This is a genomic window from Acinetobacter sp. P1332 (assembly GCF_044057475.1).
In the GTDB taxonomy this organism is placed as follows: Bacteria; Pseudomonadota; Gammaproteobacteria; order Pseudomonadales; family Moraxellaceae; genus Acinetobacter; species Acinetobacter johnsonii.
In genome coordinates, this window is record NZ_CP171157.1 from 2016855 (window position 1) to 2074525 (window position 57671).

The window sequence follows — 57671 nt, forward strand, 5'->3', positions numbered from 1 at the left end:
TTTGCTTTTCTTGCAAGAGGAGCTGGGCAACTCCGTGCGTCGCATACGCGCAGTAGTCAGGGATTATTATCCTAAGGCTCAGGTCTCCACACTTTTCTTTTTACCAAGCATCTTAGGTGAAGGTAGTGGCATTGCTTCAATCATGAATTATCCAATTGAACATTATCGTTATCCGAATTTGGATTTCATTCAAACTGAAACATACGATTGGTTGATCGTCGGAGAGTTTAATAAAGCGCTTCGGGGATTTACCTCAGCAATTGATGAATTGGGATATCCAGCGGACTTAGTACATTACTTAGCAGGATTTGTTCCTGATAATTTCTTAGGAAAGCTAGTAAACCCTGAATATGACTTAATCAATGATGGCCCTAAGGTTTGGCAAGCCATTATGGGTAGTGCCTATCTTGGTAAAGAGTACAACGTCGCAAAGCAATATATCTGGGCATATAACCAAATCATGCGAGATGGCTTAGTTGTACTGCCAGAAGACACGCTTAAACGGTTTTGGCTTGCAGATAAAGCTTATATGAGTCAAACAAGACAAAGTGAAATTACAGGTACTCCTATTCCTGGATTACCAGTCAATCCAACTCGCCCTCCGAAACCCGAAACACCAAATTATCCTGCATGACCTGAACATTGTGGAATTATAAGATTGGAGAATTTTTAGAATGTTATATAAAACTATTCATACAACAATAGGTCTGCAGCTATTAGCAAGTGCCGAGGCTACGGGTTCAAAAATTGAAATCACCCATATGGCTGTTGGTGATGGAAACGGTAATGAAATCATACCCAATCCGACGATGAAACAATTAAAACGTGAACGGTTTCGTGCACCAGTCAACCGAATATACCAAGATCCAGAAAATGAAAATTTATTCACTGCAGAGTTAATTATTCCCGTTGAAACAACGAGTTTTGTCGTTCGTGAAATTGCTGTATTTGACAGAAATGGCAATATGCTCATGATTGGTAATACACCTGAAGTACATAAACCATCTTTAAGTGATGGTGCATTCAGTGACTCTGCATATCGCATTCCATTTGTTGTGAGTAACAGTGACAGTATTGAGTTAAAAATTGATCCCAACGTGGTTACTGCGACACACAGTTGGATCATGAATACTTTGACAACAGCATATTTTTTCCCGGGTGGAACGATTGGTCAAGTTCTGAAGAAAAAATCGAACATTGAAGGAGACATAGAGTGGGATGATGCTTCTAATGCGGACGTCTTTGTTAATACAGTTGAAGAAGAGCAATCGCTAGTTGCTAACCAAACTATTGTAGATCTCACTAGCACGACTACCCGTGGTGCAGCGGTGTACATTAATGGCGAACGTATTACCAACAAAGTTGGTGCCAATGGTTGGCTTGCAACCTCAAATACGCAAATTACTTTGGGTAAGGCTTATGCTGGGGCCAAAATCCTGATTGTTCAAAATGAACCTTTAGGAGCTGCACCTTATCCTTTGGCTCAAAAAAATAACCTTTCCGACATCTTAAATAAACCTTTAGCACGCCAGAACTTAGGTGTCATGAGTTCGGATGAGGCGAGATACAATGACTGTCCACCTGGTACTGTTATCACTTTGGCTTCACAAAATATCCCGACTGGTTACCGATTATTAAAATGTAATGGTGCAGCTTATTCTCGGACTGCTTATGCAGATCTATTTGCTGCAATCGGTATTTATTATGGTGCTGGCGATGGCGTAAATACTTTTAACGTGCCTGATGCACGTGCAGAGTTTCCACGTTATGCAGATGATGGACGTGGTATTGATGTTGGTCGTTTAATCGGCAGCAAACAAGGTGATGCAATTCGAAACATTACAGGTGACACACCTGGTGGGTCAGGTGCAAGAGTGCCCGCATCTTCATATACTGGCGCTTTTTCTCTAAGTGAAAAAGCGGCTGGAAGAATTTCAACAGGTGAAAATTGGGGCTTACTCACAGCAACATTTGATGCATCGCGTGTTGTACCCACTGCAAATGAAAACAGACCACGTAACATCGCATGGCTTGCCTGTATCCGCTATTAAGGAATGAAACATGAATCAGATTACCGTGTATCAAACCAATTATTCAGGTTTATTTGTTGGAGAGACAATAGCCAATGAGTCACCACTTGAACCTGGTGTATTTGCTATCCCTGCAGGTTGTGTCGAGATAGCACCACCTTCTGAATGGTCTGAAGAACAATGGCCACGTTGGAATGGTTTCAAATGGGAACTGATCCAAAAGCCTGAAGTTCAGCAAGTGGAAACACCAGAAGAAAAACTGGCTGAATTTTTGAAAAACAATCCTGATGTTCTGTCTTTAATAAACTCCAATTTGTAGCATACCCTCTTACAAAACCTCGCGCTTAAAACGTGGGGTTTTGTATGTAAGCCTTTTGATGAACTAGAACATCAACAAAAGGTTGCCCTATGGCATTAGATGAATATCACCACGGTGTCCGTGTTGCAGAGGTCAATAACGGTACGCGTTCGATCCGTACAGTGGCCACCAGTATTATCGGTTTGATTGCAACCGCTTCAGATGCGGATGCTACCTCCTTTCCACTCAATACACCTATCCTCATCACCAATATCCAAAGCGTGATTGGTAAAGCAGGAAAGTTAGGTACCTTAAAGTCGTCGCTACAAGCGATCGTCGACCAAACCAATACAACGGTTGTAGTTGTCCGTGTGGATAGCGCTGAGACAGAAGCAGAACAAAGTTCACTTGTCATTGGAACTACAACAGCTTCAGGTCAATACACAGGCTTAAAAGCCCTACTCACGGCAAAAGCAAAACTGGGTGTGACTCCTCGTTTAATTGGTGCACCAGGACTTGATACCCAAGCAGTAACGACAGCACTGGCGAGCACTGCACAAAAGCTACGTGCTTTCGCTTATGCCTATGCTTATGGCTGCGGAACCAAAGAAGAAGTAGTGGCTTATCGTGAATCGTTTGCTGCACGAGAACTCATGCTGATCTGGCCTCAGTTCATTCATTTCAATACCGAGACTTCGCAAAATGAAGCTATCTCCCCTGTAGCTTATGCACTGGGGCTACGTGCCAAAATTGACAATTTAACAGGTTGGCACAAAGTTATTTCCAATGTCGCGGTCAGTGGTGTTGTTGGTATTAGTAAAGATGTCTGGTGGGATCTACAGCAAACTGGCACAGATGCCGACTATCTCAACTCAAATGGCATTACTACGCTCATTCGTGAAGATGGCTTTCGCTTTTGGGGCTCTCGTACCTGCGACGCGGAAGGACTATTTCCTTTCGAGAACTACACACGCACGGCTCAAATCATTGCTGACACGGTTGCTGAAGCGCATATGTGGGCAGTCGATAAACCACTTCATCCATCACTGGCCAGCGACCTCATTGAGGGCATTCGCGCCAAACTCAGTGACCTAACCAATAACGGCTACCTCATGGGTGGTGAAGCTTGGTATGACGAGACAAAGAACCCTGTAGAAAATTTAAAAGCAGGAAAATTCCGCCTCTCTTATGACTACGGTCCAGTTCCACCACTTGAAGATCTTGGCTTCTACCAAATGATCACAGACGACTACCTCGCAGATTTTGGCGCACGAATCACAGCATAAAGCTGTGATTTGTCCTCCCCCTATTTGAGTAAACACACATGGGATTACCAAACAAACTTAAAAACATGAACCTATTCAATGATGCTGAATCATTGGTCGGTGAAGTTGCGGAATGTACGCTTCCAACCTTAGGACGTAACTTCGAGAACTGGCGAGGTGGTGGTATGAATGGCCCTGTTGCCATCGACCAAGGTATGTCTGAAGACTCTATCGATTTTGAATGGAAAATCGGAGGTCTCAATCTGACATCACTACGTCAGTTCGGCATTACCTCTGCCTCTGGCGTCTTACTACGCTTCGCTGGTGCATATCAACAAGACGACACAGGTGCAGTCACTCCTGTCGAAGTTGTGATTCGTGGTCGTCATGAAGAAATCAGTATGGGTACCCAAAAGCCTGGTGATGACACTGAACAAACCATTAAAACCAAATGGACCTATTACAAGCTTACGGTCAACGGCAATAAAGAAATTGAAATCGATACTTTGGCCATGAAAGAAATCGTCAACGGTGTCGATCGTTTAGAAGCACAGCGTAAAGCCTGCGGTCTGTAATGCCCGACCTACTGCACAATTTTATGCAGTAGGTCTTTTTTAAACTTAGGAATTCAAACGCGATGAATATGCAACAACAAGCAGAAAACCTCGAAGTAATCAAAAACCCAAACGAAGCCCAATACACCCTTGAAACACCAATTCAAGTTGGTGGACAAACCATTTCGGAAATTATGATTCGTAAGCCAGGTACGGTCGCACTTTCTGGACTCTCCCTCCAGGACATTTACCGTTCCGATGTAAATGCACTCTGCCAAATCATTCCCAAATGTGTATGGCCACAAATCCCACGTGAAGCAATGCCCCTTTTAGACCCAGTTGATCTTGGTCAAATTGCAGGTCACATCATCTATTTTTTGATGCCGAAGTCGCAACGTGCAGCGACCGATATCCAATTATAGACAGTATTCCCGATGTCATGGCCAACATAGCTTTGGTCTTCCACTGGTCACCACGCGACTTCGCAGAAATGAGCCTCAGCGAATTATTTATGTGGCACCAAAAAGCTTTAGAGCGTAATCAAACCAACGAGTGAAGGTATTCCCACCAATGTCGACCTTAAATTTACGCGTTTTTTTTGACGCAAAGGACAATATGTCTGGCCCCATGAAGGCGATTATTGGTGGCTCACAGAACCTCGGTACCGCCTTTAAAAAAACGCGTACTGAGCTTAAAGCGCTTCAGGATCAACAAGGCCATATCAACCGCTATAAGGAAACGCAAACTGCCTTAGAGGCTACAGCCAATAAAACGGCAGAGTATCGGAGTGAATTAAAGCAACTACAAAGCTTACAGAAAAACGGTAACACCTTAACCGAGACTCAACTCAACAAAATTAAAAACCTCGAACAAGGGATTCGCCGGCTCAAGAGTACTGAAACCACCCAACGTAACGAATTGCAAAACCATATCCAAACTTTGCAAAAAGCTGGACTCAATGTCGACAAACTATCCAGAGGTGTAGAACAGCTCACTGACGAAGAAAGTGCGCTTAAAAATAAAATCCACCTCACCACCATGGAGTTGAATAAACGTCGTGATGCCTTGGATAAAAACAGTAAGGCGCAAGAGCGTTTTGCCAAAACCCAAGCCATCCTACAAAAAGGTTCAGACTTCGCCAAAAAAGGCTTAATGGTGGCAGGTGTTGGCACGGCAGCCATGACTGTGCCCGTAAAACTGGCCATCGATTATGAGTCCTCTCTAGCCGATGTCAAAAAGGTCTTTAACGGTACCGAAGCTGAGTTCAAATCCATTAATAATGAAATTGTTGAAATGTCGACTCGTTTGCCTATGGCAGCCAAGGACATTGCTGCGATTGTCGCCGCTGGTGCGCAGTCCGGTATTGCAAGTAAGGAGCTCACCACCTTTGCTGAAACGGCTGTAAAAATGGGTGTAGCCTTCGATATTTCGGCTGAAGAATCTGGTCAGTCGATGGCTGAACTACGAACAGCTTTTCGGATGTCACAGGCACAAGTAACCACCCTAGCCGACCAAATTAACTACTTAGGCAACAATACCCCAGCAGCAGCCAAAGGCATTTTAGAAATTGTACAAAGGATTGGACCCCTTGGTGAAGTCGGAGGCTTTGCTGCCTCTAGTATTGCCGCGTTAGGTGCGACCTTACGAGGTATGGGTATTCAAGAGGAAATTGCTGCGACTGGTATTAAAAATACTATGTTGGCCTTGGTTGCGGGCGAGTCTGCAACTAAGGGGCAAATCTCAGCCTATAAAGAGCTTGGTTTGGACTATGGCAAAGTCGCAAAAGACATGCAAAAAGATGCCAACGGGACGACTCTCATGGTGTTAAAGCAGATTGCTGCCTTAGACAAATACAAACAGGCTTCCGTTCTTTCAGATTTATTTGGTAAAGAGTCATTGAGTGCGATCGCACCGCTGCTCACCAACATGAGCGCCCTTGAGAAGAATCTGGGCTTGGTAGCAGATAAAAGCCAGTATGCCGGCTCCATGGAAAAAGAGTATGCAGCACGTGCAGCAACGTCGGCGAACAATATCAAATTATTAAAAAATGGCGTGGCTGCATTAGGTATCGATATCGGTAACGTCCTACTGCCACCACTAAATAGTTTAATCCTCAAAGTACGTACGTTTACCAATGACGTCCGTAACTGGGCAAAAGAAAATCCAGCACTTGCTGCAACCCTCACCAAAGTGGCAGTCGCAGGCATTGTTTTACTGGGTGGTATATCAGCGCTTGTGCTGGGTATTGTGACCTTGCTAGGGCCGTTAGCTATTTTAAAAATGACATTCGGCGCTTTAGGGATTGGTTTTGGTGCCTTAGGTGCAATTTTCTCCCCTGTCGGTTTAGTTATTTTAGGGGTAGTCGCTGCGGTAGCAGGTGCTGCCTATCTCATCTACCGCAATTGGGAGCCAATTTCAGGTTTCTTTAAATACGTTTGGTCAACCATCAAAACCGCTTTTAGTGGTGGGATTTTAGGTGTAAGTGCACTCATCCTAAACTGGTCACCATTAGGTTTGTTCTATTCTATATTTGCCAAAGTCCTTTCTTGGTTTGGCATAGAGCTTCCCGCTAAATTCACTGGCTTTGGTAGCATGTTGGTGAAAGGTTTAATCAACGGAATTAAATCAATGTTCCCTGGGCTGCAAAGTATTTGGTCACAAGTCACCAATTTCATGCCCGACTTTATGCGGAAGAAAATGGATATTCACTCTCCGAGCCGTGTCATGGCAGGCATGGGCGGTCATATTGTCGATGGTATAGGTGTAGGACTGAATAACCGCACACCTGCCCTACAGAGTCAGTATCGGCAAACGCTTGGCGTCTTTGATAGTGCTATGCCAACAGTGGGCTCAGGCACCAAACAACCTTTGATAGGTGCAAGCGCCTCAAAGGGAAATACCCAACCATCAAAATCGATGAGTGGCCACGATGCTTGGAATCAAAATGCACCCAAATTTCAGAGAGCAACGCCTATTCAAAACCATAGGAATATCACGATTCATAATAGCGACAATATTCAGATTCACATCGACAACAGCGGTAAAGGTGTTTTACACAACGCTGCCAATGAAGTACGCCAAGCTTTAGCCCAGCGCGATCGGGAACGCAGTGCGCTGATCCGTCGTATGTTGACAGATCGGGAGTAAGACACATGATGATGGCACTTGGTTTATTCGTATTTCAACTCTCGACCGCATCTTATCAAGAGCTACAGCGCTCAACGGCTTGGCGACATCCAAGTAACAGCCGTGTGGGCAATACCCCTGCCTATCAGTTCACTGGAAAAGATGAAGAAACCATCAATTTATCCGGTGTAATTTATCCTGAAATTACGGGCTACCAAAACTCGCTCGATATGCTACGCAACATGGGTGACACAGGTAAGCAGTACATTTTAATTGAAGGGACTGGAAAGATTTATGGGTTGGTGATTATTAAGGACGTTCAGGAAACCCGTTCCAACTTTTTCCATAATGGCGGTACCCGAAAAATTACGTTTAGCGTCTCTTTAATCATCACCGAAGACACTACCAAGAAACTGTTGGGTGCTACAGGTCAGGCATTGTTAAGTCTTGGGGGTCTCATTTTATGAGTTTTATGCCCTCTAACACTGAGCAATATACAAGCCTCAATAACTATCCGCATGCTATTTACCGCATTACCGTGAATGATATTGATATTTCATCGACTTTGGCATCGCGTCTCGTTGGACTGAGTTTGCAAGACAACCGAGGAATGGTGGCAGATAGTGTCGACCTCACTTTAGACGACAGTGACAACGCGCTCGAAATTCCTTCTGTCGGTGCAGAAATGAAAGTTTGGCTCGGTTGGTCGGACACGGGCCTGATGTATAAAGGGTCTTATTTGGTCACGGGCGGTTCACATTCTGGTGCCCCAGATGTTCTGAGAATATCGGCTGAAAGTACCGACCTTGCAGAAGCATTTCGTCAAAAGCGAGAGCGATCGTTCCACCAACAGACCATAGCAGAAATTTTCCAGGCATTGGCCTTTGACTATGGTTTAAAAGTGATGGTACACAGCAGTTTAAGCAGTCGTAAGGTTTCACATATCGACCAGAATGACTCCGATGCCAATATCATGACCCGCATAGCCGATGAACACGATGCGATTGCAACAGTCAAAAACAATACCCTTCTTTTACTTCCCATTGGTGAGGCACAGACCAGTTCAGGGCTCGACCTACCTGCAGTTGAACTGGTCAGATCTGACGGTGACCAACACTCATATTCTTATGGGCAAAGTCATGACAAAGTGGAGTGTGTAAAAGCCTATTATCACAGCCCGAAAAAGGGTGAAAAGCTGTATGTGATTGTCGGTAGTCATACGGATAACCCTAAAGAAATTCGCTTTATTCACCGTGACAAGAAAACAGCCGAACTGGCCGCTTTAGCTGAATTAAAACGATGTAAACGGGCTGAGCAATCTTTGTCTTATACCTTGGCCAAAGGTCGACCCGATTTACTCCCGGAGCAAGAGTTTTCATTTGTGGGTTTAAAGGCTCAGATCGATGAAATCGTTTGGCTAGGCAAAACCATTACCCATGACTTAAACGAATCTTCAGGCTATACCACACGTATAGAGCTAGAGGTACAACTGCCTAATGCTGACGATGTTTCCATACTGTTTGATGACACGACTAAAATTGAGCAAGAGAAAAAGACCAAGACAGGTTCAGGGCAAAGAAAAGCGAAAAACTATAAAACCTATACTGGTGTAAAAACATGGTATTCGGCAAAGCCTAAACCTCAGCTTATGACGGTAGGTGACCAAAGCCAGCCTTTGATATTGGTACGCACTTATAAGAGTAAAAAGACGGCTCAAGTGGCATTAAATCGGGAGTGGGCTCGTATTCAAAAAGCCAAAGGCGAAAAATAAAAAAAGCTGCCAGTTATTCACTGAGCAGCTATCAAGAGGGTCTAATTAAAATAACGATATTTCGTACATAAATCAACATTAAATCACCATATATAATACTTTTATTATACAATAAGTACGATAAACCGAGAACAGGTCACGTATGGCAAATACAAGAAATCAGAATGCTTGTCCGCACTGCGGATCTAAAGTGATTATTCGGCATTCTCAAGTTGAAAATCCGCTTTTAAAAACACTTTATGGACAGTGCCAAAACCTTGAATGTGGTTGGACTGGTCGGGCTCATTTGGAATGGGCTGCCACGATTTCCCCATCAGCTACACCTAACCCCGCTATCAAGCTTCCTCTTTCACAATGTGCGCTTGCAAGAAACATCATTAACCATGACGCACGCCAGCTTCGGAGTCGTCATGGCTGATATTATAGATATCGCTCAACAACGCCAGCTAGAACAGGTTCGTATCCAACCTAAGGACTATTCACAGCCTTCACTTTCTGAGTGTGAAGAATGTGGGAATGACATTCCACCAGAACGTCAAAAGTATGGTGCAGTGACTTTGTGTGTTGCTTGCCAGAGTAATTTAGAGTTAAAGCGGAGTTTATACCGATGATTCATTTTGGAATTATTTTTATTGTTTTGTTTGTGGTGGCTTTGGTTCTTTTATGGATGATTTTGGACTATCAATACATTCGTATGCAAAGCTTGCTAAAACAAGAGCACAGCATGATTGAACGTTGTATTGATAAAGTGCGAGCAAGGGAGATCTAAATGTGGATCTACCCTTTTCTCATGGGCATTATGATTGGCTGTATTTCTATCAGTATTTATTTCTTATATTTCATAAATTAAATGCAAGTTTTCAACTTGAAAGCTCATTTCCAAAATAAGAAAAGTCAATTTGTATTATCCCCTCTAACAAATTGAAGTCCGTGAAAAATGCTTCTTTCAAAAATAGACTCACCAGACAAAGCAAAACCCCAAAGATTCACAGTCTTTGAGGTTTCTGTATTCAAGCCTTACACCAACTAAGGATCAAATCATGTCTGAAAGTATAGCATTAATCGTTAAAAGTTTAGAGGTCATCATGGAAAAATATGGCTACTGGAAAGTTAGTTTTCTGATTATCTTATGTATGATCATCTGGCGGTGTTCGTATATTATTACGGCACTAAGATGGTGGTGACTTTAGAATTATCTACCCAAGAATATTTCCTACATCTATAAAACTAAAAGCTCGTAAAGAGCTTTTAGAAAATCCAAATCAAAATAAAGAAAACAATAATTCCAATCCAAATCCAATGAACAGAGCTTTTACTTTTAGGTTTGCTTCGAACATACTGCGAATATGAAGAATATGAAAGACCCGTTTTAGGAATACCGACTGTAGTCCTAGTTCCTTTCTTTCCTAAATTTACCCTTGCACTCTTTCCACCTAAAGAAACACTACTGATTCCTTTTTTGGATACATTAAGTTTTACGCCAGGTGCAATTTTAAAACTTTTTCTAAAATTAAAACCCATCATAATTCTCCTTAAGAATTATCTTCCTGTGCATCTCTTTTTAGACTGGCTAACTGAACCATCTCTACACATAAATTTTCCTTCTGCGGTACAGTGTTTAACTCCACCCTTAGAACCTGAGCATGGTTGGCGTCCACGCCCTGCATCTGCGATAGAAGCAAACCCCACAGAAAGGATTAAACCTAGACAGATTTTTTTAGATATATTTCTCATGATACTTCCCCCTAATTATTAATTTTAAATGCAAGGGAATAGTATCTAAGCTACTTATTTTTATCTACAAAAATACAAATTGTTTAACCCTCTTTAGTCTAATTCCGACTCAGTTCACGTTTATTTTTATACTCTTCTCTTATCACCCAAATTGATTTTATTGCGCCCAAAGTACACGCAAAATATGAGTGTTAAAATAATGGACAATAAGAAGAATACTGGCGCGATCGTGCCTTCAGGATACTTAACTGCCGTTTCGATGCCTAAACCGAGAATCATAAACAGCGTAAGGATCGATAAGAAATGGTGTGTAAAAATAGACATCCGTGAAGGTGTCTCACCATTAAAAGTCAGGAAGTAAGTTTTCGGTAGTAGCAAATACCAAATCATAAGTACTGGGATCGCACACCAAATACCTAAGCCAAACATCAAAGCGTAAATCATATTTTACCGCTCCTTATCCAACCTTATTTTCTTTAACTAAGACAGGATTCTTAGCAATATTTCTTTCTTGCTGACTTTCATCTATTTTTTCTATCTCTAAAAAGTAAAGCGCGGCAAATGGTTTCAAAGTTCTGAATGTATACACTAGCGATATGATAAAAAAGACTATAAAGAAAGAAATGCTTTCAAGTACATTAAAATTAAAAGAAATAAGCTCTGGAAATAAACTAGAAATAAGGTTTAAAAAAATTGGTAGGCCACCTATACCATTTATACCAAAGTACATATAAGGAGTTCTCTTTTCTTGGAGTTCTATACTCTCTTTCGTATATTTAGGTTTTAACTTATATGTTTTTGTCTCTTTATCTTTTTCTAAATACTCACAGCCTTTTTTGTACAGACGAATTGCTCTTTGAGAATCCCTGCATGAAATAATATATTTCAGTAAATCTATATCTTTGTTCTTAAATTTTAAGAAGTTTTCAAGTTTAGAAACTTTGATATGGTATTCCATATCGCCTTTAAATTCGCTTAATGCTTCATCATTCAAAAGGTCTTCTTTTTGCTCAATTTCTCTCAGATATTTTTTATTACTATATTCAGAGTAGACTTTAAAGTGTGAAATTATTCCTGACTTGCCAAACATGTATAAAAATGCAGCTAGAACAATTATAAAAAGTAATGAGCAAATGAAAACTAAACCATATTCACTTTTCATGATTTCACTCAGAATAGCAGTAAAATCTACTTTAGCATCAACATTCGCAGCCATACCTTACCCCTTAACTTTCAACACATCAGTTGCAGCTTTCACCATTTCTGTTGTGCTTTTCAATTGGTCAGAGATCAGGTTACTCATATCTTTATGAGCAGCTCCATCTATTTCACGACCGAAGTATTTCAGCGCAAGTTCTTTACGTACCGAAGCGGCCTCTTCAGTTGGTATGCTTTCCATAAAACTTGGATATGCTTGTAGCTCTACTTGGGTTTGGTAGTTTTGGTCTGCAAGACGCTGATAATGAGTAGATTGCTTTAAAAAATAAGTAATTAAAGTAACTCCGACTACTATTATTGAAGCCTTAAGTACCCAAAACTCAACATTTCCAAGAAAAGCTGGAATTAATACTTTTTTTAGAAAAAATGTCCCTAACGAAATTGCTACCGTTAGTCCAAGTGCCCAATAGAAATACCATCTATAATCTTTTTCTAAACCACGATATTTAGTAACAGCTTGATCATAAATATTCTCAGTTTTCGCATTATCTGCTATATTTCTAATACGACGAAATCTACTTATTTCATCATCAGCATGTAATATTATATTTCTAATTTCATCTGTTATTACTCGACTGTAATTATCTTTTTCACGTTTTAATGCTGTGATAAATGATTCCATAGAAAATAAACTAGCATTCGTTACAGCCAAATCATTTGGCATTAAATAGTAATTTTCCTCATCATACTCCTTGATTACAGTTTTTAAAGGAAGGGATATTGAAAATAAATAATCTAAGTTTTCACTATCTGTTTCAATACTTTCAATTATACTTTTTAACCTTGCGGCTTGCCTGACGCATCCACCTATCAAGTGTTTATTAAGATCAAACAAATCAGGATATTTATCACTGGCTTGATAATCAATATGCTTACCGTCTTTTAATTCCTCTAAGTAATCTATCACCTTTTCAATTTCAACAGTAATTTTTGATTTTATCTTCATATTATCATCTTTAATTCTTTCTATTAGTTTCTGATTATCGCTACTAGTATTACGAATTAAATTCTTTATTGGTTCATCTATTATCATGTTAAATTCAACTTAAGTCACATTCTTTAAAATATTGAAGTTCGTATAGCATCTAAGCTAAAAATTTTTCTATAATAAAATCAGTTACAAACACTAAATATAAAATATCAAGCCGCATCTTTCGGTGATTTATCATCCTTTGGTGCTTCTGCCTTTGGCGACAAATCCTTCACTGCTTTAATAAAGTCTGTATTAGCTTTAATGTTTTCATGCATCAAGTTCTCACCACCTGTATAACTTTCGTGGTGAATACTATTACCAAAGTACTTATAAGCAAGGTCAAAGCGAATTTTTTCTTTCATTTCTTCAGGCATACCTTCCATATATCGTGGAAGTGCATCTAACTCTTTAGCTGTGCGGTAGGCATCATCAGCCAAACGACGGTTCATAAACGAACGTTTTAAAAGAAATGCCGCAAGTGTTGTAGAAAGTACTAGCAGGGATACTTTTTGAATATAAAACTCTGGCGAAAGTTTGCCATGAATTTTTTCTGGAAAATCGGCTTCAATAAATAAAAAATTAAAATTATTTACATAAAATGTTAAGCCTAAAAAATAGAGTATCAATACACCCACTATTGAATAAAATGCAAATTCATAGAAGCGTGCTATTAATCTAAATTTTGTTGAATCATCTTCAAAAATTTTATGGACTTTAATATTTTTCTGATCATCTATCAATGTATTAAGATGATTAATTTTAAGACTTAGCATCTCCTCTTTTGACTTTAACACGTCAACAAGCTCTTCTGACTTCCCCTTATAATCCTTATATGTCTGAATTTGAAAGTCTTTCAAAACACTTCTAGCTAAAACTAAAATTTTGACTTTAAATTCAAGAATGAAAGCCTTAAAATGATTAAAATCACTTATATTTTTTATCTCCTCTCCACTTAAGGAAATAAGATTTTCAATTTCAATCTCAAGTGTTTTTGAAATTACATTAAGTCTTTCAATATAATCAAAAATTTCATTAAATTTCTCGTCTATATCTATTAATAATTTTTCAAAATATCCTGCTTGATCAATAGGAACACAAACTTTATCTAGTGTTTTAGATATTAAATCTTTCAAAGATGAAAGTTCTGACTTTATTTTATTGAAGCGTTCAGTATCATTATGACAGCTTAAATTTAATTCCTCACCCATCCCCAAACCCCCACCCAAATCACAATTTTTTATAAAGTATTGACGCGCATATAGTATCTAAGCTACTCTAAATTTACCACAGCAAAATCTGTGGTTAGGCGTGGAAACCTAAAAACACTAACAGGCGTAAAAAGTCCGCCCATGCGGCTATTTTTTTGCGTAAAATTCGGCTGTGCCTTTTATGGCAGGCTGGATAGGGCAGCTTCGGCTGGCCGTTACCTGTTAGTACGGTATTTCCACCCCTATTCAGTCTGTCACCAATACCGTGGAAAGTGTTGGTGTCAGGTTTAAAACTTGACTAACAGGAACAAGCCAATGAAAACATTCGCTTCAATGCATTCGCACACTTCAAAAAAAGTAAAAGAACATTCCCCTATCTATGACCTAGAGGCATATCTCGAGCGTCAAAGAAAACTCAAACAGCAAAAACTCCTCAAAAACTTTGTCGATGCCACAGTATTTCTAAGCATGGCTGTCATGACCTTTTCTATTTTATTTATGGGGAGCTGATCATGAGTGTACCCACCCAAAACACGACTAAACCAAGCTCAAGGCTTCGCCTAAAGTCGTACTAAAAACGTCATAAAATCAGTAAGTAGTGCGACACTGAAAGTCGCACTACCCTATATTTTGTTAAAGATATTTTAGAAAATATACCCATGATCAATAGACAGGGGGAGCAATGCACTCAACAATAGAAATTAACAGCCATAAAGACATGACTGCCGAACAAATACTGGAAGAAGTTAAATTCCCAATTGAAAACTTAGAACTAATGCTTTCCGCACTCACAAAAATGCATTTAGACCACCCACTCACGGGTGAAGAATTAACGGCTCTATTCAACACACTTCACTATCAAGTCGCCCAAATCTCAAAGGCGGTAAAGAATAAATGAGGAAAACCCTAGCTTAGGCTAGGGTTTCTTTTTTTTCATCGAATACTTTTTGCCAATTAAAAGATTCAAAATTTTTATCTTGGTAAAACTGTATTCCATAGTGAACGAGTTTTTTGTTAAAAAATAGATTAAATATTCTGCCATTTTTTAACTTAGCGTAAACTTGAGGTGTTACAGGTGCAATCCAAAATAAAGTTATTTGCTCTCTCATCGTCATTGACGAGCGTAATACATTAAAATAAAAGTCTTTATCTTTCTCTGTTAAATCGCTTGTATTAATAAAATCAATTAAATTAGCTATTTGTAAAAAATGTGCATACCAATCAGAAAATTCTTTTCCATCGTTTACTTCTAAATCACACTTTCTTATGTGGGAATATATATCCTGCTCAATATATGTAGTTAATTCCTTCCACTCTTTTTTAAAGAGGTTATCAAAGTAACAAAAATAAAAATCAAAAATTTGACATCCAAAATATTCAATCCCATCTCTCTTTACACTTAGTGTTTTTAACTTCTCATCTTTGTAGTTAAGTAATGCATAAAATTTAGTCGCAAAAATTGCATTTCTAGATTCATCCATTTGCTCAGTAGTAATTTTTCTTGTTTCCTTTAAGGAAATAACTTGAAGATAAGTAGTGAATGCAATTGCACATAATGCAATAGATGAAACTATTGTATTCAAACTTCCATAAATATCACCAAGTGGTCCTAATTTAGTAAAATCTGTAAGTTCATTTTCAGGAACATTCCAGAAATTTACTGCCCACCAATTGAAAAAAATTGGATATGTCAGCAATACAAACAAACCTAAAGTGATTGAAATTAACCAAACATAGCTAACTTTTCCTGTAGTAAACCAATTTTTTAAATTTGGAAAAAACTTATGACCCAGTGCAAAAAAACCAACTGCTAAAATTACCCACGCAGATACTTGTAAAATTATTGACATATTTATTAGTGATTTAAAAATTATTTAAATTGATTCGCATAAGTTTCAATAAGTGAAACTAATCCCCCACGCATTTCTTCACGCGTCTGACGGTACAGCTCTATTAGCTTTACTTCAGCCTCAGAGAGCTCCCCACTTTTTACAGGTTGTTCACCCCATAAAATAAAATGAATATTAAACCCGTGAGCTTCGAGCTTGTCTAAATAGTCAGTATTCAGCGGCTCATTGTGCTTCTCAAAACGTCCAATAGAGTTCTTTTTTACCCCAAGTATTTCCGCAAGTTCTTCTTGAGTTTGTATCCCCAAACGCTTCCGTTCATCTCGCAAACGTGTACCGCGAGTATTTAAATCATCATTTTTCATACTTTTTCCTAAAAAAGCACTTATAAAGCATCATAAATAGTACTAAATTTAGAAACACTAAGTATCTAAGTACGATTTATGGTGATTTTCGCATGACTTCAACAAACATTCAAACAAAACCAAAACACACCGAACTAACCCAAGTGCGTTGGACGAAAAAACAGTTAAAAGCCCTCAAGAAAATTGCATTCGAAAATGACACCAAAATTGCCATCTATATCCGTGACTTTATGGTGAAACATCATCCCGAACTACAAGACCCTCCAAGCGATGCGCAATTGTAATGAAAGCATTTTAATAAACATCGCATTGCTACAAAAATGCAAAAAAATACACAAACTCAAACAGTTAAGCCGTTAAATTTTAGTGGGTCTAAATGTCAAATATTCACGTTCTCATAGACGAAAAACTGAATCAGCTCTTCAGCTTTAAACGCGTTGGAGAATGGTATCGTCAAGGCATCTGCCCGAACTGCGGTAAAAAAGAACTCTACACACATGCAGTCAACCCGCGTGTGGTCAAGTGCGCCCGCTTAAACAAATGCGGATATGAAGAACACGTCAAAGAAATCTGCGAAGACCTTTTTAAAGACTGGTCAAAAGACTTTCCGCGTACCAAAGAAAATCCAAATGCCGCAGCAGATGCCTACCTACTCCATGCCCGTGGTTTCGACCCAAACATGCTCAAAGGTCTGTACACGCAGGAACTCTTTAGAAACGACCTCAAATACCCAAACGAAGTCACCGCAACCATTCGCTTTAAACTGGCAAGTGGTATTTATTGGGAACGCTTTATCGACCGTCCAGAGCGCTTCGGACGTCAAAAAGCAAACTTTATTGGTAAGTACGAAGGACATGCATGGACGTTAGAACAGCTCGACACCCTGTGTAATGCACAGTCTATTTGGATTACAGAAGGTATTTTTAACGCAATTGCCCTGAGTTTTAGCAAACAACCAAGTATTGCTACGCTTTCGACCTCAAACTATCCAAGCCTCATTCTCAAGCAAATTACCGACCGTTGTATCGAACTTAAAAAAGACCGACCGCGCCTACGTTGGGCTTTTGATAACGACAAAGCGGGCAAAAAAGCCATTAAGAAGTTTCACCTCCGTGCATTACAGGAAAAGTGGAACTCCACCGCAGCCCTGCCATCTGGTCAGTTAGACTGGAACGACCTCTACCAACGCGACCAACTGCACTCCGAATACCGTGACCAGTACAAACATTATGGCGAACTGCACATAGCTGAATCACCTGAGCAAGCAGGTCTACTCATCTATAACTATAAAGATGCTCGTAGAAAAACCTTTTGGTTTATTCATAACTTCCGCTTGTACTGGTTTAATCTCGACATGGACAAATACACTAAAGAACTGGAACGCATCGAGGCAGATCCAGAGCGCGATTTACTTCTCGATAACCAAAAACGAGAGCTCGCACTCCAGCAGTGTGCTGCGGTTTCCGAAATCTGTAATCGACAGCTCAACCCTCTGTATTTTCAGCGGAATGAAATAACCGATGAGTCCTGGTACTACTTCCAAATTTTAAACCCGGAGAGCGAGGCCAAAGCGACCTTTACCGCAGACCAAATTTCCGCACGGGGTAAGTTTGCCCCGCGTTTATTGTCGGTCCAGGTAGGTGCATGGTGGACGGGGAATGACCATCAACTACTCACCTTCATGAAAAATCAAACCGAGCGTTTACGTGAAGTTAAAACCATCGACTTTATTGGCTACAGCAAAGAATATCAGGCCTATATTTTCAACAAACACGCGGTTTATAAAGGACATGTCATCGACATAAATGACCATGACTTCTACAAAGTCGGACGTATCGAATTAAAAACCTTGGCCAACAGTCCAAATGTTCAGTTAAACCCAAAGTCCACATTTAAACCGACATGGTGGAAAGACTTCTACCGCGTGCGTGGTGCCAAAGGTCTGGTCGCTTTAGCATGGTGGACAGGCTCATATTTTGCCGAGCAAATCCGCACTATGCACAGCTCTTTCCCCTTTATAGAAATCGTCGGTGAAGCGGGTGCAGGTAAGTCACGTTTAATCGAATTTATGTGGAAACTTTCAGGTCGACCAGACTATGAAGGTTTCGATGCAAACAAATCGACCAATGTTGCGGTGTATCGTAACTTTGCTCAAATCTCAAACTTACCTGTCGTACTCATTGAGGGCGACCGTAACGACCAAAACGGTAATTCTGTGGGTAAGCCTAAGTTTTCATGGGATGAATTAAAAGACGCCTATAACGGCCGTGCAATTCGCTCAAAAGGCTTAAAAACCGCAGGAAATGAGACCTATGAGCCTCCGTTTCGTGGTGCAATCATGATTAGCCAAAACACCGCTATTCAGGCATCTGAAGCAATTCTGACACGTACTTTGCACCTACATGACCCATTGCCTCCGTCATGAGGACGCCTTTCTTAAAACCTATGCCGAAAAACTAGAGCAAACCGAAAAAGAGTTTCATAACAATGGCATTACCCATACACGTATTGCCCTTTGCCATGCACAGGTTTCGGCACTCATAGATGCTGTGGCCAAACACATTTTGCATGACGTCATTGACCTTGAAGAAGTCTGTGCAGCCCAAGACATGCTACTCGATATGGCGCATGAACGTGTGAAACAGCTCAATGGTGACCATCCATTGGTGGAGCAATTTTGGGACGTTTACGAATACCTCAATTCAAGCCGGTCTACCGAGTTTTCTATTAACCATTTTGACCATGACGCACATCAAATTGCCATCAACTTGAACGAAGTCTACAAAGTCGCTGCGAAGAACTATCAGCAGCTCCCAGACATTAAAGAAATGAAGAATCTTTTAACCGCCAGCCGACGCTATAAATTTGTCGACAAGAGCCGAGTAGTTAAAAGCCACCGTTATCCAGCAGATGAAGTTAAGAATGCCCTGGAGGACAAAACCTTACGCGAACATACCGTTCGTTGTTGGATATTCCAAAATCCTGCCATTTCAGGAAGCCCAAACTCATGAAAATACAAAACAACAGTAAATCTATAGACTTAACTCATGCACAATTTCACGCAATAGAAAAACAGGGAGGCATAAATGGCTGAGTATGTGATTACGGTTGAAGCCGACCGAGCACCTGAAATTTTATTGGGGCAAAAGCTTTTTGGTGGCAAAGTGACTGCATTAAATTTGGGTAAACGTAAACTCGTGTCGGCATCAGAACTTGCTAAAAAGTATGGTTTATCTAACACGACCGTTAGAACCAAACTGGCCACTATTAACCAGGGAACTTGTGGGAAACATTTATACGATCCAGAAATGGCAGATGCCATGCTCACCAAGAACACACGCACCCATAACCGTAGAAAAAACTAAGTAAAAGAATTAAAAATACCCGCCTTGTGCGGGTTTAATTTTCTCGATTAAATGCTTCCACCAAATCTTCAGCATTTGGGTTGTAGTAAGTATTTACCAAGACTTCAATTTTCTTATGGCCAGTAATTTTCGCTAAAATCTCTACTGGCAATTTACGCACCCGTACCATACGCGTAATCGCCTCATGGCGCGTATCATGAAAGTGCAAACCATTCAGACCAATCGCTGCTTTTCTCTTTTCCCACATCAACCGAAAGGCATTTTCAGTCTGTGGAATAACTTTCTTTCCATCATGTTTAATTAAATCGAGTAGTGCCCTGGCTTCTTCAGACAAAGGTACATTGCGCGGTTCACCATTTTTTGTTTTAGGCAGATGAATATGACGTTCATGCACATCCTTCTTTTCTAGTGAAATCAGCTCACCACGACGTAAGGCAGTTTCTAAGGCAAATAAGAAACCCCAAGCAACATAGTGCTGCGGTAAAACCGGTGTATCACCGACTTCATAATCTAGTGCTTTCAGCACCAGTGCAACTTCAGACGGATGGATCCGTCGAGATCTGGCCTTAGGTTTCTTCGGCTTGGTAATGAGCATCCATTGATTGTCATCGAGTAGAAATAGCTCTTTCTGAGCATAGGTAAAAATTGCGCTATAAAAAGAGATCTCTTTTAAAACAGTATTTGCCCCAACTTGAGTCAAACGTCGATTACGCCAGTTGGTTAATTGCTTGGGAGAAATATCATGTACCGATGTACCAGACAGAAAGCCAAATTTCTCATCAAAGGTACTAACCTGTCCTTTAATCCAATTCCTTGAACTCTTGGACTCCCTAAACTGGCCAACGTGCTCATAATAATGATCGACCAACTCTCTAAAGGTAAATTTAGGCTTTATCCCTTGCTCTACTTCTTTCGTAGCAATTTTTGACTCTAAAAATTTTGTCGCAGCCCAATGCTCACATTCTTTAATAGTGTCACGGGTACAGGAGATTCTTTTTCCATCAATTTGGATTTGAATACGGTAAACATCGCCTCTTTTTACGGGCTTTGGGATTTTCATTGGGGAAATCTTGGTGCATTTCTGGGGAAGTTTATTAATTATTTCTACTATTTTTTGAAATATCTAGGGAAAACAACAAAATTCAAACCATAAAAAAAGGGCCTACAAGTCGTTGAAATTGCTTGTAAACCCTTTGTATATCTTGGTAGGTATATCCAGACTCGAACTGGAGACCTCTACGATGTCAACGTAGCGCTCTAACCAACTGAGCTATACACCTGAAGTAAAAGCATAATATTCACTTTTAAAAAGTATGACAAGCGCTATTTCTTGTTTTTTAAAGCAGATGCACAAGTTTTAAGCACTCGTTTAAATTGTTGAATATTTTTTGAATTCAACCTATTGGAATAACGCATTTGCTGATAATAATCAGCCGCCTGCTTAAATAAAACTTGCTGTTCAGGTTTAACGTCTTGAGCTAAACGCAACAACCATTTGTTTACCGTTTCGGCATCTTGTTTACGCTGCTCAGTTGTTAAGCTTCGAGAAAAAGATTGAATGACAATGTCATATTCAGAAGTTTGAGCACGTTTACGGCAAAATATAACCCACCAGTACAGTAAAACTAACCCACCAATGCTAATAATAATCAGCAATACCAATGAATAAGTGGATTGGAGTCCTAGCTTCTGCAACCAACCTCGTTGAGCCTCTGCATTATAGCCAACCACCTTACTTTGCCATTGGTAACTTGCATAGTCACTCCAAATGCGGATTTTGTTTAATACCGAATAGCGCTGTACATTCCATCGACTACTCTCACCCCAAACACTGGCATCTTGGCTCATTAAATCTTGCATACCCTGTTCAATACGCTGCGGTGCAATCATGGCTGTTGGGTCATAGCGTTTCCAGCGCCCATCCACAAAGACTTCCGTCCATGCATGCGCATCTAACTGTCGAACTTCCCAACTTTTTGCATTTGGTGAAGGCTGACCACCTTGATACCCAACCACAATACGTGCTGGAATTCCTGCATAACGCATCAGCATCACGAAGCTAGAAGCATAATGTTCACAAAAACCTTGTTTGGATTGAAACAAAAATTCATCAATACGATGCTGCCCCAACAAACCTGGTTGCAAGGTATAGCTAAAACCATTGTTGCGATACCATTGCAAAACATTTTGGATATAACGTTTCGGGTTCTCGTTACTTTGCTTAAGCAGCTGTTGTGCCAATTGCTGCGCTTTCAAGTCCATGTGCTCAGGCGCTTTTAAGTTTATGCTTCGTTGTATCTTAGATAATTCACTTTGGGAAAATTGAACATTTCCCATCCATTGCAATGCAATAGGTTCCACACGCTGCACTTGACGATAAGCCTGAATACTCCAATCCTGACGTAGCTGATAACGTCGCTCTAAGGGTTGTGAATATTCCAATGCCATAATCCACGGAATCGCGACATCAGCGGGTAAATATTGATAGTTCCATTTTTTGGATGTAGAGATTTGCGTTAATGTATCATCCGAAATACTTTGTTGATTAATAAAACTACTGGTCCACTTTTGCCCATCATATTGATCTAAGACCATCGCGCGCCAATAAAGCTCTGAACGATTTGGGAGCTGAGTGACATCACCAATAATACGAAAAGCCAAATGACTGGACTGGGATAATTGCGCAATATCTCCAGGTGACATACTGTCACTCATGCCTGTCACTGCTTTATTTTCAGGAATGGGAATATGCCAAAGTGGGGGTAAACGCGGAAAAAAGATAAACAGCAGCACAAAAAAAGGCAGTGCGAGACCTACAAATTTAATGACGTGTTTTGCATCTTGCCTTAATGCCATACGATTCGAGTTTTCAGATGCAAAAGCATGGGTTTGCACTCGATACAGCCCCAACAAACAACTCAATAAACACAGCAAAACCATGGCAGCCGTCATAAATGACTGACTATATAAAAACATACTCGCCGCAACAAATAAAGCAAAGTTAAACAAAATGATCACATCACGCTGCGTTTTTGTTTCTAAGGCTTTCGCAAAGAGAAAGATGCTTAAAACAGCTACGCCCGCTTCTACCCCTAAAAAGCTTTGATAGCTCCAAAAAGTGACCGCTAGAACAACAAGGGTCAAAATGTAAATTGCCCATTTCGGGAAATGGTTGCCCGTGGATTTCATGAAATACCATAGACAGCCGATACAAATGGCGAAAATGACACTCAATAGCACAGGACTAAAACTTAGTTGTGTGATCCAAATCAAACTTAGTGTCAGTACAATGGCAATACGAATAGAAGAATGCATACTGTTCTCGCTATGCCTGCGCCAAAAGTAATTTGGCTTGAAGGTATTGTTCTCGTCCTATCCCTTTGGCTAGTTCAGTATGGGGGAAATACAGTGCATAGGCATACTGCAACTGCTCACATTGTTCAACCAAGCCCATCATCAAGCTTAACTTTTCTTCATGCGAAGGACTCGGCATATGTGCATAGTGAATGTCTAAACTGTGTTGATCCTGATGTTGCTCAAAGACTTTAATAAATAAACCTTGTCCTTGTGCCACTTGTTTCCATGAAACCGCCTGTAAAGAGTCGCCCTCTTTAAAATTTCGTAATTCTCGAAATTCATCCATGTCCGGTTCAAAACCGTGCTGTTGCTGTTTATTTTCTGCCGCTAAAGACTTAGCTTTAGGCGCTATCCACACAGGTGCTTGGATAAAAAAATAACTCCATGCACGAACGAGACCAAATGGATAAGTCGAGTAAATTTTAATCTCGGGAAAACTAAACTGTCCGCGCTCTTTTGGAAAAAAATTTAAATCGACCACCTGATGGGTATCTTGAATAAACAACTGTTCTATATGATCAGCATAAGCGAGCCAAAGGTATCGAGGCTGTGAATGCTGTTGTTTGAAATGCATTTGTAATTGCAATGCACTCTCAACCTGCCCTATTTCAGGCAATACAAGATCAACACTTAACCCATGTAGCTGTTTAAAGGTCAAATAAAAACTCATACACAGCACGGCACTGATTAAAAAACAAAACGCTAAAATTAAGTTATTGGCATAATTCACCCCAGCAATAAAGGTGATTAAAATCAGCACCACATATACATATCCTTGCTGATAAATAAACACCAGTACATCTTTTTGGGTCAGTTGTTTTTCAGCCTTAAATTTAAAGCGTTTATTGATCCAGTTTTGCCACAGCATGCGTCAGCTTATCCTATTAGTGAACTTTGACTTGCTTCATAAGCTGCTCAGTTTCAGCTTCACCCAGCCCAATACGATGCGCGGTCACTGCGACAAATACAGCCTGTACATCATCGGGTGTAACAAATGCACGGGCTTTAACCAGAGCATAGGCTTGTGCTGCTTTCTTCAAAGCCAGTACGCCACGTGTAGATAACCCATGTCGACCTTTACGAGTCTCAGCCACCAAATCTAAAATATAATCCAAGACTTCCTCAGACAAATAAATCTGTGGCACCAAAGTTTGTAAGGCAAGAATGTCTTGTTCAGAAAATACAGTCATCAACTGCTGAATCAAGTCATGACGGGATTGTTGCTGCAATAAAGCCTTTTCTGCCTGACGGGATGGATAACCCAAAGATAAACGCATAAGAAAACGGTCGAGCTGTGACTCTGGTAGTGCATAAGTTCCACTTTGAAAAAGTGGGTTTTGCGTTGCAATTACCCAAAAAGGCTGCGGTAGTACATAACGACTTGCATCGATTGTCACCACACCCTCTTCCATCGCCTCTAAGAGCGCACTCTGCGTTTTCGGACTACAGCGGTTAATTTCATCTGCGAGTAAAATTTGAGTAAAAATTGGCCCTTGCTTAAACTCAAACAGATGTTCTTTTTGGTTAAACATATTCACCCCAATCACATCGCTTGCCAGCATGTCATTGGTAAACTGAATCCGTTTAAATTGAAGACCAGCCAAATGGGCCAAGCTACTGGCCAATGTGGTTTTGCCTAAACCAGGCAAGTCTTCAAATAAGATATGCCCACCAGCTAAAAGGCTGCATAAGGCTAATTGGGTTTGTTGATTTTTATCTAAAACGATTTGATTAACTTGATTGAGGAATTCTTGGATTTTTGGATAAAAAATACTTAACTGTGATTCATCGAGCATGTCATATTGCAACGTTTCTACCGTTTTCTCTTTTCCCCAAAGCACCTTATTCTCCCCAATCAAAATATAAATCAAGGTTTAACATACAGGTTTTTCAACCATACTCAAAGATGATCCTTATAAATATTCAATGATTTGCGTATGAATGACTTACCTCACCTCAAGCTATTGTTTCGATGCCGATTTCAACTGATCTTTTACAGCATCTGCGCTCATTGAAAATGATAGAGATGATTTCTCTGCTTGCTTAATCAATTCTATGAGTCGTGCATTGATTGGAGCCTGTCTACCACATTGCTCTGCAAGTTTTAAAACCTCACCATTAATCCAGTCGACCTCTGTGGGGCGACCTGCAATTAAATCATCTTGCATAGACGACCGGGCTAGTGGATCGATTGCCAACATTTTACGACTTAATAATTTAAATAATGGATTGGGTAAACTCAGTAATTTTGGAATCAAATGGGTCGGAACTGCGGTTAACTTTGCAGGTTTAATTTGTGCATAATCAAGCAGTGCTAAGGCTTCCTGCTGCGCCATTGCCACACATGGGCGATATTTATGAATCGACAATTGTTCCTTTAACGGTTTTTTTGACAATACATTGATTGAATTATTTAAATTAAGTAAAAGCTTGGCCCACTGCACAGCCGGCATGTCTTTTTCAAAAACAATCTCTAACCCTGCTTTTTGAAATGCATTCTCAAGCAAATTTTGATTCGGATATTGCTTAACACTTAATGCACCAGAGGTACCTTGATGATAATGCCCAGCTTCTTGCGTGGCGACGTTAAAAGGAACCATTCCCTCTAAAATCATTTGCTCTTGCAAAACCCTTTTTAAAATAGGGACATTGCTTAAACCATTATGAAAGCTGATGATCAGCGGTATTTTAGTTCCTAAATATTCTTTAAGTTCATGCGCAACTTGTTCCGTTGCTGCCGATTTCACACAAATAAAAACAACATCAGCATTCACAACCTGAGCAGGATCAGTCGTTAGTTTGAGTTGATGAGGTGCAAGTTTGATCTTTTTGCCTAAATAATCAGTTAAGACTAAGCCCCATTGGGAAGCTCTGCATGAATACGTGGACGCGTGATAAAAGTAACATCATTACCTGCAGCAACCAACCTTCCGCCTAAATAACACCCAATGCTTCCAGCACCATAAATATATATTTTCATTCAATTTCCCTTTGCAAACATTCCAGTATTTTAAGAACTATAACAATCAAAAGCTGTCAAATATACAACATGAACCTTTTATGCCTCACACTCCGTGTTGCGTTATGATTTAAGCCGTGATGTAACAACTTGCTTCATGCAAAAAGTACACTGTCGAATCTAACACGAGCAACCGCATGTAATTGAGTATTTTCACAAAAAAAACGGCACCGAAGTGCCGTCTTTGAATTGATTAATTATATTAACATGGGCACTTTTTCATGCCATTCGTTGCAGATGGATAACGCGCATCCACACAATGACGATAAAAAGTTTTAGCATCCATCGCTTCTAAATCAGGATGGTGCTTTTTCATATGCTCCAAATAGTTTGGATAGTCAGGCACCCCCACCATCAAGCGGAAACTTTGCTGCAAACGTTGCCACAGCGTCGCAATTCGAGACCAATTTTTAGGGTTCAGAATCAAATCTTTCTGCGACATCACGGTCATTTTAATGATTTTATAAATCATCGTTTTTCCACTTTTAGCAAATTTTAGATTCATCTGACTCTCCTTAATGTCCAGCTTTTGATGGCTGAATGTCTTCAGGATCACGATAAATGGCTTCTGCTTCATGCACAGTCGGAACTGGGCTTGCCAATGCACGACGAATTACTCTAATCGCAGCAAAGAGCATCACGATCGCCACAATCATAAAGAATCCACACAGTGCAGCATTGATCTGATTCGACATCGCAACAGTTTGCATTTCAGCAACCGTTTTTGCTGGTGCTAAAATTTCATTGTTTGCAATTGCATTGTTAAAGCGTTCAGCTTGTGCCAAGAAACCAATTTTTGGATTTTCGTGGAAAATTTTCTGCCAGCCCGCGGTCATACAGGTTACCAACAAGAATACTGTCGGGACAATCGTGACCCATACATATTTCTCTTTCTTCATTTTGAAGAGGATAACCGTACCTAAGATCAATGCCATTGCCGCAAGCATTTGGTTACCCACACCAAACAGTGGCCATAAGCTATTGATGCCCCCGAGCGGATCGACGACACCTTGGTAAACAAAGAAGCCCCACCCTGAAACCGCAACTGCTGTACCCAACAAGTTTCCGAAAAAGTTATGTGAGTTTTTCACCGCAGGAATCACAATCCCAACTGTGTCTTGCACCATGAAACGACATGCACGCGTACCCGCATCAACAGCTGTTAAGATGAAAAGTGCTTCGAATAAAATGGCAAAGTGATACCAAAACGCCATCATTTCACGGCTATTGAAAATTTCCGTAATGATGTGAGCCATACCAATAGCAAAAGTTGGCGCACCGCCAGTACGTGAAAGAATGGTACTTTCACCCACTTCTTGAGCCAGTAAAGTTAATGTTTCTGGAGTAACAACAAAACCTAAGTTACGAACAGCTTCAGCTGCGGTGTCTACACTTGTACCCAGTAAAGCGGCTGGAGAGTTAATCGCAAAATACACACCTGGATCAAGCACTGCGGCACAGATCAGAGCCATGATTGCAACAAATGACTCCATGAGCATACCGCCATATCCGATCATACGAATATCACGCTCATTGTTCACAAGTTTCGGCGTGGTTCCAGACGACACTAATGCGTGGAAACCTGAAATTGCGCCACAGGCAATGGTAATAAATAAGAATGGGAACATTGAACCTGCAAACACAGGGCCTGTACCATCAATAAATTGCGTGAATGCTGGCAGCTTCATTTCTGGCATTGCGAAAATAATACCGACTGCCAAACCTGCAATAACACCAATCTTTAGGAAGGTTGATAAGTAATCGCGTGGTGCAAGCAATAACCACACAGGTAGTGCTGAAGCCACGAAACCATAAATAATCAGCGCCCAAGTCAACTGAGTGCCCGACAGTGTAAAGAACGCACCCCAATATGGATGCTGTGCAATATTTTCACCGTAGACAATACCGAGCATCATCAAAACGAAACCAATAATAGATACTTCTGCAATTTTACCCGGGCGGATAAAACGCATGTAAATCCCCATAAAGAGCGCAATTGGAATCGTTGCCGCAATACTAAATACGCCCCACGGGCTGTGTGCAAGTGCTTTGACCACGACCAGTGCCAAAACTGCAAGGATAATAATCATTACCCCCAACGCACCAAGCATAACCACAATCCCTGCAAAAGTTCCAAGCTCTTGCTTTGCCATTTCACCGAGTGAACGTCCATCACGACGGGTAGAAATAAACAACACCAAAAAGTCTTGTACTGCACCTGCAAGCACGACACCGACAAGTAACCAAATCGTGCCAGGTAAATAGCCCATTTGCGCTGCTAAAATAGGCCCTACTAATGGACCTGCACCTGCAATCGCTGCAAAGTGATGTCCAAATAGAACACTTTTGTTGGTTGGAACATAGTCCAGACCATCATTTAAACGATGCGCGGGAGTTAAGCGACGTTCATCAAGCTCAAAAACTTTATTTGCAATAAATAAACTATAGAAGCGATAAGCAATACTATAAATACAGCCCGCAGCAAGTACGAGCCAGATGGCATTGACATGCTCACCACGACTCAGTGCCAATATCCCAAAAGAGACTGCACCGACGATGGCTACCAGTAGCCAGATGATTTTTGAAGTCAGGGTTGACTTCGGCTGAACAGATTCCATTTCAATCCCTCATATTTGTTGCATTCAATCAGCGTCTTTAATTATTCGAGGTACTGCTGTTTTCCTTTGCGACTTTACTCTGCATCTCCTTGTTTTGATCTAATACTTTGGCATAAAAAAAGGGATGATTTTCATCATCCCTTCCGATAATAGTCTATTTTTAAACCATTATGCACGTTCTAAATAATCGCCAGTACGAGTATCTACACGAACGCTTTCTTCTTGCTGTACAAATAATGGAACACGTACTACAGCACCTGTTTCCAATTTTGCAGGTTTACCACCACCGCCAGAAGTATCACCACGTACACCCGGATCAGTTTCAACAATTTTCAAAACCACGAAGTTTGGTGGGTTTACTGTTAATGGCACGCCATTGAACAGCATAATAGTACATTTTTCATTTGAATCATCTTTTAACCATTTTGCAGCATCGCCCATTGCTGTTTTGTCAGCAGCGATCTGTTCAAATGATACAGGATCCATGAAGTTCCACATTTCGCCGTCGTTGTACAAGTATTCCATTTCCACTTCTACAATGTCAGCCGCTTCTAAAGAATCACCAGACTTAAATGTTTTTTCTAAAACTTTACCAGAACGTAAATTACGTAGTTTTACGCGGTTAAATGCTTGACCTTTACCTGGCTTTACATATTCATTTTCCATGATTGAACATGGGTTACCATCAAGCATAACCTTAAGGCCTGACTTGAAATCATTCGTAGAATAATAGGCCATGACTGGCGCACTCCAAACTAACTAACTTAAATATTTATGTCTTTATCTTAGACACCAAAGCTTTGTAAAGCAGGGCCATAAAGATAGGGCATCTTTTTTGATGCCTCGTATTGTAAATGAGCAAGGTGTTATGAAGCAATGAAAATCCACTGCCTATAAGCCGAAGATCTTGATAAAATAGCCCTGTTCCGCGTGTTTTTGTGTATTGAAAAAGCCTTTTTAGACCACGCACATCCGAACAACTCGTTTCGACATCACCCGATTTGATAACCTAACTTTCTTTTGACCTAGTATTTGACCCCTTATTGCATGACTCATTATTTGTACCAAGAGCAAAATTGGCAAGCTCAACTCAGTGATTTAATTACTGACCCTTTAGAATTACTTAACATTCTAGAGCTTTCTCCTGAGCAACTGCTGTCAGGCGCACTGCTTGCATCAACCCAATTTAAACTCCGTGTTCCCCGTGCTTTTGTGACAAGAATGCAAAAAGGTAATCCGCTTGATCCTTTACTCCTTCAAGTCCTGCCCCATCATCTTGAGCTGGAAGAACATCCCGACTTTGTGACTGACCCTTTGGGTGAGGAACAAGCCAACCAACAACCTGGTGTTTTGCACAAATATAAAACTCGTTTTTTACTGACGCTGACTGGGGCATGTGCCGTTCATTGTCGTTACTGTTTTCGTCGACATTTCCCCTATCAAGAGAACCTACCAAAGTCAGAAGATTGGATCAATATTCAACACTATATTCAGTCTCAACCTGACATTAATGAGGTCATTTTGAGTGGCGGAGACCCCTTAACGCTGTCCAATCGTAAAATAAAATTATGGATTGAACGTTTAGAAAGTATTCCCCAACTTAAATTTTTGAGAATTCACTCACGAGTTCCTATCGTAATGCCTAACCGTGTCGATGAAGAGCTAATTTCCATCTTAAAAAACAGTAGGCTGCGCATTATTCTAGTGGTACACTCAAATCATGCATCGGAATTGGATGATTTTACCTGCCGTCAATTACAGCAATTAGTCGCAGAAAAAATCACCGTTTTCAATCAGGCGGTTTTGTTGAAAGGGGTCAATGATCACGTTCAAATTTTGACAGATTTGAGCTACCGTTTATTCGATGCAGGTGTATTGCCATACTATTTACATGTTTTAGATAAAGTAAAAGGGGCTCACCATTTTGATTTAAACTCGCAAGACATTGATTCTCTGTATCAAGGATTATTGGCGAATCTACCCGGCTATCTGGTTCCCAAGCTGGTCAGAGAAATTGCGGGAGAAAAGAATAAGACACCACTTTTCGGGGTTTCAACTTTTTGAGTTAAATAATAACGATGATGACGACGAGTACTTCAGATATCTTCCAAAAACCAACCGAATTAAAGTTGGATAAGCTTAGTTTTTGCCCAAGCACAGTCAAAGGCTTACAAGAATGGTTAGCAAACTTATCCATTTTACAATTGGGTGACTCTTCTCGTTCCTTATTTCAAGCATTACTTGAAGTCTCCGAACTTCAAGTCAGCGAAACACTTCGCTTTGATTTAGTTCAAGTACTGCATCCAAATTTGGAAAATGTGCTTACCAGTTTAGAGAAACATTTTTTTAATCAAGGCCTCATCACCACTGACCGAAATGACCATATTATTGAGCTTGCCTTATTAATGCGTAGTCATTTTGCTAAAGTCTATATCGACATTGCAAAACGTGTTTCTCAGCAAATCACTCAAAATAAGTTTTCTCTATTTGCTTTTAATCAAAAAAAGAACCTACAAACGGCTCGAACCGTATCGAGTTATTATGCTTTACAACAACTGTCACTGTTGTTGTACCAACAACACTTGCTCTATAGTTCTCCTATTCCGGGGCAGTGGCTAGCAGCTCATCAGCTCTTAGATTCTGCTATCCAAAATAACTTCTATTTGACCAACATTAATCAAATACAAGGCACGCAGCATCAGCTCAACAATATTAGCCAAGCCTATGCGCAGCTCATTCTATTGGATATTTTTAATACCCATCAAATCCGTCCAGGTGAAATTCAAGGACTATTTTTGTGTAGTTTTGATTGGGCTAAGCTGATTCAAATATTACCTAAAGAAACCACCTTATCTCGCTATATTGTCGATGCATCAAAAGACTACCCGCCGACCTATAATTCTCAAAAAAATAGTCATATTCAGCCGAATATTTTTATATCGACACAAGCTCTGCTTGATCATCTCTCGGAGATGCAAACCAAACGCGCTGAGCCACTGTCGCGTGATGAGAAGATTTTCCTTACCCCTGCTTTGCATTTTCACATTCATAACTTATTGACCAATAATATTGAACGTAAGCATGAACGATATGAATACTCGGCCCAATTACAAATTTGTTTTGGCCTGTCAGTCGCACATTTCTATTTGTCTAAAGGCAAGAACTTTAATGAAACTTTAGAGCTAGAAGGTAACTACAACTTTCAAAATGAAAGTCACCTGATCAACTCCATGAACAGTAATATTCCTGTGGAAACAAGTTCTGCTCGTATGATTGATCGTGAGTCGAAACAAATCTACCCTGCCGAAGTTTTAGATATTAGTGTGAATGGTTACCGTATTCGCTGGACTGGACCAACACCTGCGCATTTAAAAACAGGTGAGTTTATTTTGGTTCAAGAAAATGCACATAGCCAATGGCGCGGTGGTGTGATTCGCTGGATTAAACAATCAAGTGAGAAAAGCTTGGAACTGGGTTTAGAAATCTTAGCGCAAGATCTTTTCCCATGTGCTGTTATGGTAAAAACAGACCGAACTACTCAGAACTATCAGCCTGCATTATTGGTACAAACGTCCCAACTAGACGAAGTACAAACCAGCCTCATTGTGCCAGGTTCGAATATGTACAGAGAAAAACAAACCATTCACTTACGCCTAGGTGATGAAGATCTTAAAATTTATTTAGTAAAAGCACATTTAATTACGCAAAGTTTTATTCGTTTTGATTATGAATTGTTGAATGACCAACAAGAGCCATTGGTTCAAAGTTTTATTCAAAAGCAAATGAATGCTATTAAGAATCACGATTTATGGGAAGCATTGAAGTGAGAAATCCATTATTATCTAAAAAGTTAAAACGTACGGAAACACGTTTACTCATTATTGATGATAATCAGATCCGTTATAACCAAATTCGTGACCTTTTAACTTCTAGCGATCATCAAGTCCATGCCACCTTACTGGATGACTTACAAAACTTTGAAAAACAGCTTCATCTGCCTTGGGACGTGGTAATTTTTGGTCGCGCCTATGACCTAAAGTATGAACAAGCACTAACTTTGATTCGCAACTCTAACCAAGTCAATTTACCACTAATTTTATTAAAGCCCGATGAATATCAATCAACCCAATACGCAAGTTTTATTCGTAAAGGGGTCTATGATATTTTGGACTTAGAAGAAGCGGATAACTTTTACTTAGGTCTACTGCGTGCACTGTCATTAAGTCGTTTATTGCAAAGCCAACAACAACTCATGAATGAGCTTGAAACAGCGCAAAACCAAGCACAGGCTTTAGTTGAAGAAAGTAATAAAGCCATTGCTTTAATTCAAGAAGGGATTCATGTTTCAGCCAATGCTGAATACTTACAACTGTTCGGCTTAAGCTCTGAAGATGATATTATCGGTCAACCTTTGCTTGATATTCTCCAGCCGAAAGATGTAAACGATTTTAAAATCCGTTTTAAGAAAATTTCACAAGGTCAGTTTGATTTAGGTGCTTTTGAAGTTGCTACTCTCAATAGCAATGCCCAAACTCACAATCCTTTAAAAGTTGAGTTTTTAACTGCGCCTGAAGATGATGCGCTCCAACTGACGATTGAAGCCGAATCTGAACGCTCTGCTGCTCCATCAGTCAACACTGAAAATCATGCGATACAACCTAATACGTATCAACAAATTAACCGTGCTATGACCAAACAACCTTCTGATCTGAATGCCTTAGTTAGCTTTGCACTCAGCTCTTGTCCAGATGAAATTTTTAAAGCCAACTGGGCAACCACGCGTGATTATTTTAACAATATTTACAGCTTTTTAAATGAACAAACTCATATTCCTCTGTTTAAGGCGGGTGGGCAAACCATCGTTGGTTTATTCCAAGCAGAATCACAGGCCAAACTTGAATCTAAGCTGATTGCGTTAAATGCGCTCACCAAACCACAACTCATTACCGTAGAAAACAATAGCTATCCAGTAAATTTGCGCATTGGCTATACTTTATTGAAAGGTGAAATTTCAAATCAAGATCAGTTTGAAAACTTATTGTGCTCAGCCTTTAAAACCGCTTTACCGACCAATCAAGACGATTGCGAAATTGAGCAAAAAGCCAGTATTGACATGCCTGTGATTGAGTTGATCAACCCTACTGTCAGCGATACTTTAGACACTCAAAAAACAGCAAATGAACCTACGGTGCTTAAAGCCTTACATCTTGCATTAGAGCGTGGCGAGATTCATCTTAAATATCAACAGCTTTACGACAAAGAAGACACTAATTTATACACCTATGAAGTTACTAGTGGCTTTATTTATGGTAATACGTGGAAAAATATATCGAGCCTCAAAGAGTTAAGTGAAGACCACGAACTGTCTATTAAACTTGACCGCTGGATTTTAGTTGAGTCGTGTAAACAGCTACACAATTTTATCACTCAGTATCCTGAAGCAAAGTTGATTGTAAATTTAAACAAAGCCGTACTGTTGAATGACCGCTCTTTCCCTGAATTTATCGCCAAACTGATTACCATTGTACGCAGTAAGTTAAGTCACCCAATTACCCTTCAGTTCTCTGAGGATGATATCAGCCAGAACATTGCTGAAGCGCAAAAATACATTGCCCAGCTTCGCCAATATGGTGCTGAAGTTTCGATTCGTGACTTTGGTAATAGCATTTATAGTGAATCTATTCTACGTCAGCTCGATATCAACAATCTCACCTTACATGAAAACTTAACTCGCATGCTCAGTAGCGACGCCAACACGGAAGAGTTGCAAGAAAAAGTTGCGGTATATCATCAATTGAAAAACATTCAAATTATGTTACGTGATCTGAATGATATGACGTCATTTGCCAATGCATGGAATGTCGATGCCCGCTTCATTCAAGGCGATTATTTCCAAAAGAAACTCGATCATCTGATTGATGTGCAGGATCAGTAAAGCTTTGACCTTGGATACTAACCTCTAAATTTCAAGACCCCTATACGGGGTCTTTTATTATATGGTCTAACTAGCAGCCCTATGACTCTGTATTCAAATATCATAGGCATAAAAAAACGGGCAAATGCCCGTTTTTTTCTTTTGCTATTAGTCGCGTTTGATAGAACGTGACATGCCAGCAAAACGTTGTTTGAACTTGTCGATACGACCGCCAGTGTCAACGTTCTTTTGCTTACCAGTGTAGAATGGGTGGCAAGCTGAACATACGTCTAGGTAAACAGTTTCTTTACCAAGTGCTGAACGAGTTTCGATTACGTTACCGCAAGAACATGTAGCAACTAAAGTTTGGTATTTTGGGTGAATATCGGCGCGCATCGTCGATTACTCCATAAAAATTAAAGAAGGTTTTGCTGTCATCGCAATTGATCACTCTCAAAATTGAGGAAAGGACCACTTAATTAAATTAAGTTGCAGATCAACACCATAACAGACCATTCTTTTGGCCCACCGAGACGGATACCGTCAGAGCTAAGCACAACAAGTGGCAAATATTATACGAGATATAGTATCAGATAGCCAATTATTCTTTCGTTTCAATTTCAGATTGCTTGGCCCAATAGTTAGCAATAATCCCACACACCATCAGCTGGATTTGATGAAAAATCATAATCGGTAAAACAATCATCCCCAAAGGTTGTCCAATAAAAAGAATCTGTGCCATTGGAACACCACTAGCCAAAGTCTTTTTTGAACCACAGAAAAAAATGGTTTTCTGATCGGCACGGTTAAAGCCTAACCAACGTGGTAAAAACAACCCAAGCAACATAATAATCGTCAATAAGACTGAACACACAATAATCAATAGGATTAACGTACCAACACTCACCTCTTGCCATAGGCCCGCTACCACAGCACTGCTGAAAGCACCGTACACCACCATTAATATCGAACCCTGATCGAATGCTTTGACGATGCTTGGCATTTTCTGCATATACGGAAATACATATGGTCGAAGTAACTGCCCAAGGACAAACGGAACTAGCAGCAATAAGGTAATTTGAAGTATAGACGAGGTTGGATCAAAACCATGCTCTGATTGCCCCAAAATAAAAAAAGCCACCATCACAGGGGTAATAAACATCCCAATCAAATTTGAGAATGAAGCACTACATACCGCCCCAGCCACATTGCCTTGCGCGACCGAAGTAAACGCAATTGAAGACTGTACTGTCGATGGCAAAAAGCACATAAACAAAAAGCCCCAATACAACTCCTGCCCAAGTAGTGGTACCAATACAGGTTTAGCAAGCAAACCTAAAACGGGAAAAAGGATGAAGGTAAATGCAAAAACCAAAGCATGGAGTTTCCAATGCATCATGCCCTGAATCACCGCTTCACGGGATAGTTTAGCGCCATGCAAAAAGAATAATATAGCAATCGCGACCGTCGTCAATACACCAAATACACTGGCGGCTTGGCCTGAAACAGGGACTAAGCTGGCTAAGAGCACCATAACAAATAGCAATAACGTAAACCGATCGAGTGCCAATAATTTCAACATACCAACATCCTGTCATTCCTCTGAAAATGAAAAAGCCCAGTGACTCATTTACCTTTGGGTAAATTCATCTTACTGAGCTATATAAGTAAAGCTAGCTTTTACAGGATATGTTCAATATTTTTTTAATTAATACTGTGCATACACACTGCATATGACCTAATAACGGCTTAGTTATTACGTGCATTACTATCTTGTTGAATCAGTTCAATTTTATAACCATCCGGATCTTCTACAAAGGCAATAACCGTTACACCACCCTTCATTGGTCCAGCTTCACGCACGACATTACCACCGCGCGCTTTGATTTCCTCACAAGCTTTATATGCATCGTCTACCGCAATAGCAATATGACCATAAGCATTGCCCAATTCATAACTGTCCGTATCCCAGTTATGTGTCAGCTCTAAAACCGTATGATTTTCTTCATCACCATAACCCACAAATGCCAAAGTAAAACGACCTTCTTCGTAATCACGCTTACGAAGTAAAGTCATACCAAGCACTTCAGTATAGAACGCCAAAGATTGTTCTAAATTGCCTACACGTAGCATGGTATGTAGCATGCGCATGGAATTTCCTCATGATTTATTCTCAGCCACCAATATAGGCAAAACCGTCCTATATTTCAAACCTCAACCATAAAAAAGTAGCCACAAGAGCTACTTTTTTAATTCGAGACAAGTCGATGCTTTAACTTTGTTCAGCGGCATGCTCTCGTAGAAGTTTCGCCACCCAGACCACTAAGATTAAAATTGGGATTCCAATGAGTGTGGTCAGCAAGAAGAAATTTGGATAGCCAATATTGGACACAATTGTCCCCGAATATCCACCTAGAATTTTAGGTGTTAACGTCATCAATGAACTAAAAATCGCATACTGAACAGCAGTGAAAGATACGCTGGTCAAACTTGATAGAAATGCAATAAATGCAGCACCGGCTAAACCTGATGCCAAGTTATCGACAATAATCGCAAAATACAGCCAGTTTGAACTATATTCCTTAATCACCTTCCCTTTAACTTCTAACTGTCCATCAACTGCTTTATTCAAGTTGATTGGCTGAAGATCAACATCTAGAGTTGCAGATTTTTCAGCTGCAGGATCCACCTGATAATTCAGTGCAGTGTGTTGTTGCGCACGCTCATTTTGCATCAATACAGCATTCAGCTTTTTAGAGTTTGAATCAAGGAGCTGTTTCACAGGGATTGCCGCACTAAATACACCTTCTTTGTCTAACTTTGTATCAAAGCTTTGACCATCTAAGCTCAATTTAATACTTTGGTTTTCAGCCAGTGTAGCAAGGTATTGACCTCTTACCACGATGCTTCCTTCAGACTCTCGTTGATTAATCACATTATCAGCCGTGATCGGAAGCAACAGCAATACCCTAGATGCACCCGTTTGACTGATATAAGGCAATGTGACCGAGACAGGCTGTGAAGTATCATTTTGAAAACTGGCCGTTGCAGTTAGACTTTCATTTGCCTGAAGCTGCTTAACAGGAACCTTAATTGTCCATGCACCTGTCTCATCCGCTTGAGTTTTGAAACTTTGCTCACCGACATTGATCACAACATCATTTAAAGGTTGTCCTGATTTGACCAAGCCAATAAAGATGAGATTGGTTGAACTGGCCAAGATTGCTCCGACAAACATCAATTTCATGATGTTCATACGCTGCGCCAGTAGTCCTCCTAAAAAACCACCAACCAAACTAAAAATCACCCCATAAACTTTCACCGCTTCAGCAATCTGTTCTTTGGTAAAGTTTAAGTCTTGATAAAACACATTGGAGATCACACCTGCAATAATGTCGGAAATACGGTAAAATCCAATCAACAACAGCAATACCAACGCCAATTTCACGCCATAACGCTTAAAGAAGTCTGCAACAGGATTCACCCATGTTTCATAGGCCATTTGTTTGTTCACAGCACCCATTTTGACTAGGCTTGAACCCACTAAAAATGCAACAGCACCAGAGCCAATAAAACGTAAAGCCTCAAAACAAAACAGTGCAAAACTATCTTTGATCGACCAGAGCTGAATCAGCATTTCAGTTAAGTTGCCTGAATAAATATAGCTCAGTACAAAACTCACCACAGACACAAAGAAAACTGCCACTAAACGATAATAATCTACTCGTTTATATTCTTTACGTACCCGATCAACTTGTGGCTCACGTATGCATAAAGTGGTTGCGATCCCGACCAACATGACCGCCGCCATTGCCAAATACGTCCACTTCCACGCCTCATAAATATAGTTACCTTTGGCTGTACCCAAATAAGCCGCTAAAAATAACGCACCCGCACCTGCAACGATCATGCCGATGCGATAACCAGCGTTATAAGTTGAAGCCAACACTGTTTGCATTTGCGTTTCTGCCAGCTCAATACGATAGGCATCAATCACAATATCTTGTGTCGCAGCAGAAAAACCTAAAAGCACCGCACCCGCAGCCATTTGGTAAAGATAACTCTGACCAAGAGACGGATCTGAAAAAGCCATGATAGAAATGGCACAGATAATTAAGAGTTGTGCGATCAATAGCCATGCACGGCGACGACCCAATAATTTGGTTAGCACTGGTACAGGTAATTCATCGACCAAAGGGGCCCAAACAAATTTGAATGAATAACCCAGAGCAGCCCAACTAAAAAAAGTCACAGCGCTCTTATCGATACCTGCCTCACCTAACCATAAAGATAAGCTCGAGAAAATTAACAGGATTGGGATACCTGCTGAGAAACCCAAAAACAGCATGATCAACGCACGGCGATCTAAAAATGCAGTAAAGGCGGATTTCCATCCTGAAGATTGTGTTGTCATTACGTTTTTGTTGTCTTAAAACCAATGCTGCTATTCAAACCCTTAATACAATTTGTTTCAACCTGATTTATAAAATCAATGTTCTATTTTTGTCGACAAACACTGCGACTTTGCTTGATCTTTTGCATTAAACCTGTATACCTTTAAGTTTCTAACGCAATCTTTAGTTTCGGATTTCAAAGTGACCCAAAAACACGATCAAATGAGCTCTTCTTTATCTGTACCGCCCGCATTAAATAGTCAAGAAAATCCAGAAAACAACCTTAGTTCAGCATTTGACCAACCCGAAATTCAAACGACCTTAGCAAAGACACAACTTCAAGCAGAGCAACTGACGCATATCCCTGCTCTGGATAAGATTCCAGCCTCAACGCGTCGTATTAAACCGCTCAATAATTTTTTAGGGCAAGATCGTGCACGTGCTTCAGTTGAAGCAGGCATTTCCTTACCTTATTCTGGCTATAACATTTTTGCCGTAGGGACAGCTGGTTTGGGCAAGCGCACCATGGTCAAGCGTTTACTCCAGCAACACGCCAAAAATATGCCGACACCGAACGATTGGGTTTACGTTTATAATTTTAAAAGCCCACGTCAACCGATTGCTTTAGAGTTGCCTGCGGGTCAAGCAGTAAAATTTCAAACCATGTTACATCAAACATGGCAAACCACTTTAAAGCAGCTCGAGCGCCGCTTTACTGCTGAAACCTACCACAACCGTATAGAAGCCATTCGCCAACAAACGGGTGACGTTCAGCAACAAGCCTTGATTGAATTGACCCAAGAAGGCGAAGAACTCGACCTCAAACTGGTCTCTCGGAATGATGAGCACTGCTTTATCCCTGTCCAGTATGTAGACGATAAAGTATTGGAAATGACGCAGGCCGACATCAATGCTTTAAGCTCTAAAGAGCGTTCTGAAATTAATGCCAATATACGCCACATGGATAAAAAACTTGAACGTTTAGGCATGCATTTAGGCGACTTGGAAGAAGATGCCCGCGATAAAGTTCAAGTGTTGAACCGCGATATTGCCAAGCAAGTTTTATTGCCTAAAGTCGAACAGTTACTGACTAAGTTTGCTGAGGTTGAGGGCTTAAAAGACTATTTAAAATATTATGCTGAAGACATTATTAACAATGTCGAGGTGGTACTCGAACAAGAAGAAGATGACTTTACCCCAGGCCTGTTTAGTCGTATCCCTTCGCGCTACCAAGCCAATGTGATTGTGTCGCATAAATCCAATGCTGGTGCACCGGTTATTTTTGAAGACTTCCCCACTCACTACAATTTACTTGGCCATGTAGAGCAACTGACTCAACATGGCACCATTACTACAGACTTTACCCTAATCCGCCCAGGGACATTGCATAAAGCCAATGGTGGTTTTTTAATGTTAGAAGCAGAACAACTGCTTGAACAGCCTTATGCATGGCAAGGTCTAAAACGTGCTTTAAAATCAGGCCAGTTAAAACTTTCTTCACTTGAGCATATGCTAACACTGACAGGAAGTATCTCAATTGAACCTGAGGCAATCCCACTGAATTTGAAAGTGGTTTTATTGGCTGAGCCTGAAATTTACTATGAAATACTCGAAGTAGAACCTGAGCTTGGCAGTGTCTTTAAAATCCGTGCCGACTTTACTGATACGTTGCAGCGTAATGAAGTAAATGAACAAGCCTATATGCAACTGATTGCAGACTATGTACAGGCCGACAAACTGCTTCCTTTCGATCGATCTGCACTTTCTGCACTTTTGACCGACTCTAGCCGTCAAGCCGAAGACCAAAGCTCCTTATCTCTACATGCCCTCACTTTGGGTGATTTGATTCGTGAGGCGCATCATCACGCCTTCCAATCAGGTGATAAAATGGTCTCGGATCAACACATTAATATGGCACTAGATCATCGTAAATATCGCTTAGGCTATTTACGTGAGCTCTATTGGCAGGATTTATCTCGTGGTACACAGCTCATCGAAACGCGTGGACACCGCCTCGGTCAAATTAATGCGCTTTCGGTCATTCACTATGCAGATGTTGAATTTGGCTTGCCGTCACGTTTAACAGCCTCTGTGTATCAAGGCGGCGGCGATATTCTAGATATTGAGCGTAGTGTCGAGCTCGGTGGCTCTCTGCATGCGAAAGGTGTGCTTCTGATGTCCTCATTCTTAAAAGCACATTTCGGTCGTGAGCAAACCCTACACTTCTCTGCTGCGCTTGCCTTTGAACAAAGCTATGGTCAAGTCGATGGTGATAGCGCCACAGTTGCTGAACTCTCCGCTTTAATCTCTGCAATTAGTCAGCTACCGATTGATCAGTCTTGGGCGATTACTGGCTCAATGAACCAATTGGGTCAAGTTCAACCGATTGGTGGTGTCAATGCGAAAATTGAAGGTTTCTTTGATGCATGTAAACTTCAAGGTTTAACTGGTAAGCAAGGTGTGATTATTCCACGTCAAAACATGCAACATTTAATGTTACGTAAAGACGTGATTGAAGCGGTTTCAAATGGCCAGTTCCACATTCATGCTATAGATACGATTGATCAAGCGCTTGAACTACTTATGGCTCGACCAGTCGGCACTTTAGACAAGAAAGGACGCTATACCAAGAAGTCTATTTATGCGGCGGTGATGGATCAGCTAGATTATTGGCAAGCCATTGAAGATGGTGCTGAGTTTGAAGAAGAGCCGAAGAAAAAGAAAAAAAAGAAGAAGGACAAAAAAAAGGCAAAAGCTGAAAAGAAGACTGTTGCAACTGAAAATGCAGCGGAACACACTTCTGAAGCTGTAAGCACTGTAACTACAGCGGATTAACACTTTCCCTCAAACAAAAAAAAGCGCCTCAATGGCGCTTTTTTTTACAACTGAAGATTAAGCTTCAGGTGCTGGACTATGCTGTTCAACTAAAGGTTGTAATTCACCTTTTTGGAACATGTCTAGAATAATGTCACTACCACCAATCAACTCACCGTTGATCCATAACTGTGGGAATGTAGGCCAGTTTGCAATTTGTGGTAACAAAGCACGAATATCTGGATTTTCAAGAATATTCACATAAGCAAACGGACGACCAATTTGACTAAGCGCTTCTACAGCACGTGCAGAGAAACCACATTGTGGAAACTGTGGGGTGCCTTTCATATAAAGAAGTACAGCGTGTTTTGCAATTTGGTCACGAATTAACGCTTCGGTATCGCGTGCTTGTTCAGTCATTGATCAATCCTCAACTAATCTAACCCGCATTATACCCAAAACGTAGAAAAACAGTATGCCTAAAGCAATATTTCGACTTTTATTTAGATTTAGGCTTTAAAACTACAAGCATAATTGCTTAATATTGGATTTCACTTACCCTCTAACAGATAAGAGTTAGTCATGAATAACATTACCCTTGCTCCTGTACAAACTGATCAACCCTCTCATTTGATGCCAGTATTTGGCCGTCAGCCGATCAGCTTTGTCCGAGGTCGAGGCTCTTATCTGTACACAGAAGATGGTACTGAATACTTCGATGCACTGACGGGCATTGCAGTTTGTGGTTTAGGTCATGCACACCCTGTCATTGCAGAAGCGATTGCAGAACAAGCTGCAACGCTCATTCATACCAGTAACTTGTTTGAAGTGCCTTGGCAAACGGCTGCAGCACAAAAACTTGCTGAAGTTGCTGGCATGGAAGAAGTATTCTTTTCAAACAGTGGTGCAGAATCCAATGAGGGTGCAATCAAAATTGCCCGTAAATTTGGCTACATGCAAGGCATTGCCAATCCAAAAATCATTGTTGCAGAGCACTCATTCCATGGTCGTACCATGGCAACTTTATCAGCAACAGGCAACAAAAAAGTCCAAGAAGGCTTCGGCCCATTGGTTGAAGGTTTTATTCGTGTTCCATTCGGCGACATTGAAGCCATTGAAGAAGCCGCAATTCACCATCCAGACATTGTCGCAATTTTTGTCGAGCCAATTCAGGGCGAAGGTGGTGTCAACACTGCTCCGCAAGGCTTTAGCTATTTGGAAGAGATTCGTCAAATCTGTAATCAACACAACTGGCTGATGATGCTGGATGAAGTTCAAACAGGTAATGGCCGTACAGGTGAATACTTTGCCTACCAACACACCAACATCATTCCTGATGTACTCACCACAGCCAAAGGTTTAGGTAATGGTTTCCCCATTGGTGCGGTGATGACTCAAGGTCGTGGTGTAGGCGTATTGACCGCGGGTAACCACGGTTCTACGTATAGCGGTTCAACATTGGGTTCGCGTGTGGTGTATACCATCATCGACATTATGCAAAAAGAAAACATCGTTCAAAATGCGGCTGAACAAGGCGCTTACATCGTAGAACAACTGCGTAAGCAACTTGCCGATCAAAATGTGATTGTACGTGGCTTTGGTTTGATGATTGGTGTGGAGCTACCAAAAGCATGTGGTGACTTGGTCAACATCGCTCGTGATGAATACCACACTATTATTAACGTTACTGCAGGTTCTGTGGTGCGTTTACTGCCGACCTTGAATATTACCAAAGAACAGGCGAATCAACTGATTGAACGTCTAGTGAAAATGATTAAAGCGTACTTGGCTTAAGACAAAAAAGTCTGGTTCTAAAATTGCTTTTTGCATATTTCGGAACCAGACTTTTTGAAATGAATCGGCCAACTAAATATTAAAGTTTTGGATCACGCATTTGCACCAAACTTGCATTGGTTTTAGTTAAGGTTTCTATCACTTTATTCATGACTGCTGGTACCAAGGCATCTGCAATTTGCACAGCTTGTAAGCCCAACTTCTCACCTAAAGTCGGTTTCTTACGCGTTGAGATGACATAAACATCATGATCGGTCAGTAAATTAAGTAAATAAGCATCTGAAGTTTGTAACTGATCGACCAAATTCAAATCTAAAGCATCTTTCCCATACCAGTGCTCACCTGTCGCAACTTTTTCAACATTGAGTTGCGGACGGTATTTTTCAACAAAGTGTTTAAACAGCACATGCGTCTGTTGTAACTCTTCTTCAAACTTCGCCTTACCTTCGGCTGTATTTTCACCAAACATCGTCACTGTACGTTTATATTGGCCTGCTGTGTACAGTTCAAAATCGATATTGTGTTCTTTTAGCAGACGATTAAAGTTAGGAACTTGCGCGACCACACCAATTGAACCAACAACCGCAAAAGGTGCAGCAATAATCTGATTGGCGATACATGCCATCATATAACCGCCACTCGCTGCAACTTTATCGACACAAATAGTGAGATTGAAACCTGCATCACGTAAACGCACCAATTGGGCAGCAGCCAAACCATAACCATGTACCATACCGCCTGGGCTTTCTAAACGCACCACAACGCGATCACGCCCTGCTTTGGCTGTCGCTAAAATCAAGGTGATTTCTTCACGTAAGCTTTCTACCGCTGTTGCCGCAGTATCACCTTTAAAATCTAGAATATAAACTTTTTGATTAGCCTTTTTACGGTGACGAGACTCTTTCGCTAACTGCTGAGTCAGTTGCAATAACTCCAATTTAGATGCTGTAGTTTGCGTAATTTTTTTACGTTGTTCATTAATACGCGCATTTAAATGTGTAATTCGAATTTCAGCGGGAAGTTTCGGTAAATGAAATAACATAGAAATTATATTCTCTAAAATAATACGTCGGTATATGACCTAGATTAGGTCAATGGCATTTTTTTTCAATAGCCATTTTTTGTTTTATTCTGTAATGCGTTACCTTTCACATTTAATCATTTACAAGATGAGTCTATATCTCAGACGGCACATCTTCGCATCTTTTGTTCAATGTGACGCTAATACGCAATGTCCATCATCATGGCTGTTTTAGTCACCAGACTTAATATCTGCTTATAACAAAAAAACAGAGCATTTAGGCTCTGTTTTTTCAAATATTTCAAGTTATGCGTATTAACCGAAACGACCTGTAATATAAGCTTCAGTTAGCTGATGATCTGGCTGAGTGAAGACTTTCTCGGTTGAGTTCACTTCAATCAAGTCACCTAAATGGAAGTAAGCGGTACGGTCTGATACACGTGCAGCCTGCTGCATTGAGTGCGTCACAATCGCAATCGTATACTGCGTTGAAAGCTCAGAAATAAGCTCTTCCACTTTCGCTGTTGCAATCGGGTCAAGCGCTGAACATGGCTCATCCATCAGAATCACTTCTGGGCTTACCGCAATGGTACGCGCAATACATAAACGCTGCTGCTGACCACCCGACAAGCCTGTGCCCGGTTGGTTTAAACGGTCTTTGACTTCATCCCAAAGACCCGCTTTACGTAAGCTGTTTTCTACAATTTCTTCTAAGTCATACTTATCACGGGCCAAACCATGGAGTTTAGGGCCATAAGCCACGTTATCAAAAATTGACTTTGGGAATGGGTTTGGTTTCTGGAATACCATACCTACTTGAGCGCGAAGCAGTACCACATCTAGGTTTGGGTCATAAATATCTTGATTATCCAACATCACTTTACCCGTCACACGACAGCTATCAATGGTGTCGTTCATACGGTTCAAAGTACGTAAGAAGGTCGATTTACCACAGCCTGATGGCCCAATAAATGCAATCACTTCATTTTCGTAGATATTCAGATCAATCCCTTTAATCGCTTCAGCTTCGCCATAGTAAACATGTACATCTGAAGTGCTGAGTTTGACTTGTCCTTGTGCCTGATCTTTCTTAGTAGAAGTCTGTGTATCAAACTGCGACACAAAAGAAGTACCCTGCTGACCTGAGGTCGTATTTGGGTTTGTAAATTGAGTGTGTTCTTGATTCACTGTTTGATCCTGATCTAAGGAATTTTTAACAACGGTATTCATATTTTGCCCTCACTTACCAACGGACTTCAAATTTCTTACGTAACCAAATTGCAATACTGTTGAGTCCAATCATCATTGCAAGCAGAACAATAATCGCAGCTGCTGTACGTCCTTCGAAGAAGTTACGCAGCTCATTACCTTGCCACAAGAAAATCTGTACAGGTAAAGCACTCGATTGATCAAATGGAGTTGTAGGTACACTTGCAACAAATGCACTCATACCAATTAATAACAGCGGTGCAGTCTCACCTAATGCTTGCGCTACACCAATAATTGCACCTGTTAGAATCCCTGGTAGTGCAAGTGGTAAAACGTGATGGAATACGGTTTGTACACGTGAAGCACCTAGCCCTAAAGCGGCCTGACGAATTGAAGGTGGTACAGCTTTCAACGATGCACGTGTCGTAATAATCACCGTTGGTAAAGTCATTAAGCTCAGCACCAAACCACCGACCAATGGCGCAGAAAGCGGTAAATGCATCCAGCCAATAAAGATCGCAGCACCGAGCAAACCAAAGACAATTGATGGTACAGCTGCAAGGTTGTTAATATTGACTTCAATGACATCAGTGATCCAGTTTTTAGGCGCAAATTCTTCAAGATAAATTGCAGATGCCACGCCAATTGGAATCGAAATAATGATCACGATCAGCATCATGAACAGCGACCCCATGAATGCCCCTGCTAAACCTGAAGTTGCAGGAGAACTACGCGAGTCTGGACTGACAAAGATGTTGGTATTGAAAGTATTTTCCATTACCCCTGAAGCTTTCATTTCATCGGCAAGTTGACGAACTTCTGGGCTCAACTGTTGCTGTTCATCAGGCAAACTACGGTCAATATTTCCTGCGAGCCACACATCAACGTTTGCATCAGCAAGCACTTTAATGTCTTCTTTCTTACCGACCAATGATGGATCTTTCATCACCATATCACGTAAGCGATATGCTTCAGAACTAGTGTACAAAGAAGCCAAGTCATCTCGTTTAGAACCAAGTGCTGGATCTTTTGCAATCATGGCATTCACGATTAAAGCATCCCAATCCACCATACCCATTTCAGTTTGCCAAGCAATAAAACGCTCTTCAAACTGTGCTGGAGATTCACCTGCACGCTGTACAGGTTTTGCACCTGTCGTAATAATGGCAGGGTCAAAGTACACGGGTAAACTCATGCTACTTTGCCAAAAAGCAGGTAAGCCTTTCGATAAAATACTGCCAAAAAGTAGCGCGACAAAGAATAAACCTGCAATCACTGCTGAGAAACCAAAGAAACGAAAGCTTTTTTCTTTACGGTGACGTTTTGCCAATGAATTACTGATCGTTTGCTTACGCTTTTCTCGTAATTCTGCCGCATGTTGTGGATCAAATACTTGATCTGCTGTGCTATTAGAAGTCGTCATTAGTCGTATTGCTCACGATATTTACGCACGATGTACAGTGCAACAATGTTCAAACCAAGCGTAATTACAAAGAGGGTCAGACCTAGTGCAAATGCCACCAAAGCTTGCGGGCTTGCAAAGTCAGTATCACCGGTCAATTGGTTTACGATGGTAATGGTCACAGTTGAAATGGCTTCAAGTGGATTGGCATGCAATAAAGGACTATTCCCTGCTGCAAGCACCACAATCATGGTCTCACCGATGGCACGTGACGCTGCAAGCAAGAACGCGCCGATAATGCCCGGAAGTGCTGCAGGTATCACCACCTGACGAATGGTTTCAGACTTTGTCGCACCCAAACCTAATGAGCCATCACGTAATGCACGTGGCACCTGCGTGATAATGTCATCAGACAGCGATGATACGAAAGGAATAATCATGATCCCCATGACGAAACCAGCAGTGAGTGCGCTGGTTGCGTTGATGTGTAAACCAACGGATTCGCCAAGCATTTTAAAGAATGGGCCAATGATCATCAGTGCAAATACACCGTAAACAATGGTTGGAATCCCTGCGAGCACTTCAATGGTTGGTTTTGCCCATGAGCGGAAACCAGAAGATGCATATTCAGCAAGATAGATCGCGATCATTAAACCCACAGGGACTGCAACCAAGAGTGCAATACCACTGACCATTAAGGTGCCCCAAAGTAGAGGAAGCAAACCATAACTGCCCTCTGCACTACCTGAAGTACTAAAACCTGGGTTCCATTCTGTACCGAAGAAAAAGTCGAGTGGACTCACGAAGTGGAAGAATCGCATCGCTTCGCTGAACATCGACATCACGATACCAATCGTGGTTAGAATCGCGACACCAGAACAGAGCGCAAGTGCAACATTAATGGTTTTTTCAACTTGGTTACGCGCGCGGAATTGAGTTGCAATGCGCTTTTTCGCAGCGACTAAACCTGCCAGTGCAGCACAAATCACCACTGCAATTTTTGCAAATGTTCCAATGCTTTGAAACTTCGCCAGTTGCTCCGCAGCAGCAAGCTCATACGCGGCTGGTGTATCTGTGACACCAAAACCTGAGGCAATCGCTTCTACACGGTTAATCAACACATCCGTACTAGCAGCATCTAAGGTTGCAGCGACTTGTGCTGGCACGTGATTTAACACCACATGATTCAAAACATTTGGTTCAACAATATTCCAAACAATCAAAATTAAAAAAGCAGGGATACCACACCACAAAGCCACTAACGCACCGTAATACCCCGGACGTGAGTGTAATTTTGCAGAATTATTTCCCTTACCTGCTAAGTTACGGCTCTGACTTAAGCCCATTTGATAGGCTATGGCAATCAGTGCCAATAACACACCTATAAGTAGCAGATTCATGTATTCTCCACGGTTCTTTCAATTTTCATTATTTGAAAAAACTTAATCCTAGTAAAAAACGTCAAAGGTAGGACTTGCCTACCGTTGACTGTTTCTACGCTTAATTACTTAACCGCTTTGCCTGCTTTGAAGTTCGCAAGAACTGCTGCACGCTCTTTGTCTGACATTGAGATCAAACCAGCACGCTCAAGCTTAGAACCTTTACCTGATACTTTCTTGCTGATGAAGTATTCCGTGTATTCTTTTAAGCCTTTGATTGATTTCAAGTGCTCACCCTTCACGTAAAAGAATAGTGGGCGAGAAACTGGGTATGAACCATTCAAAATCGTCTTTTCAGATGGTGCAACATTGTTCACTGTAGCTACGCGTAACTTGTCACGGTTTTGGTCGTAGAAACCCAAACCAAACACACCTACTGCGCTAGGCGAGGTTTTTAAGCGCGCTAAAGTTTCAGTGTAGTCACCCGCAATCTCAATCACTTTGCCGTCTTTACGGAAAGTTGAACATGCTTTCTTTTGTGCATCTTTATCCATTGCTTTGATTGCTGCATAAGTTTCGCAGCCTGCATCAACCATTTTTTCTTGGAACACTTCACGTGTACCGTGGTTTGATGCTGGAATCACTAAAGTGATTGGTTCGTTTGGAAGGCTTTTGTCAATTTGGTTCCAACGTGTATATGGGTTTGCAACCATTTTACCGTTAGATGGTAACTGCGCTGCTAAAGCTGCATAGACGTGCTGTGGACGTAATTTATATGCTGCTTTGCTTGCATTTGAAGCGAATACAATACCGTCATAGCCAATTTTGATTTCGATCACTTGGTTCACACCAGCTTTCTTACAAGCAGCTAATTCTGTATCTTTAATTTTACGAGATGCGTTTGCGATATCAATTGTGTTATCACCCACACCATTACAGAACTGTTTTAAGCCACCTGAAGAACCGCCAGAACCAACAACTGGTGCTTTAAATTGTGGGAAAGTATTGCCAAATTCTTCAGCAACAATACTTGCATATGGTAAAACTGTTGAAGAACCCGCAATTTGGATTGTGTCACGAGCTGCGTTTGCCGTGGTTGCTACAGCTGCCCCAGAAACTACTACTGCAAGTGCGATATGGTTTAAGCGCATATTTGTTATCTCACATATTAAACATTTTGAAGTACGCCACTTTTTATTCAGTCTTGTACTTTTTTGGATAACTGCATTTTGATTTCAGAATATGACAAGCAAGTTACAGCATTGTGACACTTTCATGATGTTTATTTTTATTTTTATTTTTCCATGATTCGTTACACTTTGTTCAATTTCACCCAGTCTAAACACGTAAAGAATTTTTCTTATTTCGATATACCGAGAGTGCGTAATTCATTTTACATAAACATCTTTTACGCTTTTATAAAAAATAAAACACATTTAGAATCAATACATAAAGCAAAAAAGAACTCCATAGACTTTGATTTATTTAACATTGAATATCCCTTCTAATCTATAAAACTTTGCGTATACCTATATGCAAAATCCATATAAATTTTCGCCATTTGTCAGAATTTCATAACCTATAAATGACAAATGAGTGGTGTCATATTTAGAAAATTGAGCATCATTTAGGTCTTAATTTTTACCTTTTATCCCTTATTTATTACTGAAAAATAGCATGCTCATCTCAAATACGAGAGCAAATTTATGACTTTCAGACTCAGGTACTTTTCTTATTTTTAGAAATATTTGTCCGAATAATGGGTATTTCTGACGACACCGCTTTATCTTTTTTCTAAAAGATAGCTCAAAGAAGGAGATTTTGGGTTTCTCCTCCCCTTACTGCCGCCTTAACCATTCATTTTTCGTAATAAGCGTGACAAGTCATATGAGTGCGACATTTCCCATGACAGCTAGCCAAACACGTTTATTTACCCCCCAATTTTTCGGGATTATGATAAGGACTTGCCTGTCGTGCAGGTCATACCTTTAACTTGAAAATTCGTGAAGGAAATCATTTGCCTGTTGAAAATCAAAAGCCCGAATATTTAGCTTTAGTCTTAACTATTGAAGCTCATTTTCCTGAAAATCATAGTTGAAGCAGATATCGACAACTACTTCATAGAAAAATAAAGCATCTCCAACATAATTAAAATTAGAAACTTAGCCAGTGATGTTATGTTCTTTAATATTTAGAACACATAAAAAAGGAGCTGATATCAGCTCCTTTTTTAACACAAACAATCGATTAAGCAATTGCAGGTGTATAGGTTCCATCTGCGATTGGACCTTTGATACGATCCGCTTCTGCAAGGACAAGACTAAGCAGGTTCTTCACGTTATCTAAAGTCGCAACTGGACTTAAAGTCGTCATTTTCAATGATTGATTTTGGCCTACTTTAGTTACACCAATATTCGCTTCACCACGTGCAAACAATTCATCTGCAACGTTTTGGTTTAAGGTATCAAGCAATTCTACTGGATAGCCTGCTGGAACCACACGGAACAATACAGATGCAAATTGTGGATCAACCAACATCTCTAAACCAGCAGTTGCATTGATATAATCAGCAACGTCACGAGTTAAAGTAACGCCGTGGTCAATCATAGAACCATAGAGCTCTTCACCAAGTGCTTCAACAGTCATCCAAAGCTTCAACGCATCAAAACGACGGGTTGTTTGAAGTGACTTAGACACCAAGTTTGGCACGCCATGCTCTTCATCATAAGCTGAGTTTAAATACTCAGCTTCGTAGTGCATGAAACGATAGTTCGCTTCATCTTTTAACAAGAACGCACCACAAGAGATGGTTTGGAAGTAATGCTTATGGAAATCAAGCGTAATAGAGTCAGAAAGCTCGATCCCATCCAACATATCACGGTGATTGTTCGATAGGATTAAAGCACCGCCCCACGCCGCATCAATGTGCATCCACGCGCCATATTTGTTGGTGATTTCACGAATTTGCTTCAGTGGATCAATCGCACCTGCATCGGTTGTGCCCGCAGTTGCAACCACACATGCCACGATTTTACCTTCAGCTTGAAGGTGAGCCATGGTTTTTTCAAGTGCATCCACATCCATCTGAGCGTTTTCGTTCACAGGAACGGTTACGACTGATTGGAAACCCATGCCCATCATCGCCATGTTCTTTTGCACAGAGAAGTGTGCATTTTCAGAACAAATAACTTTGACGTTGCGCATCGCATCGCCCGGCACGCCATCACGCTGTACAGACCACGGATTACCGTTTTCGTCTTTCCAGTTTTTCGCAATACATGCATCACGTGCAAGCAGTACACCCATCAAGTTTGACTGTGTACCACCAGAAGTGAACACACCAGCTTGACCTGCACCATAACCCACTTTTTGACGAAGCCAGTCAATCAACTGAACTTCCATCAATGAACCTGCAGGACTTTGGTCCCAAGAATCCATTGATTGATTCGTTGCATTAATCAGCACTTCAGCAATTTGACTAGTCACCATAGTTGGGCAGTGCAAATGCGCGAGCGAGTGCGGGTGATGGACTTTTAAGCTTTTGTTTAAGAAAAGCTCAATCATACGTTCAAGTGACTTTTGTACACCCAAACCTTCTTTAGAAGGATTAAATGCAATCGCGCTGCGTAGCTCTTTAATGCTACCGCCTGTGTACATTTTATCATTTTGCAACCATGCTGCAACTGCTTTAGTCGCTTGGTCCATTGCTGACGAATAGTCAGCAATGGATGCAGCATCATTGCAGAGTAACGCCTTACGGTGTTCTGCAAAATCAACCATGATTACGCGCCTCGAGTTGCAACAAGTGCTTCAGCAATTGCTTTCTTAAAGCGAACAATTACTTCTTCACATTCAGCTTGAGTGATAATAAGTGGGCAAAGTAAACGAATCACTGTACCGTTACGACCGCCTTTTTCTAACAATAACTTGTTGTTAAAGCATGCCGCTTGAATCGCTGCTGCCAGTTGACCATCTGCAGGTAAAGACCCCATATGATCCGCTGGTTTACGCTCATCAACAATTTCAACACCAATCATCAAACCACGACCACGCACGTTACCGATACATAGGAACTCTTGAGCAAGCTTTTTAAATTCAGCTTGTAAGAAATCACCACGTTCTTGTGCATTTTGCGCAAGCTTTTGTTCTTTGATAGTTTTGATCGTTGCAAGACCAGTACCCATTGCCAATTGGTTACCACGGAAAGTACCCGTGTGACCTGCTGGCTGCCAAGCATCAAACTTACGTTTAATACCCAATACAGCAAGTGGTAAGCTACCACCAACGGCTTTAGACATTACTACTACGTCAGGTTCAATACCCGCATGTTCAAATGCGAACATTTTGCCTGAACGTGCAAAGCCTGCTTGAACTTCGTCAAGAATCAACACAATGTTGTGTTTTTCAGTCACTTCGCGGATTTTTTTCAACCATTTGGTTGGCGCTGTTACCACACCGCCTTCACCTTGAATTGCTTCAAGAATGACAGCAGCTGGCTTGGTTACACCACTTTCAACATCTTCAATGAAGTTTTCAAAGAAATATGTCAAAGCATCCACACCCGCTTCGCCACCTAAACCAAGTGGGCAACGGTATTCATGCGGATACGGCATAAATTGAACGCCTGGCATTAAACCATTTACAGCATTTTTCGCAGACAGATTACCTGTCATTGCAAGAGCGCCGTGCGTCATACCATGGTAGCCACCAGAGAAACTAATCACTGTGCTACGACCGGTATACGTCTTCGCTAATTTAATTGCTGCTTCCGTGCCATCTGCACCAGATGGACCACAGAACTGTAAACAATACTCTTCCTTACCGCCTGGTAATTGTTCAAGCAATGCTTCAGTAAATGCATCTTTTAAAGGTGTCGTTAAATCCAAAGTATGTAAAGGAAGGCCACTTGCAAGTGTATCTTGAATACTTTGAATTACCGCAGGATGATTATGGCCCAAAGCCAATGTTCCTGCCCCAGCTAAACAATCGAGGTACTCTGTACCTTCAACATCAGTAACCCAGCAGCCTAATGCTTTGGCTATCGCTAACGGTAATTTCCGTGGATAGCTACGAACATTGGATTCCATCTGACTTTGGCGAGTCAAATAGTATTCGTTAGTAGTATTAGTGGCAGGGTTTACAGAAGAAACGCTCATATCGAATTACCATCTCTGATATGGGTTGAAAGAAATAAGTCGGGTGACTTTTGGTCCTTTGACTCGGCGCTTTATAAATTCTAGTCAGATAGAGTTTGGATACTTCATAACTAGGAGGCGGATGATACAGAAATTTTCAATAAAATAAACAGCTTTTGCACATTATCTGCCAGAAATTTACTAAAAAAATATATCATGCCAAACCATAGCTTAAATTATCCTCTTATAGTGTGACAACGTAAAGAAAAGCCGATGAATTTATTTATTTTTCAACTTCGCCACAAAAATTCAAAATACTCACCTTGGTTGAAAAATAAGTTTTTGAAATAAATAGATTTATCTAGGTTTTTCTGAAAAATATTTTATACCTTTTTTTTACAATCGAACCACAATATTTTCGCAAATTCACCACAAATTGGCTTTAAGCTTTTTACAAATGTTGCAAAACTCCTCCTAAATAAAAAAGGAATAAAAATGCGTCAATTCTTCATCCCAGCAATCGCGCTTAGTGCTTTATTTAGCTCAGCAGTTTTTGCTCAGTCTGAGAACCAATTAAACTACAATATTGTCAATGTTCAGGCCGAGGCAACACGCCAAGTATCCAACGATTTAATGAATGCAACGCTTTACGTTGAACGTAGTAACAAACAACCTGCCGAGCTCGCTACACAAATTACGCAGCTGATGAATCAAGCCACAGCTTTAGCTCGTAAATATCCAAGCGTAAAAGTCGAAACAGGTTCTCAAACCACCTACCCAATTTACAACGATGACAACCAAAAGTTAAAAGAATGGCGTGGTCGTGCTGAAATTAATTTAGAAAGTACCGATTTTAAAGCGGCGAGCCAATTGATTGGTGAGCTACAGCAAAACTTCCAAACACAGTCAATCGGCTTCAGTGTGTCCGACACACAACGTAAGAAAGTGGAAAATGAGCTGATTGTTGAAGCATCGAAAAACTTTCAACAGCGTGCGCAATCATTAGCACAAGCATGGAGTAAGTCAGGTTATAACTTGGTTAACTTAAACATTAATACCAGCAACTACTACCCTCGCCCAGTCATGATGCGTGCAGAAAGTGCAAAATTTGCAGCAGCTGATGCGCCAATGCAAGATGTTGCAGGCGGTGAATCTAAAATCACTGTGAATGCAAATGGTACTGTTCAACTTAAATAATAGATTTCATTCAAATTCATCTCAAAAGCCATGTTAAACGTGGCTTTTTTATTGTGTATCCATCAATAAAACTTTAATTCGCCTATTAATTTTAGTGTTTTAATTGCAATAAGTGATAATGATTATTATTTAATTTCAACAAAGTTCAGCATATGATAGCCGCGCTCTTTATTATGGATTGCGCACAAAAGAATGATTTCATCACGTCTTCATCTGCAGGATCGCAGATTATTCAAAGCCAAACAACTCAGTATTGCGATTGGACTTTCTATGAGCTGCTTGACCTATGCACAAGCAGAAGAACTCACTGAAGCAACCAGCAACAATGTGCTTCCGACCATCAAACTTGAAGCACAAGGCAACTGGTTAGAAGATGCCAATGCAGAGAAAGTGCAAAAGCATGCAGGCGCTCGTACGATTATTACTCGCAATCGCTTAGATGAAGTTGCTGCGACTTCAATTAAAGATGCCCTGAAGCAAGTGCCTGGTGTTCAAGTCCAAGAAAATAATGGTACTGGTGGCAGTGATGTTTCACTCAATATTGGGGTCCGTGGTTTAGCCTCTCGTTTATCTCCTCGCTCTACAGTACTGCTTGATGGTGTCCCGCTATCATTTGCGCCTTATGGACAGCCTCAGCTTTCTCTAGCACCAGTATCATTAGGCAATATTGAATCTGTGGATGTGGTTCGTGGTGCAGGCTCTGTACGTTTTGGACCGCAGAACGTTGGCGGTATCATTAACTTTGCAACTCGCGCGATTCCTCAAGAGTTTGCAGGTAATGTCAGCCTAACGACCGAATATGCTTCGGGTACAGATCAAGTCAAATACAGCCCGAACTTATTTGTAGGCGGAACCTTAGATAATGGTTTAGGCCTTGCTTTACTGTATTCTGGCACAAAAGGTGATGGCTACCGTGAAGCCAATAATAAAACTGACATTGACGATGTCATGTTAAAAATGGCCTATCAAATTACAGATGCGGATGCGATTGCCTTAAACCTATATCACTATGAAGGTTATGGTGAAATGCCTGAAGGCTTAACTGCTGAAAAATATGCACAAAACCCTTATCAGTCAAATAAGTCACGTAATTATTTTTCTGGTCGCCGCTCAGATGTGTCATTCCGCTATACCCATCAAGATGAAAAAATAACTTTGAATTGCTGACCTATTATATTGACTCATTTCGCACGAGCGACTTAGAGACAGATGTTAGTGCAACGACTTCGCGTATGGACACCTCTCCACGCGACTACAAAGTTTTTGCCATTGAACCGCGCTGGTCTCGTGCATACCAATTAGGTAACTCAAATAGCGAATTCACTATCGGCTATCGTTATTTAGATGAAGATAGTTCTGAGTTCTCAGGTCGCTCATCGACATATGCATTGAATGTACCTGTGACCGAAATTAAAGCACGTACCACGAGTGAAGGTGGCACTAAAGCACATGCAATTTATGCAGATAACCGCTTCGATTTAGGTAACTGGGTCATCACACCGGGACTACGTTTTGAATCAATTGAAACGCATAACAATTTTACTGCCTATAACCAAGGCGTAGCAGTTAATACCGTTTCTCCAAAAATTGATTCACATGAGTTTTTACCCAGCCTATCGGTCATGTATAAAGCAACAGACAATTGGAACATTTTTGCCAATGCGGGCGTTTCATTCGGCCCACAGCAATATAACCAATTGGCACGTTTAGAAGGTGGTGTTGCACAAAGCACAACTGATGGCTTGCATCCTGAAAAGTCCAATAACTATGAAATTGGGACGAAATATTTAGGCAATGGTCTAAATGCAGAATTAACCGCGTTTTATTTAGACTTCAAAAAAGAGTTAATTTTAGAACGCGATGCCCAGAACAATGGCATTTGGACAGACTTAGGCGCAACCAGCCACAAAGGTGTAGAACTTGGTCTGGCTTATGACTTTGCCTATTTAACCGATGCGCTTGAGGGCTTAAAACTCTATAGCAACTACACCTTCACCAAAGCTGTGGCTGAAGCAGGCGACTTTGAAGACAAAGATCTTCCATTCTACTCACGTCACACAGCAAATGTTGGTTTAGGCTATAAAGTGAATCAATGGAGAGTCAATGCAGATATGTTTGCCCAATCTAAGCAGCATTCTCCAGGTTCGGGTGATACCTATCAAACTGACGAATCGGCTGATGGAAAATTAGGTGATATTCCAGGTTATTCCACTTTTGCCGTGCGTACAGCATATGACTTTGGTGAGCAATTTCACGGTTTAAAAATCGCGGGTGGCGTTAAAAACGTGTTTGATAAACAATATTTCACACGTTCTACTGACTCAACAGGCGGAAAATATGTAGGGCAACCACGTACCTTCTACCTTCAAACGTCATTTGATTTCTAAAACTGAAAGCTAATTAGTTCAACTACATTGAACTGTTAAAAAAGACTACATTTTTGTGGTCTTTTTTATTTTAACAATATGACAAAATTATGACTCTCTTCCGTACTTTATAAACACAATCCACTTTCATGACTCTTTCAGAACTTAATTTATCGCTTTTTTCATGGATTAATGCTTCTCCTGAAGCCACTAATACCAGTATTCATTTTGCCATTTTTATCGCCAATGACCTGCTCTATTGTATGATTTTACTGTTTGCTTGGTTTTGGCTACGTGG

General features: G+C 40.7%; 50 protein-coding genes, 1 tRNA gene and 3 pseudogenes (2 of these 54 cut by a window edge). 26 read left to right on the forward strand and 28 right to left on the reverse strand.

Going from position 1 to position 57671, the window contains the following annotated elements:
- From ACFN7Z_RS09855 to ACFN7Z_RS09915, 13 genes are all read left to right on the forward strand, one after another.
- A protein-coding gene (locus ACFN7Z_RS09855) for a hypothetical protein (protein WP_159151768.1) crosses the window boundary here: on the forward strand, positions 1-634 show its 3' end. 1445 nt of this gene lie to the left of the window's left edge; the window shows 634 of its 2079 coding nt (coding positions 1446-2079); its start codon lies beyond the left edge, outside the window; it ends in the stop codon at positions 632-634.
- 40 nt (positions 635-674) lie between these two features.
- Positions 675-2051 carry a phage tail protein gene (locus ACFN7Z_RS09860; protein WP_010326499.1) on the forward strand — a complete coding sequence of 459 codons (1377 nt, stop codon included), beginning with the start codon at positions 675-677 and terminating at the stop codon, positions 2049-2051.
- Positions 2052-2061: 10 nt separating this feature from the next.
- Positions 2062-2349: a hypothetical protein gene (locus tag ACFN7Z_RS09865; RefSeq protein ID WP_010326498.1), complete on the forward strand. Its 288-nt coding sequence runs from the start codon at positions 2062-2064 to the stop codon at positions 2347-2349.
- Positions 2350-2438: 89 nt separating this feature from the next.
- Positions 2439-3614 carry a phage tail sheath protein gene (locus tag ACFN7Z_RS09870; RefSeq protein WP_010326497.1) on the forward strand — a complete coding sequence of 392 codons (1176 nt, stop codon included), beginning with the start codon at positions 2439-2441 and terminating at the stop codon, positions 3612-3614.
- Between the two features lie 38 nt (positions 3615-3652).
- The gene (locus ACFN7Z_RS09875) at positions 3653-4168 is read left to right on the forward strand and encodes a phage major tail tube protein (protein WP_010326496.1); all 516 of its coding nucleotides are present in this window, start codon (positions 3653-3655) and stop codon (positions 4166-4168) included.
- Positions 4169-4230: 62 nt separating this feature from the next.
- The gene (locus ACFN7Z_RS09880) at positions 4231-4569 is read left to right on the forward strand and encodes a phage tail assembly protein (RefSeq protein WP_010326495.1); all 339 of its coding nucleotides are present in this window, start codon (positions 4231-4233) and stop codon (positions 4567-4569) included.
- A gap of 17 nt (positions 4570-4586) precedes the next feature.
- Positions 4587-4703 (forward strand): GpE family phage tail protein, encoded by a 117-nt coding sequence (locus ACFN7Z_RS09885; protein ID WP_081241752.1) that lies wholly within the window; start codon positions 4587-4589, stop codon positions 4701-4703.
- Positions 4704-4717: 14 nt separating this feature from the next.
- Complete coding sequence (locus ACFN7Z_RS09890; RefSeq protein ID WP_010326494.1) at positions 4718-7294, forward strand: phage tail tape measure protein; 2577 nt, start codon at positions 4718-4720, stop codon at positions 7292-7294.
- 5 nt (positions 7295-7299) lie between these two features.
- Positions 7300-7740: a phage tail protein gene (locus ACFN7Z_RS09895; RefSeq protein WP_010326493.1), complete on the forward strand. Its 441-nt coding sequence runs from the start codon at positions 7300-7302 to the stop codon at positions 7738-7740.
- The gene (locus tag ACFN7Z_RS09900) at positions 7737-9044 is read left to right on the forward strand and encodes a contractile injection system protein, VgrG/Pvc8 family (RefSeq protein WP_010326492.1); all 1308 of its coding nucleotides are present in this window, start codon (positions 7737-7739) and stop codon (positions 9042-9044) included. The genes ACFN7Z_RS09895 and ACFN7Z_RS09900 overlap by 4 nt, the downstream gene beginning before the upstream one ends.
- 142 nt (positions 9045-9186) lie before the next feature.
- Complete coding sequence (locus ACFN7Z_RS09905) at positions 9187-9462, forward strand: ogr/Delta-like zinc finger family protein (protein ID WP_081241753.1); 276 nt, start codon at positions 9187-9189, stop codon at positions 9460-9462.
- On the forward strand, positions 9455-9655 hold the full coding sequence (locus tag ACFN7Z_RS09910) for a TraR/DksA C4-type zinc finger protein (RefSeq protein WP_029574995.1): 201 nt from the start codon (positions 9455-9457) through the stop codon (positions 9653-9655). The genes ACFN7Z_RS09905 and ACFN7Z_RS09910 overlap by 8 nt, the downstream gene beginning before the upstream one ends.
- Positions 9652-9813, forward strand: a complete 162-nt coding sequence (locus ACFN7Z_RS09915) for a hypothetical protein (protein ID WP_155115398.1) — start codon at positions 9652-9654, stop codon at positions 9811-9813. The genes ACFN7Z_RS09910 and ACFN7Z_RS09915 overlap by 4 nt, the downstream gene beginning before the upstream one ends.
- Positions 9814-10292: 479 nt before the next feature.
- Here ACFN7Z_RS09915 and ACFN7Z_RS09920 read toward each other — a convergent pair whose 3' ends face one another.
- The 5 genes from ACFN7Z_RS09920 to ACFN7Z_RS09940 all read right to left on the reverse strand — a co-directional run bounded on the left by ACFN7Z_RS09920 (position 10293) and on the right by ACFN7Z_RS09940 (position 14177).
- The gene (locus tag ACFN7Z_RS09920) at positions 10293-10565 is read right to left on the reverse strand and encodes a DUF4236 domain-containing protein (protein ID WP_035330444.1); all 273 of its coding nucleotides are present in this window, start codon (positions 10563-10565) and stop codon (positions 10293-10295) included.
- A 339-nt stretch (positions 10566-10904) separates the two neighbouring features.
- Complete coding sequence (locus ACFN7Z_RS09925; protein WP_010326489.1) at positions 10905-11222, reverse strand: hypothetical protein; 318 nt, start codon at positions 11220-11222, stop codon at positions 10905-10907.
- A 13-nt stretch (positions 11223-11235) separates the two neighbouring features.
- On the reverse strand, positions 11236-11994 hold the full coding sequence (locus ACFN7Z_RS09930) for a hypothetical protein (protein ID WP_010326488.1): 759 nt from the start codon (positions 11992-11994) through the stop codon (positions 11236-11238).
- Between the two features lie 3 nt (positions 11995-11997).
- On the reverse strand, positions 11998-13029 hold the full coding sequence (locus ACFN7Z_RS09935) for a CydX/CbdX family cytochrome bd oxidase small subunit (protein ID WP_010326487.1): 1032 nt from the start codon (positions 13027-13029) through the stop codon (positions 11998-12000).
- Between the two features lie 107 nt (positions 13030-13136).
- Positions 13137-14177, reverse strand: coding sequence for a hypothetical protein (locus ACFN7Z_RS09940; RefSeq protein WP_058952067.1), 1041 nt, complete (start codon positions 14175-14177; stop codon positions 13137-13139).
- A 315-nt stretch (positions 14178-14492) separates the two neighbouring features.
- Between ACFN7Z_RS09940 and ACFN7Z_RS09945 the strand changes: the two genes are divergently transcribed.
- Positions 14493-14687 carry a hypothetical protein gene (locus ACFN7Z_RS09945; protein ID WP_010326484.1) on the forward strand — a complete coding sequence of 65 codons (195 nt, stop codon included), beginning with the start codon at positions 14493-14495 and terminating at the stop codon, positions 14685-14687.
- Positions 14688-14859: 172 nt separating this feature from the next.
- Complete coding sequence (locus ACFN7Z_RS09950; RefSeq protein ID WP_010326483.1) at positions 14860-15075, forward strand: hypothetical protein; 216 nt, start codon at positions 14860-14862, stop codon at positions 15073-15075.
- A gap of 13 nt (positions 15076-15088) precedes the next feature.
- On the opposite strand, the gene ACFN7Z_RS09955 is transcribed toward ACFN7Z_RS09950, so the two are convergent.
- Together ACFN7Z_RS09955 and ACFN7Z_RS09960 are read right to left on the reverse strand one after the other, a co-directional pair.
- Positions 15089-16027 carry a putative phage abortive infection protein gene (locus ACFN7Z_RS09955; protein WP_058952068.1) on the reverse strand — a complete coding sequence of 313 codons (939 nt, stop codon included), beginning with the start codon at positions 16025-16027 and terminating at the stop codon, positions 15089-15091.
- Positions 16028-16047: 20 nt separating this feature from the next.
- Positions 16048-16389 carry a helix-turn-helix transcriptional regulator gene (locus ACFN7Z_RS09960; protein WP_010326481.1) on the reverse strand — a complete coding sequence of 114 codons (342 nt, stop codon included), beginning with the start codon at positions 16387-16389 and terminating at the stop codon, positions 16048-16050.
- A 92-nt stretch (positions 16390-16481) separates the two neighbouring features.
- Here ACFN7Z_RS09960 and ACFN7Z_RS09965 point away from each other — a divergent pair, with 92 nt between their 5' ends.
- The 3 genes and pseudogenes from ACFN7Z_RS09965 to ACFN7Z_RS09975 all read left to right on the forward strand — a co-directional run bounded on the left by ACFN7Z_RS09965 (position 16482) and on the right by ACFN7Z_RS09975 (position 19754).
- On the forward strand, positions 16482-16673 hold the full coding sequence (locus ACFN7Z_RS09965; protein ID WP_010326480.1) for a hypothetical protein: 192 nt from the start codon (positions 16482-16484) through the stop codon (positions 16671-16673).
- Positions 16674-16765: 92 nt separating this feature from the next.
- Positions 16766-19400, forward strand: a pseudogene (locus tag ACFN7Z_RS09970) (toprim domain-containing protein).
- Between the two features lie 75 nt (positions 19401-19475).
- Positions 19476-19754, forward strand: a complete 279-nt coding sequence (locus tag ACFN7Z_RS09975; RefSeq protein WP_010326477.1) for an HTH domain-containing protein — start codon at positions 19476-19478, stop codon at positions 19752-19754.
- A 34-nt stretch (positions 19755-19788) separates the two neighbouring features.
- Here ACFN7Z_RS09975 and ACFN7Z_RS09980 read toward each other — a convergent pair whose 3' ends face one another.
- The 9 genes and pseudogenes from ACFN7Z_RS09980 to efp all read right to left on the reverse strand — a co-directional run bounded on the left by ACFN7Z_RS09980 (position 19789) and on the right by efp (position 29486).
- Positions 19789-20814: a site-specific integrase gene (locus ACFN7Z_RS09980; protein WP_010326476.1), complete on the reverse strand. Its 1026-nt coding sequence runs from the start codon at positions 20812-20814 to the stop codon at positions 19789-19791.
- 143 nt (positions 20815-20957) lie between these two features.
- Positions 20958-21034, reverse strand: a tRNA-Val gene (locus tag ACFN7Z_RS09985).
- 43 nt (positions 21035-21077) lie between these two features.
- On the reverse strand, positions 21078-23069 hold the full coding sequence (locus ACFN7Z_RS09990; protein ID WP_010326475.1) for a DUF3488 and transglutaminase-like domain-containing protein: 1992 nt from the start codon (positions 23067-23069) through the stop codon (positions 21078-21080).
- 10 nt (positions 23070-23079) lie between these two features.
- Positions 23080-23979 carry a DUF58 domain-containing protein gene (locus ACFN7Z_RS09995; RefSeq protein ID WP_010326474.1) on the reverse strand — a complete coding sequence of 300 codons (900 nt, stop codon included), beginning with the start codon at positions 23977-23979 and terminating at the stop codon, positions 23080-23082.
- A 16-nt stretch (positions 23980-23995) separates the two neighbouring features.
- The gene (locus ACFN7Z_RS10000; RefSeq protein WP_010326473.1) at positions 23996-24952 is read right to left on the reverse strand and encodes a MoxR family ATPase; all 957 of its coding nucleotides are present in this window, start codon (positions 24950-24952) and stop codon (positions 23996-23998) included.
- Between the two features lie 120 nt (positions 24953-25072).
- A pseudogene (locus tag ACFN7Z_RS10005) lies at positions 25073-26091 on the reverse strand (2-dehydropantoate 2-reductase).
- Between the two features lie 241 nt (positions 26092-26332).
- Positions 26333-26635: a YbdD/YjiX family protein gene (locus ACFN7Z_RS10010; RefSeq protein ID WP_004693572.1), complete on the reverse strand. Its 303-nt coding sequence runs from the start codon at positions 26633-26635 to the stop codon at positions 26333-26335.
- 10 nt (positions 26636-26645) lie between these two features.
- Positions 26646-28748 carry a carbon starvation CstA family protein gene (locus ACFN7Z_RS10015; RefSeq protein ID WP_010326470.1) on the reverse strand — a complete coding sequence of 701 codons (2103 nt, stop codon included), beginning with the start codon at positions 28746-28748 and terminating at the stop codon, positions 26646-26648.
- Between the two features lie 168 nt (positions 28749-28916).
- Positions 28917-29486 (reverse strand): elongation factor P, encoded by a 570-nt coding sequence (gene efp / locus ACFN7Z_RS10020; RefSeq protein ID WP_004693574.1) that lies wholly within the window; start codon positions 29484-29486, stop codon positions 28917-28919.
- A gap of 309 nt (positions 29487-29795) precedes the next feature.
- On the opposite strand from efp, the gene epmB reads away from it, so the two are divergent.
- The 3 genes from epmB to ACFN7Z_RS10035 are packed head-to-tail and all read left to right on the forward strand — an operon-like array spanning position 29796 to position 34683.
- The gene (gene epmB / locus ACFN7Z_RS10025) at positions 29796-30812 is read left to right on the forward strand and encodes an EF-P beta-lysylation protein EpmB (RefSeq protein ID WP_010326469.1); all 1017 of its coding nucleotides are present in this window, start codon (positions 29796-29798) and stop codon (positions 30810-30812) included.
- A 17-nt stretch (positions 30813-30829) separates the two neighbouring features.
- Positions 30830-32575, forward strand: coding sequence for a hypothetical protein (locus tag ACFN7Z_RS10030; RefSeq protein ID WP_029574994.1), 1746 nt, complete (start codon positions 30830-30832; stop codon positions 32573-32575).
- Positions 32557-34683 carry an EAL domain-containing protein gene (locus ACFN7Z_RS10035; RefSeq protein WP_058952069.1) on the forward strand — a complete coding sequence of 709 codons (2127 nt, stop codon included), beginning with the start codon at positions 32557-32559 and terminating at the stop codon, positions 34681-34683. The genes ACFN7Z_RS10030 and ACFN7Z_RS10035 overlap by 19 nt, the downstream gene beginning before the upstream one ends.
- Before the next feature lie 147 nt (positions 34684-34830).
- Here ACFN7Z_RS10035 and rpmE read toward each other — a convergent pair whose 3' ends face one another.
- The 4 genes from rpmE to ACFN7Z_RS10055 form a co-directional block, all read right to left on the reverse strand.
- A complete protein-coding gene (gene rpmE, locus ACFN7Z_RS10040; RefSeq protein WP_004693579.1) occupies positions 34831-35058 on the reverse strand; it encodes a 50S ribosomal protein L31 in 228 nt (75 codons plus the stop codon).
- Between the two features lie 205 nt (positions 35059-35263).
- On the reverse strand, positions 35264-36244 hold the full coding sequence (locus ACFN7Z_RS10045) for a bile acid:sodium symporter family protein (RefSeq protein ID WP_010326467.1): 981 nt from the start codon (positions 36242-36244) through the stop codon (positions 35264-35266).
- A gap of 167 nt (positions 36245-36411) precedes the next feature.
- Positions 36412-36813: a lactoylglutathione lyase gene (gloA, locus tag ACFN7Z_RS10050; protein WP_010326466.1), complete on the reverse strand. Its 402-nt coding sequence runs from the start codon at positions 36811-36813 to the stop codon at positions 36412-36414.
- A gap of 121 nt (positions 36814-36934) precedes the next feature.
- Complete coding sequence (locus ACFN7Z_RS10055) at positions 36935-39076, reverse strand: AmpG family muropeptide MFS transporter (protein WP_010326465.1); 2142 nt, start codon at positions 39074-39076, stop codon at positions 36935-36937.
- 181 nt (positions 39077-39257) lie between these two features.
- Here ACFN7Z_RS10055 and ACFN7Z_RS10060 point away from each other — a divergent pair, with 181 nt between their 5' ends.
- Positions 39258-41891, forward strand: coding sequence for a Lon protease family protein (locus ACFN7Z_RS10060; protein WP_010326464.1), 2634 nt, complete (start codon positions 39258-39260; stop codon positions 41889-41891).
- 57 nt (positions 41892-41948) lie between these two features.
- On the opposite strand, the gene grxD is transcribed toward ACFN7Z_RS10060, so the two are convergent.
- Complete coding sequence (gene grxD / locus ACFN7Z_RS10065; RefSeq protein ID WP_004693588.1) at positions 41949-42290, reverse strand: Grx4 family monothiol glutaredoxin; 342 nt, start codon at positions 42288-42290, stop codon at positions 41949-41951.
- Positions 42291-42452: 162 nt separating this feature from the next.
- Here grxD and ACFN7Z_RS10070 point away from each other — a divergent pair, with 162 nt between their 5' ends.
- The gene (locus ACFN7Z_RS10070; protein ID WP_395441703.1) at positions 42453-43664 is read left to right on the forward strand and encodes an aspartate aminotransferase family protein; all 1212 of its coding nucleotides are present in this window, start codon (positions 42453-42455) and stop codon (positions 43662-43664) included.
- Between the two features lie 79 nt (positions 43665-43743).
- Here the strand turns inward: ACFN7Z_RS10070 and sohB are convergent, their stop codons facing one another.
- From sohB to ACFN7Z_RS10105, 7 genes are all read right to left on the reverse strand, one after another.
- Complete coding sequence (gene sohB / locus ACFN7Z_RS10075; protein WP_058952072.1) at positions 43744-44706, reverse strand: protease SohB; 963 nt, start codon at positions 44704-44706, stop codon at positions 43744-43746.
- A gap of 294 nt (positions 44707-45000) precedes the next feature.
- A complete protein-coding gene (gene pstB, locus ACFN7Z_RS10080) occupies positions 45001-45915 on the reverse strand; it encodes a phosphate ABC transporter ATP-binding protein PstB (protein ID WP_058952073.1) in 915 nt (304 codons plus the stop codon).
- Between the two features lie 13 nt (positions 45916-45928).
- Positions 45929-47317, reverse strand: coding sequence for a phosphate ABC transporter permease PstA (gene pstA, locus ACFN7Z_RS10085; RefSeq protein ID WP_058952074.1), 1389 nt, complete (start codon positions 47315-47317; stop codon positions 45929-45931).
- Positions 47317-48696, reverse strand: coding sequence for a phosphate ABC transporter permease subunit PstC (gene pstC / locus ACFN7Z_RS10090; protein WP_058952075.1), 1380 nt, complete (start codon positions 48694-48696; stop codon positions 47317-47319). Before pstC ends, pstA begins: the two co-directional genes overlap by 1 nt.
- 104 nt (positions 48697-48800) lie before the next feature.
- The gene (locus ACFN7Z_RS10095) at positions 48801-49826 is read right to left on the reverse strand and encodes a substrate-binding domain-containing protein (protein WP_004693599.1); all 1026 of its coding nucleotides are present in this window, start codon (positions 49824-49826) and stop codon (positions 48801-48803) included.
- Between the two features lie 1096 nt (positions 49827-50922).
- Positions 50923-52455, reverse strand: coding sequence for an aspartate aminotransferase family protein (locus ACFN7Z_RS10100; RefSeq protein ID WP_058952076.1), 1533 nt, complete (start codon positions 52453-52455; stop codon positions 50923-50925).
- A 2-nt stretch (positions 52456-52457) separates the two neighbouring features.
- Complete coding sequence (locus tag ACFN7Z_RS10105) at positions 52458-53831, reverse strand: diaminobutyrate--2-oxoglutarate transaminase (RefSeq protein WP_010326460.1); 1374 nt, start codon at positions 53829-53831, stop codon at positions 52458-52460.
- Between the two features lie 474 nt (positions 53832-54305).
- Between ACFN7Z_RS10105 and ACFN7Z_RS10110 the strand changes: the two genes are divergently transcribed.
- The 3 genes and pseudogenes from ACFN7Z_RS10110 to ACFN7Z_RS10120 all read left to right on the forward strand — a co-directional run.
- On the forward strand, positions 54306-55007 hold the full coding sequence (locus ACFN7Z_RS10110; RefSeq protein ID WP_010326459.1) for an SIMPL domain-containing protein: 702 nt from the start codon (positions 54306-54308) through the stop codon (positions 55005-55007).
- A gap of 192 nt (positions 55008-55199) precedes the next feature.
- Positions 55200-57394: pseudogene (locus ACFN7Z_RS10115) on the forward strand (TonB-dependent receptor family protein).
- Between the two features lie 128 nt (positions 57395-57522).
- On the forward strand, positions 57523-57671 hold the 5' end (the start) of the coding sequence (locus ACFN7Z_RS10120) for a phosphatase PAP2 family protein (RefSeq protein WP_010326458.1). 448 nt of this gene lie beyond the right edge of the window; only the first 149 of its 597 coding nucleotides appear in the window; the start codon lies at positions 57523-57525; its stop codon lies off the right edge, out of view.

Excerpts from the sequence above, each read along its gene's own strand:
- ACFN7Z_RS09860 (WP_010326499.1), top strand. The coding sequence starts at position 675 with ATGTTATATAAAACTATTCATACAACAATAGGTCTGCAGCTATTAGCA.
- ACFN7Z_RS09865 (WP_010326498.1), top strand. The coding sequence starts at position 2,062 with ATGAATCAGATTACCGTGTATCAAACCAATTATTCAGGTTTATTTGTT.
- ACFN7Z_RS09870 (WP_010326497.1), top strand. The coding sequence starts at position 2,439 with ATGGCATTAGATGAATATCACCACGGTGTCCGTGTTGCAGAGGTCAAT.
- ACFN7Z_RS09875 (WP_010326496.1), top strand. The coding sequence starts at position 3,653 with ATGGGATTACCAAACAAACTTAAAAACATGAACCTATTCAATGATGCT.
- ACFN7Z_RS09880 (WP_010326495.1), top strand. The coding sequence starts at position 4,231 with ATGAATATGCAACAACAAGCAGAAAACCTCGAAGTAATCAAAAACCCA.
- ACFN7Z_RS09885 (WP_081241752.1), top strand. The coding sequence starts at position 4,587 with ATGGCCAACATAGCTTTGGTCTTCCACTGGTCACCACGCGACTTCGCA.
- ACFN7Z_RS09890 (WP_010326494.1), top strand. The coding sequence starts at position 4,718 with ATGTCGACCTTAAATTTACGCGTTTTTTTTGACGCAAAGGACAATATG.
- ACFN7Z_RS09895 (WP_010326493.1), top strand. The coding sequence starts at position 7,300 with ATGATGATGGCACTTGGTTTATTCGTATTTCAACTCTCGACCGCATCT.
- ACFN7Z_RS09900 (WP_010326492.1), top strand. The coding sequence starts at position 7,737 with ATGAGTTTTATGCCCTCTAACACTGAGCAATATACAAGCCTCAATAAC.
- ACFN7Z_RS09905 (WP_081241753.1), top strand. The coding sequence starts at position 9,187 with ATGGCAAATACAAGAAATCAGAATGCTTGTCCGCACTGCGGATCTAAA.
- ACFN7Z_RS09910 (WP_029574995.1), top strand. The coding sequence starts at position 9,455 with ATGGCTGATATTATAGATATCGCTCAACAACGCCAGCTAGAACAGGTT.
- ACFN7Z_RS09915 (WP_155115398.1), top strand. The coding sequence starts at position 9,652 with ATGATTCATTTTGGAATTATTTTTATTGTTTTGTTTGTGGTGGCTTTG.
- ACFN7Z_RS09920 (WP_035330444.1), bottom strand. The coding sequence starts at position 10,565 with ATGGGTTTTAATTTTAGAAAAAGTTTTAAAATTGCACCTGGCGTAAAA.
- ACFN7Z_RS09925 (WP_010326489.1), bottom strand. The coding sequence starts at position 11,222 with ATGATTTACGCTTTGATGTTTGGCTTAGGTATTTGGTGTGCGATCCCA.
- ACFN7Z_RS09930 (WP_010326488.1), bottom strand. The coding sequence starts at position 11,994 with ATGGCTGCGAATGTTGATGCTAAAGTAGATTTTACTGCTATTCTGAGT.
- ACFN7Z_RS09935 (WP_010326487.1), bottom strand. The coding sequence starts at position 13,029 with ATGATAATAGATGAACCAATAAAGAATTTAATTCGTAATACTAGTAGC.
- ACFN7Z_RS09940 (WP_058952067.1), bottom strand. The coding sequence starts at position 14,177 with ATGGGTGAGGAATTAAATTTAAGCTGTCATAATGATACTGAACGCTTC.
- ACFN7Z_RS09945 (WP_010326484.1), top strand. The coding sequence starts at position 14,493 with ATGAAAACATTCGCTTCAATGCATTCGCACACTTCAAAAAAAGTAAAA.
- ACFN7Z_RS09950 (WP_010326483.1), top strand. The coding sequence starts at position 14,860 with ATGCACTCAACAATAGAAATTAACAGCCATAAAGACATGACTGCCGAA.
- ACFN7Z_RS09955 (WP_058952068.1), bottom strand. The coding sequence starts at position 16,027 with ATGTCAATAATTTTACAAGTATCTGCGTGGGTAATTTTAGCAGTTGGT.
- ACFN7Z_RS09960 (WP_010326481.1), bottom strand. The coding sequence starts at position 16,389 with ATGAAAAATGATGATTTAAATACTCGCGGTACACGTTTGCGAGATGAA.
- ACFN7Z_RS09965 (WP_010326480.1), top strand. The coding sequence starts at position 16,482 with ATGACTTCAACAAACATTCAAACAAAACCAAAACACACCGAACTAACC.
- ACFN7Z_RS09975 (WP_010326477.1), top strand. The coding sequence starts at position 19,476 with ATGGCTGAGTATGTGATTACGGTTGAAGCCGACCGAGCACCTGAAATT.
- ACFN7Z_RS09980 (WP_010326476.1), bottom strand. The coding sequence starts at position 20,814 with ATGAAAATCCCAAAGCCCGTAAAAAGAGGCGATGTTTACCGTATTCAA.
- ACFN7Z_RS09990 (WP_010326475.1), bottom strand. The coding sequence starts at position 23,069 with ATGCATTCTTCTATTCGTATTGCCATTGTACTGACACTAAGTTTGATT.
- ACFN7Z_RS09995 (WP_010326474.1), bottom strand. The coding sequence starts at position 23,979 with ATGCTGTGGCAAAACTGGATCAATAAACGCTTTAAATTTAAGGCTGAA.
- ACFN7Z_RS10010 (WP_004693572.1), bottom strand. The coding sequence starts at position 26,635 with ATGAATCTAAAATTTGCTAAAAGTGGAAAAACGATGATTTATAAAATC.
- ACFN7Z_RS10015 (WP_010326470.1), bottom strand. The coding sequence starts at position 28,748 with ATGGAATCTGTTCAGCCGAAGTCAACCCTGACTTCAAAAATCATCTGG.
- efp (WP_004693574.1), bottom strand. The coding sequence starts at position 29,486 with ATGGCCTATTATTCTACGAATGATTTCAAGTCAGGCCTTAAGGTTATG.
- epmB (WP_010326469.1), top strand. The coding sequence starts at position 29,796 with ATGACTCATTATTTGTACCAAGAGCAAAATTGGCAAGCTCAACTCAGT.
- ACFN7Z_RS10030 (WP_029574994.1), top strand. The coding sequence starts at position 30,830 with ATGACGACGAGTACTTCAGATATCTTCCAAAAACCAACCGAATTAAAG.
- ACFN7Z_RS10035 (WP_058952069.1), top strand. The coding sequence starts at position 32,557 with ATGGGAAGCATTGAAGTGAGAAATCCATTATTATCTAAAAAGTTAAAA.
- rpmE (WP_004693579.1), bottom strand. The coding sequence starts at position 35,058 with ATGCGCGCCGATATTCACCCAAAATACCAAACTTTAGTTGCTACATGT.
- ACFN7Z_RS10045 (WP_010326467.1), bottom strand. The coding sequence starts at position 36,244 with ATGTTGAAATTATTGGCACTCGATCGGTTTACGTTATTGCTATTTGTT.
- gloA (WP_010326466.1), bottom strand. The coding sequence starts at position 36,813 with ATGCGCATGCTACATACCATGCTACGTGTAGGCAATTTAGAACAATCT.
- ACFN7Z_RS10055 (WP_010326465.1), bottom strand. The coding sequence starts at position 39,076 with ATGACAACACAATCTTCAGGATGGAAATCCGCCTTTACTGCATTTTTA.
- grxD (WP_004693588.1), bottom strand. The coding sequence starts at position 42,290 with ATGACTGAACAAGCACGCGATACCGAAGCGTTAATTCGTGACCAAATT.
- ACFN7Z_RS10070 (WP_395441703.1), top strand. The coding sequence starts at position 42,453 with ATGAATAACATTACCCTTGCTCCTGTACAAACTGATCAACCCTCTCAT.
- sohB (WP_058952072.1), bottom strand. The coding sequence starts at position 44,706 with ATGTTATTTCATTTACCGAAACTTCCCGCTGAAATTCGAATTACACAT.
- pstB (WP_058952073.1), bottom strand. The coding sequence starts at position 45,915 with ATGAATACCGTTGTTAAAAATTCCTTAGATCAGGATCAAACAGTGAAT.
- pstA (WP_058952074.1), bottom strand. The coding sequence starts at position 47,317 with ATGACGACTTCTAATAGCACAGCAGATCAAGTATTTGATCCACAACAT.
- pstC (WP_058952075.1), bottom strand. The coding sequence starts at position 48,696 with ATGAATCTGCTACTTATAGGTGTGTTATTGGCACTGATTGCCATAGCC.
- ACFN7Z_RS10095 (WP_004693599.1), bottom strand. The coding sequence starts at position 49,826 with ATGCGCTTAAACCATATCGCACTTGCAGTAGTAGTTTCTGGGGCAGCT.
- ACFN7Z_RS10100 (WP_058952076.1), bottom strand. The coding sequence starts at position 52,455 with ATGGTTGATTTTGCAGAACACCGTAAGGCGTTACTCTGCAATGATGCT.
- ACFN7Z_RS10105 (WP_010326460.1), bottom strand. The coding sequence starts at position 53,831 with ATGAGCGTTTCTTCTGTAAACCCTGCCACTAATACTACTAACGAATAC.
- ACFN7Z_RS10110 (WP_010326459.1), top strand. The coding sequence starts at position 54,306 with ATGCGTCAATTCTTCATCCCAGCAATCGCGCTTAGTGCTTTATTTAGC.